The 42861-nt window shown below is 66.0% G+C and carries 41 protein-coding genes, 1 tRNA gene and 1 pseudogene; 30 read left to right on the top strand and 13 right to left on the bottom strand.

Annotated elements, in window-relative coordinates; all coding sequences use genetic code 11:
- The 3 genes and pseudogenes from NA10_RS38325 to NA10_RS30110 form a co-directional block, all read left to right on the top strand.
- A pseudogene (locus tag NA10_RS38325) lies at window positions 1–256 on the top strand (hypothetical protein); the annotation flags it as partial.
- Between the two features lie 4 nt (window positions 257–260).
- Window positions 261–773 carry an ImmA/IrrE family metallo-endopeptidase gene (locus NA10_RS30115; RefSeq protein WP_067573982.1) on the top strand — a complete coding sequence of 171 codons (513 nt, stop codon included), beginning with the start codon at window positions 261–263 and terminating at the stop codon, window positions 771–773.
- A gap of 73 nt (window positions 774–846) precedes the next feature.
- Window positions 847–1869 carry a hypothetical protein gene (locus tag NA10_RS30110; protein WP_067573980.1) on the top strand — a complete coding sequence of 341 codons (1023 nt, stop codon included), beginning with the start codon at window positions 847–849 and terminating at the stop codon, window positions 1867–1869.
- 575 nt (window positions 1870–2444) lie between these two features.
- Here the strand turns inward: NA10_RS30110 and NA10_RS30105 are convergent.
- Complete coding sequence (locus tag NA10_RS30105; protein ID WP_011207048.1) at window positions 2445–2861, bottom strand: helix-turn-helix domain-containing protein; 417 nt, start codon at window positions 2859–2861, stop codon at window positions 2445–2447.
- Window positions 2862–3222: 361 nt separating this feature from the next.
- The gene (locus tag NA10_RS30100; protein ID WP_067573978.1) at window positions 3223–4389 is read right to left on the bottom strand and encodes a steroid 3-ketoacyl-CoA thiolase; all 1167 of its coding nucleotides are present in this window, start codon (window positions 4387–4389) and stop codon (window positions 3223–3225) included.
- Between the two features lie 197 nt (window positions 4390–4586).
- On the opposite strand from NA10_RS30100, the gene NA10_RS30095 reads away from it, so the two are divergent.
- The gene (locus tag NA10_RS30095) at window positions 4587–5798 is read left to right on the top strand and encodes a cytochrome P450 (protein WP_067573977.1); all 1212 of its coding nucleotides are present in this window, start codon (window positions 4587–4589) and stop codon (window positions 5796–5798) included.
- Between the two features lie 167 nt (window positions 5799–5965).
- Here NA10_RS30095 and NA10_RS30090 read toward each other — a convergent pair whose 3' ends face one another.
- The 4 genes from NA10_RS30090 to NA10_RS30075 are packed head-to-tail and all read right to left on the bottom strand — an operon-like array spanning window position 5966 to window position 9647.
- Window positions 5966–6373 carry a nuclear transport factor 2 family protein gene (locus NA10_RS30090; protein ID WP_067573975.1) on the bottom strand — a complete coding sequence of 136 codons (408 nt, stop codon included), beginning with the start codon at window positions 6371–6373 and terminating at the stop codon, window positions 5966–5968.
- Entirely contained in the window at window positions 6370–7536 is a 1167-nt protein-coding gene (locus tag NA10_RS30085) for a thiolase family protein (RefSeq protein ID WP_067573973.1), read from the bottom strand. Before NA10_RS30085 ends, NA10_RS30090 begins: the two co-directional genes overlap by 4 nt.
- Window positions 7533–8666, bottom strand: coding sequence for a thiolase family protein (locus NA10_RS30080; protein WP_084515459.1), 1134 nt, complete (start codon window positions 8664–8666; stop codon window positions 7533–7535). Before NA10_RS30080 ends, NA10_RS30085 begins: the two co-directional genes overlap by 4 nt.
- 15 nt (window positions 8667–8681) lie before the next feature.
- Window positions 8682–9647 carry a Zn-ribbon domain-containing OB-fold protein gene (locus NA10_RS30075; RefSeq protein ID WP_067573972.1) on the bottom strand — a complete coding sequence of 322 codons (966 nt, stop codon included), beginning with the start codon at window positions 9645–9647 and terminating at the stop codon, window positions 8682–8684.
- A gap of 62 nt (window positions 9648–9709) precedes the next feature.
- On the opposite strand from NA10_RS30075, the gene NA10_RS30070 reads away from it, so the two are divergent.
- The 3 genes from NA10_RS30070 (at window position 9710) to NA10_RS30060 (ending at window position 13671) form a co-directional block, all read left to right on the top strand.
- The gene (locus NA10_RS30070) at window positions 9710–10747 is read left to right on the top strand and encodes an LLM class F420-dependent oxidoreductase (RefSeq protein WP_067573970.1); all 1038 of its coding nucleotides are present in this window, start codon (window positions 9710–9712) and stop codon (window positions 10745–10747) included.
- A gap of 185 nt (window positions 10748–10932) precedes the next feature.
- Window positions 10933–12579, top strand: a complete 1647-nt coding sequence (locus tag NA10_RS30065; protein WP_067573968.1) for an acyl-CoA synthetase — start codon at window positions 10933–10935, stop codon at window positions 12577–12579.
- Window positions 12580–12675: 96 nt separating this feature from the next.
- Complete coding sequence (locus NA10_RS30060; RefSeq protein ID WP_067573966.1) at window positions 12676–13671, top strand: sigma-70 family RNA polymerase sigma factor; 996 nt, start codon at window positions 12676–12678, stop codon at window positions 13669–13671.
- A 142-nt stretch (window positions 13672–13813) separates the two neighbouring features.
- On the opposite strand, the gene NA10_RS30055 is transcribed toward NA10_RS30060, so the two are convergent.
- On the bottom strand, window positions 13814–14233 hold the full coding sequence (locus NA10_RS30055) for a VOC family protein (RefSeq protein WP_067573964.1): 420 nt from the start codon (window positions 14231–14233) through the stop codon (window positions 13814–13816).
- 177 nt (window positions 14234–14410) lie between these two features.
- Between NA10_RS30055 and NA10_RS30050 the strand changes: the two genes are divergently transcribed.
- Complete coding sequence (locus NA10_RS30050) at window positions 14411–15607, top strand: glycosyltransferase (protein WP_067573962.1); 1197 nt, start codon at window positions 14411–14413, stop codon at window positions 15605–15607.
- 59 nt (window positions 15608–15666) lie between these two features.
- Window positions 15667–16362, top strand: coding sequence for a maleylpyruvate isomerase family mycothiol-dependent enzyme (locus NA10_RS30045; protein WP_067573992.1), 696 nt, complete (start codon window positions 15667–15669; stop codon window positions 16360–16362).
- A 354-nt stretch (window positions 16363–16716) separates the two neighbouring features.
- Here NA10_RS30045 and NA10_RS30040 read toward each other — a convergent pair whose 3' ends face one another.
- Both NA10_RS30040 and NA10_RS30035 read right to left on the bottom strand, forming a co-directional pair.
- Window positions 16717–17838: an acyl-CoA dehydrogenase family protein gene (locus tag NA10_RS30040; RefSeq protein WP_067573960.1), complete on the bottom strand. Its 1122-nt coding sequence runs from the start codon at window positions 17836–17838 to the stop codon at window positions 16717–16719.
- Window positions 17839–17858: 20 nt separating this feature from the next.
- Window positions 17859–19052, bottom strand: coding sequence for an acyl-CoA dehydrogenase family protein (locus NA10_RS30035; protein WP_067573958.1), 1194 nt, complete (start codon window positions 19050–19052; stop codon window positions 17859–17861).
- Between the two features lie 153 nt (window positions 19053–19205).
- Between NA10_RS30035 and NA10_RS30030 the strand changes: the two genes are divergently transcribed.
- The 13 genes from NA10_RS30030 (at window position 19206) to NA10_RS29970 (ending at window position 31908) form a co-directional block, all read left to right on the top strand.
- The gene (locus tag NA10_RS30030; protein WP_067573956.1) at window positions 19206–19394 is read left to right on the top strand and encodes a ferredoxin; all 189 of its coding nucleotides are present in this window, start codon (window positions 19206–19208) and stop codon (window positions 19392–19394) included.
- 45 nt (window positions 19395–19439) lie between these two features.
- Window positions 19440–20339, top strand: a complete 900-nt coding sequence (locus tag NA10_RS30025; RefSeq protein WP_245678021.1) for a 3-oxoacyl-ACP reductase — start codon at window positions 19440–19442, stop codon at window positions 20337–20339.
- Between the two features lie 300 nt (window positions 20340–20639).
- Window positions 20640–21404 (top strand): MlaE family ABC transporter permease, encoded by a 765-nt coding sequence (locus tag NA10_RS30020; RefSeq protein ID WP_067573952.1) that lies wholly within the window; start codon window positions 20640–20642, stop codon window positions 21402–21404.
- A 4-nt stretch (window positions 21405–21408) separates the two neighbouring features.
- Window positions 21409–22260 carry an MlaE family ABC transporter permease gene (locus tag NA10_RS30015; protein WP_067573950.1) on the top strand — a complete coding sequence of 284 codons (852 nt, stop codon included), beginning with the start codon at window positions 21409–21411 and terminating at the stop codon, window positions 22258–22260.
- Window positions 22261–22285: 25 nt separating this feature from the next.
- Window positions 22286–23515 (top strand): MCE family protein, encoded by a 1230-nt coding sequence (locus NA10_RS30010; RefSeq protein WP_084515456.1) that lies wholly within the window; start codon window positions 22286–22288, stop codon window positions 23513–23515.
- 2 nt (window positions 23516–23517) lie between these two features.
- The gene (locus NA10_RS30005; RefSeq protein ID WP_067573948.1) at window positions 23518–24540 is read left to right on the top strand and encodes an MCE family protein; all 1023 of its coding nucleotides are present in this window, start codon (window positions 23518–23520) and stop codon (window positions 24538–24540) included.
- On the top strand, window positions 24540–25607 hold the full coding sequence (locus NA10_RS30000) for an MCE family protein (protein WP_067573990.1): 1068 nt from the start codon (window positions 24540–24542) through the stop codon (window positions 25605–25607). Before NA10_RS30005 ends, NA10_RS30000 begins: the two co-directional genes overlap by 1 nt.
- On the top strand, window positions 25604–26854 hold the full coding sequence (locus NA10_RS29995) for an MCE family protein (protein WP_067573947.1): 1251 nt from the start codon (window positions 25604–25606) through the stop codon (window positions 26852–26854). Before NA10_RS30000 ends, NA10_RS29995 begins: the two co-directional genes overlap by 4 nt.
- A complete protein-coding gene (locus NA10_RS29990; RefSeq protein WP_067573946.1) occupies window positions 26851–28077 on the top strand; it encodes an MCE family protein in 1227 nt (408 codons plus the stop codon). The genes NA10_RS29995 and NA10_RS29990 overlap by 4 nt, the downstream gene beginning before the upstream one ends.
- The gene (locus NA10_RS29985) at window positions 28074–29483 is read left to right on the top strand and encodes an MCE family protein (RefSeq protein ID WP_067573944.1); all 1410 of its coding nucleotides are present in this window, start codon (window positions 28074–28076) and stop codon (window positions 29481–29483) included. Before NA10_RS29990 ends, NA10_RS29985 begins: the two co-directional genes overlap by 4 nt.
- Window positions 29480–30370 (top strand): Rv1363c family protein, encoded by an 891-nt coding sequence (locus tag NA10_RS29980; RefSeq protein WP_067573942.1) that lies wholly within the window; start codon window positions 29480–29482, stop codon window positions 30368–30370. The genes NA10_RS29985 and NA10_RS29980 overlap by 4 nt, the downstream gene beginning before the upstream one ends.
- A complete protein-coding gene (locus NA10_RS29975; protein WP_067573940.1) occupies window positions 30367–30858 on the top strand; it encodes an Rv1363c family protein in 492 nt (163 codons plus the stop codon). Before NA10_RS29980 ends, NA10_RS29975 begins: the two co-directional genes overlap by 4 nt.
- A 108-nt stretch (window positions 30859–30966) precedes the next feature.
- Entirely contained in the window at window positions 30967–31908 is a 942-nt protein-coding gene (locus NA10_RS29970) for an oxidoreductase (protein WP_281180271.1), read from the top strand.
- Between the two features lie 57 nt (window positions 31909–31965).
- Here the strand turns inward: NA10_RS29970 and NA10_RS29965 are convergent, their stop codons facing one another.
- Complete coding sequence (locus tag NA10_RS29965; RefSeq protein ID WP_067573938.1) at window positions 31966–33450, bottom strand: alpha,alpha-trehalose-phosphate synthase (UDP-forming); 1485 nt, start codon at window positions 33448–33450, stop codon at window positions 31966–31968.
- A gap of 3 nt (window positions 33451–33453) precedes the next feature.
- Window positions 33454–33624 (bottom strand): hypothetical protein, encoded by a 171-nt coding sequence (locus tag NA10_RS37795; protein WP_169812672.1) that lies wholly within the window; start codon window positions 33622–33624, stop codon window positions 33454–33456.
- Window positions 33625–33828: 204 nt separating this feature from the next.
- Here NA10_RS37795 and NA10_RS29960 point away from each other — a divergent pair, with 204 nt between their 5' ends.
- From NA10_RS29960 to NA10_RS29940, 5 genes are all read left to right on the top strand, one after another.
- Window positions 33829–34632: an alpha/beta fold hydrolase gene (locus NA10_RS29960; RefSeq protein ID WP_067573936.1), complete on the top strand. Its 804-nt coding sequence runs from the start codon at window positions 33829–33831 to the stop codon at window positions 34630–34632.
- Window positions 34633–34771: 139 nt separating this feature from the next.
- Entirely contained in the window at window positions 34772–35014 is a 243-nt protein-coding gene (locus tag NA10_RS29955) for an MbtH family protein (RefSeq protein ID WP_067573934.1), read from the top strand.
- A 167-nt stretch (window positions 35015–35181) separates the two neighbouring features.
- A tRNA-Thr gene (locus tag NA10_RS29950) sits at window positions 35182–35253 on the top strand.
- A 122-nt stretch (window positions 35254–35375) separates the two neighbouring features.
- Window positions 35376–36110: a response regulator transcription factor gene (locus NA10_RS29945; RefSeq protein ID WP_067573932.1), complete on the top strand. Its 735-nt coding sequence runs from the start codon at window positions 35376–35378 to the stop codon at window positions 36108–36110.
- Entirely contained in the window at window positions 36107–37570 is a 1464-nt protein-coding gene (locus NA10_RS29940; protein ID WP_067573930.1) for a sensor histidine kinase, read from the top strand. Before NA10_RS29945 ends, NA10_RS29940 begins: the two co-directional genes overlap by 4 nt.
- Here the strand turns inward: NA10_RS29940 and NA10_RS29935 are convergent.
- The gene (locus NA10_RS29935; RefSeq protein WP_067573985.1) at window positions 37546–37971 is read right to left on the bottom strand and encodes an HIT family protein; all 426 of its coding nucleotides are present in this window, start codon (window positions 37969–37971) and stop codon (window positions 37546–37548) included. The genes NA10_RS29940 and NA10_RS29935 overlap by 25 nt on opposite strands.
- A gap of 138 nt (window positions 37972–38109) precedes the next feature.
- On the opposite strand from NA10_RS29935, the gene purD reads away from it, so the two are divergent.
- Entirely contained in the window at window positions 38110–39396 is a 1287-nt protein-coding gene (gene purD, locus NA10_RS29930; protein ID WP_067573928.1) for a phosphoribosylamine--glycine ligase, read from the top strand.
- A gap of 10 nt (window positions 39397–39406) precedes the next feature.
- Here the strand turns inward: purD and NA10_RS39645 are convergent, their stop codons facing one another.
- Complete coding sequence (locus tag NA10_RS39645; protein WP_373862452.1) at window positions 39407–40300, bottom strand: M23 family metallopeptidase; 894 nt, start codon at window positions 40298–40300, stop codon at window positions 39407–39409.
- Window positions 40301–40878: 578 nt separating this feature from the next.
- On the opposite strand from NA10_RS39645, the gene NA10_RS29920 reads away from it, so the two are divergent.
- Together NA10_RS29920 and NA10_RS29915 are read left to right on the top strand one after the other, a co-directional pair.
- On the top strand, window positions 40879–42051 hold the full coding sequence (locus NA10_RS29920) for a pyridoxal phosphate-dependent aminotransferase (RefSeq protein WP_067573926.1): 1173 nt from the start codon (window positions 40879–40881) through the stop codon (window positions 42049–42051).
- A 91-nt stretch (window positions 42052–42142) separates the two neighbouring features.
- Window positions 42143–42748 (top strand): TetR/AcrR family transcriptional regulator, encoded by a 606-nt coding sequence (locus tag NA10_RS29915; RefSeq protein ID WP_067573924.1) that lies wholly within the window; start codon window positions 42143–42145, stop codon window positions 42746–42748.
- Window positions 42749–42861 lie beyond the last annotated feature (113 nt).

Below are 42861 nucleotides of genomic sequence, written 5' to 3'. Positions count from 1 at the left end.
GCCCGAGGTCGCGCCCGCACCCGCGCCGCCGCCCCCACCGCCGCCGGCACCTGTGCTGGCGCAACCGAATCCGGACGTCAACCCGACTTCGGCGAACGCGCCCCTGCCGCCGGTGAAAGTACTGTCGGTGATCGGCGGGCTGATCGCGCTCACCCTGGCGGGCACGGGTTCCGGTGCGGTGAGCTTCCAAAGCGCTTCGGCGGCACAGGCGCGGGTAGACGCCGCGCGGGCCGCGTTCTTCGGACCGAGGGTGTGAGGGCATGACGGAGAGCCGGGCTCATAGCATCGGGTCCTACCGCCGGGTGGCGGCGGCGGTGGACGCGGTGTGCGCGGTGGCCGCCGATTTCGACGCCACCAATCTCGACGAGGTGGTGCTGGCCATCTCCGCCGAGCGCCGCCGCATGATCGAGATCGCCAGTGCCCAACTGGGTCCGGGCATCTGCGGTCAGCGCCGCAGTTATCCGGACAAGGATGTGATCGTGCTGGCCGAGGCGCTGCCCAGCCGCGAGCACACCCTCGCGCACGAATTGGGACATATCGTCTTCGACCATCCGGGCGAGGCGGCCACCGAGGTGGTGCTGGAGGCCAGTGACGATCTCATCGCCTACATGCTCAGCCAGCGCTCCCATCAGAAGATCGTGGAACTCGGCGAGGACGAACAGTGCGAATGGGAGGCCGAGACCTTCGCCAGCATGCTCATGACCCGCCTGCGTGTGTTCAACAGCCGGGGCGCAGGCGTCTCGGTCCTTCGATTCGATGAGGCACTCGGATGACCGAGTCAGGGCGCGGAGGAGGCGGCGTGCGTAACCACGTAGCGCCCCTCGGACATTCGGGAGAGGGCACAGCATGACCTTCTGGTTGACAGCCTTGCTGGTCTGGATGGCGGCCGGTGCCCGAGTGGGTCGGGTGCTGGTGAAACCGGCGACGACCGCCCGAGTGGCGATTGTCGTTGCCGTGGCTTCCGTCGCGCTCGCCGCGACCATCTGCATTCCCGAAGTCGGTGTGGCGGTTGATCATCTGCTGCCCAATGGCGTGCACGGCAGCTGGTTCTCCGATCGGCTCACCACCTCGTCCTGGATTCTGTTCGGCACCGCGACCTCGGTGGTGGCGGCCGCCGCGTGGCCGGTGGTGTCGCGCCGGAATCTGCGGCAGATCGCCTGGGTCATCTACGCGGGCGGCGCGGTGGCCATGGCTTTGACGCTGCTGTGGTCCATCACCTTCGGCTGGGTCATCGTCGCCCTGGAATGCCTGTTCATCGTGATCACCGGTGTGCGCAACCTGGATTGGACCGCACTGGGCCGCGGTATCGCGCTCTACTGCGTGGGCACCCTGGTGGTCGGAGTGCTGGCCGCACTGTCGGTGCGCCGCGAACTCATGAACGAGCCGATGGCCAAACCCGACGCGGGCGACTGGTTCTGGCCGATCTGGCAGCTCGCCAGCCTGCTCATCGCGGTGGGCGCGGTATGGATCGTGATCGAGCTCTGGGCGCGAGCGCGCCTGCTGCTGAAGCAGATTCGCACCCTGCACCGGGTGCTGATCGCGCGCTTCCCCGAAGTGGTCGCCAAGGATCAGACCGGTTCGGCCACCCAGCTGAAGGCATCGGACCAGGTGGCGCAAATCATGGACGCGCTGTACCTGCAATCCGGTGGCGGGCTGGAGCTGGTGGCGGCGGGTGCCCCGCCCGAGGCCGTGGCCGAACGCGCGGCCCGGGTGGCGGAGTGGGCTCGAAACCCCTTCGGCGATGTGCTGATCGACGGCCGCTGGATCGCGCCGCCGGAGGGCGTCGGCCCGCGCGGCTGGGTGCAGGCCATTGCCCGCGCCTACGATGCGGGCGCCGCGACCCCCAGCCGCAGCACCGCCAAGCGCTGACATCGAGCGGAACTTTCCGGTCCGAATAGAAAGGGCCCCATGCCTTGGGCACGGGGCCAATCTGTCGCAGCTGCCGTCTTAGTTGCGCCAATGTCTTATTCGAGTCCGTGGCTTACTTTAGCCCCGAACGAATGCGACCGAATTGTCGCGCTCCTTGGCGGAAAGCACAAAGAGTTTGTGCAAGAGCACATATAAGTTTGTGCACGCAGCACAATGGTGCACTCGTCGCAGATGGTGCATTGGGGGCGAAACGCTCACATCACACAAAACGACATAGCGCACACATCATCGGCTCTATCTCGGCCCCCGTGATGTGGGCAGGGAAATGCCAGGAATGTGCATAATGCACCGGCGCAGCGATCTACGCCACATGACCCCAGCGCACTGAGGTCGGTGCAACACTCTTCAGTCGGCCGAATGGCTCCGCGATGAGAGGCGCTGCCCTGCAAGCAGCGCCGTCATCGAAACCTGATCGGGCACCCTGCAGTACCTGATCGAGCGTGGAGCAGCCCATGTACCGGATCGGCCCGGTGCGACCTCCGAGACGGCCGCGCCGAGATGCCCCGGTACGGGGCCTATTCCGTGCCGTCCGGAGGAATTTCGGGCAGCCCTTCGCTGGCCCGCAATTTCTCCGCCATAGAGGTGAGGAGGTTCTGTGATTCTTCGGAGAGGTCGAACGCCCTACTCGACAGACGACGAAGTCCATAGCCCTGCAGCTGGGACAGCAGTTCAAGATCGTGATCGATCTTGGCCGCGTAGATGTCGTTGAAGAAGTAGTCCGGTTTCACCTTGAAGAACTTCGCCAGCGCGGCCACCGTCTCGTCAGAGGGGTTGGTCCGCTGTCCCGACCGCAACTGCGAGAGATACGGTTTCGAGATCGGATGGCCGGAGGCCGTGAGCGCCGCCGCCACCTCTGCGTTGGTGTGCGGCTTACGCCCCGGGGGATGCACGGTTTCGAACAGCTTGTTCAGCCGCGCCGCGAAATCAGCCATTGTGAGCCGCCCAATTCCCTTCGCTGTACTAACAGTCGTTATCTCGGATACGTATCATTGATATTAGCGGCTCAGTAACTGAAAACCTACGCCTGATCCGCGATTTCCTTGAAGCTTCTAGGCGGTGATCCGGTGAAGCTGCCGTGGCTTGGGTGTTTGCGGGCCAGCGCCACCGTTCTTGCGGAGGGCTTAAGAGTCCCGGTTCTGGCCCGTCGCGAAGGTCTTCCACGACGGGCCGTCGGTAACTTTAAGATAGCTGACGTCTCATCTTCTTGTCTGTACCCGAGTTTGTGTGGCGTACGCCACGTTTCACCACAAGTGGGATGAACGTTCAACCTCGGCCTAATTTGATTGATCTGGCCTAGATTCGCTCGATGATGGTGCCGGTCGCGAGCGCGCCACCGCAGCACATGAGGATCATCGCGGTCTGCTTGTCGGACCGTTCCAGCTCATGCAAAGCCGTTGTGATGAGCCGAGTTCCGGTGCTGCCCACCGGATGCCCGAGGGCGATCGCGCCGCCGTTGACGTTCACCCGATCCAGATCCGGCTTGTGCACCGACGCCCAGGACAGCACCACGGACGCGAAGGCTTCGTTGATCTCGAACAGATCGATATCGCCGATGCTCATACCACTGCGCTCCAGCAGGCGCTCACATGCCTGAACCGGTCCGTCCAGGTGGAATTCGGGCTCGCCGCCCACCAGGCACTGCGAGATGATCCGCGCCCGCGGCCGCAAACCCGCACGCTCAGCGGCCTTTTCGTCCATGAGCAGCACGGCCGAGGCGCCGTCGGAGATCTGCGAGGAGGAGCCCGCGGTGTGAATTCCCCCTTCCAGCACCGGCTTCAGCTTCGCCAGGCCCTCGCGGGTGGTCTCGCGCAGACCCTGATCGCGGCTGATGTCGGCGGTCTCGCCGGTGGGGTTGCCCTCCTTGTCGACCTGCGGTGCGCCGACAATGGTCAGCACCTCGCGATCGAAACGCCCCTGTGCCCACGCCTGCGCGGCCAGACGCTGTGAGCGCTCGCCCCACTCGTCGGTGTCGTCGCGAGTGATGCCGCGCCGCTTGGCAATTCGCTCGGCGGCGGTGAACTGGTCCGGCATATCGATATTCCACGAGGCCGGACGACGGGGTCCGGCGTGCGTTCCGACGTTGGCGCCCAACGGAACATGGCTCATGGACTCCAGGCCGCAGGACATGCCGACCTCGATGGCGCCGGTGGCGATGAGCCCGGCGACCAGGCCGGTGGCCTGCTGTGCCGAACCGCACTGATTGTCGATGGTGACCGCGCCCGACTGCCACGGCAGTCCGGCGTGCAGCCATGCCGTGCGGGTGACATTGTTGGACTGTTCGCCGACCTGCATGACGCAGCCGCCGATAACCTGCTCCACGAGCGCGGGATTCAGCTCGGCCCGCTCCAGCAGGCCCTTCTGCGCCGCTCCCAGGAGTTCGGCGGCGTGCAGGCCGGCCAGCCAGCCGTTGCGCTTGCCAATGGGTGTGCGCGCGGCCTCGACGATGACGGGTGTACCCACGATGGTCTTCCTTCCGGATCAGAACTGGAACAAGTTCTCTACAGGTAATGTAAGTCTTTTTTGGTTCCTTCCCTAGTCTTACCGCCTGTGCTTGAATAACGGTAGAACGTGTTTCAGTTAGTCAAAGGAGACAGCTGGTGGTTGACACCCAGGCCCGGCCGAACGTGCCGGAAGGTTTCGACGTCACTGACCCGGAAATGTGGCAGCAGCGAGTGCCCGCGGCCGAATTCGCCGAACTCCGTGAGGCCGCGCCGATCTGGTGGAATCCCAAGTCTCCCGAGACCGGAGGTTTCCAGGACGACGGCTTCTGGGTGATCAGCAAGCATGCCGACGTCAAGACGGTCTCGCGCCGCGACGACGTGTTCTCCACCTTCGAGAACACCGCCATCCCGCGCTTCCAGGACAGCATCACCCGGGAGCAGATCGAACTGCAGCGCTTCGTCCTGCTGAACAAGGACGCCCCCGAGCACACCAAACTGCGCAAGATCATCTCCAAGGGCTTCACCCCGCGCGTCATCAACGGCCTGCGCGCCGAGTTGACCGCCCGCGCCGCGGCCATCGTGCAGGCCGCCGCCGCCTCGGGTTCGGGTGACTTCGTGGAGCAGGTGGCGGCCGAACTGCCGCTGCAGGCCATCGCCGAATTGATCGGCGTGCCACAGGAAGACCGCATGAAGCTCTTCAAGTGGTCCAACGAGATGACCAGCTACGACGATCCGGACAGCGATGCCGATCCGGTGGTCGCCTCCACCGAGATCCTGGGCTACTCGTACCAGATGGCCGAGGCCCGGCGCGTCTGCCCGGCCGACGATATCGTCACCGAGCTCATCAATGCCGATGTGGACGGCGACGCGCTGCTGCCGGAGGAGTTCGGCTTCTTCGTCATGGTGCTGGCCGTGGCGGGTAATGAGACCACCCGCAATGCCACCACGCACGGCATGATCGCCTTCCTCGAAAACCCGGAGCAGTGGGAGCTTTTCAAGCAGCAGCGTCCCAAGACCGCGGTGGACGAGATCATCCGCTGGGCCACCCCGGTCAGCAGCTTCCAGCGCACCGCGCTCGAGGATGTGGAGATCGGCGGCGTCGAGATCAAGAAGGGGCAGCGCGTCGTGCTGTCCTACCGCTCGGCCAATTTCGACGAGGAGGTGTTCGACGATCCGAACACCTTCAATATCCTGCGCGATCCGAACCCGCACCTGTCGTTCGGCGGCACCGGAGCGCACTACTGCGTCGGCGCGAATCTGGCCCGGCTGGAGATCGAGATCATCTTCAATGCCATCGCGGACTACATGCCCGACATCACCAAGCTCGGCGACCCGCAGCGGCTGCGTTCGGGGTGGCTGAACGGGGTCAAGCAGTTCCAGGTCGACTACGGCACCAAGCCCGGTGGCGGTTGCCCGGTCGCGCACTGATCGGCGAAAAAGACTGACCTGCCCTGCCTCTCACAACTCAGGGCAATAAGAAAGGAGCGGGAGACTGGAATCCAGTCGCCCGCTCCTTTTCTTTCGCCCACACCGAAATTATCTCTCCCGCAACCACAACTGTGTGCCGCCTGCGAAAGCAGGCGGCACACGAGAAGCTAAGCGGGTTTCATCGTCTTCATGGCGCGTTCGGTTTCCCAGAACGCGCGCAGGGCCGCGATCTTGCCGTCCGGATTCACCCGGTACGTGAAAACGCCTTCGGCATCGATGATCTGGCCGCCCAGGGTGGTGCGAATGCGACCGGTGTAGGCCACCTCGCTACCGCAGGCGAAGGAATCGTCGAAGAGGAATTCGATCTTGTCGGTTTGCGCGATCGCCTTGTCCCAGAACGCCGCAATGGCTTCGGGACCGCGGTGGCCCACGCCCTCGGGATCGAAGAAGGACGGTCCGACCGGATCCTCGACAATGCCGTCGGCGGCGAACAGCGCCACCCAGGCGTCTTTGTCCTTGGCGCGCACCGCCGACTGCGAGGCGAGACCGGCTACTCGTGCGGGATGCTCACTCACGGCTGCTCACTCCCGACCACCCACATCGAGAAGTACTGCGAGCCACCGCCGTACGCGTGCCCGAACGCCTTGCGGGCATTCTCCACCTGGTAGTCGCCCGCGCGGCCCATGACCTGTTTGGCGGCCTCGGCGAAGCGGATCATGCCCGAGGCGCCGATGGGGTTGGAGGACAGCACGCCGCCCGAGGGATTCACGGGAAGCTTTCCGCCGATGGCGGTTTCGCCCGCATCGGTGAGCTTCCAGCCCTCGCCCTCGGGCATGAAGCCCAGGTTCTCCAGCCACATGGGCTCGAACCAGGAGAACGGGACATAGATCTCGGCCGCGTCGATCTCCTCCAGCGGATTGGTGATCCCGGCCTGCTTCCACAGCGCCGCGGCCGCGGCCTGTCCGGCCTTCGGGTTCACCTGATCGCGTCCGGCGTAGGCGAGCGGTTCGGTGCGCATGGCGGTGCCGTGAATCCAGGCGACCTTCTTACCGGTGGCCTCCACGGCCTTGGCCGAGGCCTCGTCACCGATGACGATGGCGCACGCGCCGTCCGAGGACGGGCAGGTCTCGTCGAAGCGGATGGGGTCCCACAGCATTTGGGACGCCATGACCGATTCCATGGTGATATCGGCCTGCTTGAGGTGCGCGTACGGGTTGCGCGCGCCATTGCGGCGATCCTTCACCGCGACCATGGCGCCGATATGCAGCGGTGCGTTGGCGCGGCGGATGTAGGCGCGCACGTGCGGGGCGAAGTAACCACCCGCGCCCGCGCCGACAGGCATGGTGAAGGGGACCGGATTCGACAGCGCCCACATGGCATTCGACTCGGACTGCTTCTCCCAGGAGAGCGCGAGCACCTTGCCGTGCACGCCCGCCTGCACGTGGCTGGCGGCCACGACGGCCGTGGAGCCGCCGACCGAACCGGCGGTGTGCACGCGCAGCAGCGGTTTTCCGGTGGCGCCCAAGGCATCGGAGAGGAACAGCTCCGGCATCATGGAGCCCTCGAAGAAGTCGGGAGCCTTGCCGATCACGACCGCGTCGATATCGGCCATGGTCAAGCCGGAATCCTCGAGCGCGCGGTCGATGGCCTCGCGGAGCATGCCCGCCATCGAGACATCGGACCGCTTGGTCACGTGATGCGTCTGGCCGGTGCCGAGTACGGCAGCGGGGTTGGTCATGAGCGTGCCTCCAGGGTGGCGACCAGGTTCTGCTGCAGCGCCGGACCGCTACTGGCATGTGCCAGTGCGCGATTCGCGGCGCCATTGAAGATTTCGGTGGCGGCGAAGCCGATACGCTCCAGCCCGGCCGCGAACATCGGATTGCCCGAGAGCGGGCCACCGGACGGGTTGATCCGGGTGGAGCCGTTCAGCCCCAGCGCCCGCGCCAGGATGAGCTCCTCGTGGCTGAACTGCGTGTGCAGTTCGGCGATATCGAAATCGGTTGCGCCACCGTTGATCGCGGCCTTGGCGGCGCGCGCGGTCGAATCGGAGATCGTCAGATCGCGCGCACCCAGGATCGGGGAGTCGATGTAGTGCGCGATACCGCTGATCCAGGCCGGGCGCTCGCGCAGTTCCCGCGCCTTGTCGCCGACGGCGAGCACGATCGCGGCCGCGCCGTCGGTGATGGGCGCGATGTCATGGGCGCGGAACGGATCAGCCACGTACTCCGCGGCCAAAAGCTTGTCGACATCCTGCTCGGTGCGCGCGGTGGCGCTGCCACCCTTGGCGGCGGCATTGGCGGCGGCCCGCGCGGCGACCTCGGCCATCTCGCGCTCGGTCCAGCGACCGGCGTCGATACCGGCGCGGGCCTGGAGCCCGGCCATGGAGACCGAGTCCGGGCCGAGCGGCGCGACCAGGTACGGATCGGTCTGCAGCGTCAGCACCTGGCGCAGCGTGCCCGCCGAGGCCTTGCCGAAGCCGTAGACCAGCGCCGTCTCCGCCTGTCCGGTACGGAGTTTCACCCACGCCTCGTACAGCGCCCAGGCCGCGTCCATCTCCACATGCGATTCGTTGATCGGCGGCACCGCGCCGATGGAGTCGATCGCCGAGATGAACGAGAAGGCGCGTCCGGCAAGGTAATCCGAGGAACCCGAGCACCAGAAGTCGATATCGGACTTGGTGATGCCCAGTTCGGCGTAGAGCTCGGTGAAGCAGGGCGCCAGCATCTCGACGCCATTGGTGGTGCCGAAGGTCTCCGGCACATGCGGTGCGTGGGCGAAACCCACCACCGCGATATCGGTTGTGTTGCCGTGCCCACCCGAGCCCCGACCGCCGCCCCCGGCGGAATCGCTTTGCGATGCAGTGTTCATAAATTCAACGCCTCTCTACAGGTGGTGCGCGAACGAGTCGTAGTCGGCGTCGGGCTCGCCGGTCGGCCGGAAGTGGTCGATATTGGCCATCGACAGCCCCCACTCCTCGCGCGGCTTCCACACGGCCTCGACCTTCATGCCCATGCGGACCTCACTCGCGTCCACGCCCAGCACCAGGTGCAGGAACGGGATATCGGTGCCGTCCAGCAGCACGTACGCCGCCACATACGGGGGCTTGAGGCGCTGGCCCATGAACGGCACATTGACGATGCAGAAGGTGGTCACGATGCCCTTGTCGGACACCTCGACGTAATCGTCGGTCGGCTCACCGGTGCGCGGATCCGCGCCGCGGGGCGGGAAGTAGACCTTGCCGTCCATCCTGGCCCGGGCGCCGATCAGCTTGCCTTCGGTGAGCCCCTTCAGGAAGACGGTCTCCTGCGGTGCGGCGGTGTGTTTGAAGGACAGGTCGATCGGGGTGATGATGCCGGTCACCGGTTCCGCGTCGGCGTCGGAATCGGCTGGGGCGGTGGAGGTCTCGCCCGGCTCGAAGCAGGCGATGTCATGGATGTCGCCGGTGCGCTCGGCGGCCCAGCGGGCGCGCACCCGCAGGCCGGTGCTGATATCGGCCGGCGAGGCCACATCCACCGCGTGCAGCAGGGCGGTGTCCGCGCCGTCCAGCTTGATGAGCGCGTAGGCGAACGGGCGGTCGAAGGGCTGGCCCGGCAGCGGTTCTGCCACCCAGCTCCACGACTGCACGGTGCCCACATCGGCCACGTCGACGAATTCGGTCAGGGCATCCGCGGTGATCGGATCGAATTCCGCGGGCGGCACGATGACGCGCCCATCGGAACCGCGCACCCCGACGACCCGTCCGGCACGCAATCCGGTGAGGAAGCGTCCGATGGTCGGTCCGGTGGAGCGGGTGTAGTCGAACTTCATCACCAGCGGTGCTGCGAGTACTTCGGTGTTCCCCAGAGTCACGCGATCGAGTAGAACAGGTTCTAATGAAGGTGGCAAGAGCCCACTTGGGAAGGGAACCGGACATGCGCTTTGGGTTGCAACTCGGATACTGGGGCGCCCAGCCGCCCGCCAATACCGCGGAGTTGGTGGCGGCCGCCGAGGAAACCGGATTCGACGCCGTCTTCACCGCCGAATCCTGGGGTTCGGACGCCTACACGCCCTTGGCCTGGCTGGGGTCGAGCACCAGCCGGGTCCGCCTGGGAACCTCGGTCGTTCAGATGTCCGCGCGCACCCCCACGGCCACCGCCATGGCCGCGCTGACCCTGGATCACCTCAGCGGCGGACGGCATATCCTCGGGCTCGGCGTCTCGGGTCCGCAGGTGGTCGAGGGCTGGTACGGACAGTCGTTTGCCAAGCCGTTGCAGCGCACCCGCGAATACGTCTCGATCATTCGTCAGGTCCTCGCTCGCGAGGACAAGGTGCGCAGCGACGGACCGAACTTCCCGCTGCCGTACAACGGCGCGAACGCCACCGGATTCGGCAAACCGCTCAAGTCGATCACCCATCCGCTGCGTGCGGACCTGCCCATCTGGCTCGGTGCTGAGGGTCCCAAGAATGTGGCGCTGACCGCCGAGATCGCCGACGGCTGGCTGGCCATCTACTACACCCCGCGGCTGGCCGATATGTACAACGGCTGGCTGGACGAGGGCTTCGCCCGCGCGGGTGCCCGGCGTTCGCGGGAGGACTTCGAGATCGCCGCGACCGCGCAGGTCATCCTGACCGACGACACCGAGGGCGAACTGGATCGACTGCGGCCGTTCCTGGCGCTGTACATCGGCGGTATGGGCGCGGAAGACATGAACTTTCACGCCGAGGTGTACCGGCGGATGGGCTACGGCGAGCAGGTCGAGGAGATCACCCGGCTGTTCCGCACCGGGCGTAAGGACGAGGCGGCCGCGGCGGTGCCGGACGAGCTGATCCTGGACACCACGATCATCGGCGATGAGGCGCATGTGCGCGAACAGCTGAAGGTGTGGGAGCGGGCGGGCGTCACGATGCTGCTCGTCGGCGTGCGGGATGTCGCGCAGTTCGAGGCGCTGAAGCCACTCATTCAGGCGTAGAACGCGTTCTAGATTGATCACCCATTCGGCCCGGGCCTCGAGTCCGCCTGCCCGGGTGGGTTCTCTTTTGTCATGTTTCTTTTCGGCATGTCCGGTCATAGGCTGTGGCGGGGGCCACACCGGTTTGTCCGGTGAGCGGGAACTCGCACCTTGCGATTAGTGAGAACACGTTCTATTTTCGACCTGTGAGCTACAACATAGCGGACCTTGTCGAGCACGCCATCGATCTGATGCCGGAGCGGGTAGCTCTGGTGGACGACCATCGGGAATTCACCTACGCCCAGTTCGAAGCGCGCTGCAACCAGCTTGGCCATTACCTGCAGGAACAGGGCGTCAAGCCCGGTGACAAGGTAGGCATCTACGCGCGTAACACCATCGAGGCAGTCGAGGCCATGGTGGCGATCTTCAAGATCCGCGCGGTGGTCATCAATGTGAACTACCGGTACGTCGAGAACGAGCTGCAGTACATCTTCGAGAACTCGGACATGGTCGCGCTCATCGCCGAACGGCGCTACAGCGACAGGATCGCCAATGTGCTGCCCAAGGTCCCGGCCATCAAGACCGTGCTGACCATCGAGGACGGCACCGATCTGCCCGCGCCCGCCGGCGCCGTCGAATACGAGACGGCCCTGGCGGCCAGCTCCGATGTGCGCGACTTCGACGAGCGCTCGGCCGACGACATCTTCATGCTCTACACCGGCGGCACCACCGGCCTGCCCAAGGGCGTCATGTGGCGGCACGAGGACTGGTGGCGCGTGCTCGGCGGCGGCATCAACTTCGTCACCGGCGATCGCATCGAGGACGAATGGCAGCAGGCCAAGGTCGGCGCGGGCAACGGCCAGCTGGTGCGCTACCCGATTCCGCCGCTGATCCACGGTGGCTCGCAGACCGCGGTGTTCCACAGCCTCTTCGACGGCGGCAAGGCCATCATGCTGCCCGAGTTCAGCGGGCACGGCGTCTGGCAGGCCATCGACAAGCACAACATCAACCTGATCTTCATCACCGGTGACGCCATGGCGCGCCCGATGCTGGACGCGTTGAAGGCCGGTAACCCGGAAACCGGTGAGCCGTACAAGCATTCGGTGCTCTGGGCGATGGCCTCCAGCGCCGCGCTGTTCTCGCCCACGCTCAAGGACGAGTTCATCGAACTGCTCAGCACCACCATGATCACCGACTCCATCGGCTCCTCGGAGACCGGTTTCGGCGGTCTGTCGGTCGCCACCAAGGGCGCCACCCACACCGGCGGCCCGCGCGTGCGGATCGACGCCTCCACCAAGGTCATCGACGAGGAGGGCAACGAGGTCGAGGCGGGTTCCGGGAAGACCGGCCTGATCGCCCGCACCGGCCACATCCCGCTGGGCTACTACAACGACCCGGTCAAGACCGCGGCGACGTTCAAGGAGTTCAACGGGATTCGCTACTCCATCCCCGGCGACTTCGCCCGCGTCGAGGAGGACGGTTCGGTGACCATGCTCGGTCGCGGTTCGGTCTCCATCAACTCCGGTGGCGAGAAGATCTACCCCGAGGAGGTCGAGGGCGCGCTCAAGGCGCATCCGGAGATCTTCGACGCGCTCGTGGTGGGCGTGCCGGACGAGCGCTGGGGACAGCGCGTCGTGGCGGTCGTGCAGTGCCGCAGCGAGAATCGGCCGACCCTGGAGGATCTGCGTCCCACGCTGACGCGGGAGATCTCGTCCTACAAGATGCCGCGCAGCCTGTGGTACGTGGACGAGATCAAGCGCTCTCCCGCGGGCAAGCCGGATTACAAGTGGGCCCAGGCGCAGACCGAGGCCCGCGAGGCCGACGATCACGCGCACGCGCCGAGCACCAAGTAACTGCTGAGACTCCTGTGCCCGCCTGTTGCGAAACAGGCGGGCACAGGTGTTTTCGCCACCTATTTCTTGTCGGTGGCTTGTGCCAGAGTGTTGGGCATGAGCGAGACAGGCGGCGGATCCACCACGATCACCGACGAGGTACTCAAATCCTTCGAGGGTCATCGGCGTGAGTTGTGCGCCTACGCCTATCGAATGCTCGGCTCCTCGTTCGAGGCCGAGGACGCGGTACAGGAGACCTTCACCCGGGCGTGGAAGTCGTACGACGCGTTCGAGGGCCGGTCGAGCGTGCGGTCCTGGCTCTACAAGATCTGCACCAACGTCTGTCTGGACATGCTTGACGGTCCGCAGCGCCGGGCGCGGCCGATGGACCTCACCGGGGCGAGTACGCCCGACACCCCGCTGCCCCCGCCGGAGCCGGATTACGTATGGGTGGAACCGATTCCGAACGGTCTCGCCTTCGGCGCCGACCCGGCCGAGGCCGCCAGTGCGAAGGACACGCTGCGCCTGGCCTTCGTCGCCGCGGTCCAGCATCTGCCCGCCACCCAGCGCGCCATTCTGATCATGCGCGAGGTGCTCCGCTTCTCCGCCAATGAGACCGCCGACATGCTCAATGTGTCTCCGGCATCGGTCAACAGCGCACTCCAGCGCGCCCGCGCCACCATGTCCAAGGCGCAGGAGGTCTCCACCGTCTCGGACGTGTTCGACGAGGCCAATGCGCAACAGCGCAAATTGGTCGACGATTTCGTGGCCGCGTTCGAGTCCTACGATATGGCCGCGCTCACCGAATTGCTCAAAGCCGATGTGGCACTGTCCATGCCGCCGTTCTCGCTCTGGATCTCCGGTCCCGAGAATGTCGCGCAGTTCATGCTCACCACCGGTTCGGCCTGCCGCGATTCCCGCATGATCCCGTTGGGCGCCAATGGAATGCCCGCCTTCGGCCACTACAAGCCCAGCGCGGACGAGCCGGGCGTCTGGGTGCCCTGGTCCATCACCGTGCTGGAGTTGGACGGCGACCGCATCGCCGGTCTCAACTTCTTCTTGGATACCGACCGCCTGTTCCCGCTTTTCGGACTTGCACCGGAACTCCGGTAGAACTGGACTCCGTCGTCGCGTGGGTGGATGCGCCGGGGTGGTCCGGCGCAGCGCGGCGACATGCGTGAACGGCCCGCTGGGAGTGATTCCGGCGGGCCGTTCGCAATTCGGTGGGACGGCGGTAATTCAGTGGGGCGACGGTTCAGTTCGCGCTCGGGTACGCCATGTAGAAGGGCTCCCACTGGTGACCGTCGGGATCGAGGAAGGTGCGCCCGTGCATGCCGACCTCGGCCTCCTGAGCGCGCTTGTCGGCATTGACCTCCTCGGTGCCGCCCGCGGACAGGGCCGCCGCCACCAGGGTGTCCACCTCGGCGGCGCTGCCCAGGGACAGGGCGTAGAGGCCGCTCACGGTGGCGGTGGTGTCACCGATCGGCCGGGTGCTGAAGGTGGTGAAGAAATCCTTGGTGAGCAGCATGGCGCAGATGTTGTCGTCGATGACGATGCAGGCCGCGTTCTCATCGGTGAAATCCTGATTGACCTTCCAGCCCAGCGTCTCGTAGAAGTTCTTGGACCGCTCCAGATCGGCGACGGGGAGGTTGATGAAGATCATCTTGCTGGCCATGGTTTTTCGTCCTCTCATCGGCGAACCCAGTGCGCGTCCGTTGGTGTCATAGGTGAGGACGAGGCACACGCGGGAAACTAATCGGTGGTCATCCGGTGTGGTCTGTGACACATCATTTACCGATCGGGAGGTCGGGGAGCCGCCGACCGTGACAGAGTGGCTGGCAGGAGGTGCCTGATGAAGCACAGCTACCTGGTCGCCCTCACCGGCAGCGGTGGAACCGTGCCGCCGGAGCTGGGGGTGGTGCGCAGGCTGGTCGACCGCGGGCACCGGGTCACCGTGCTCGCCGAGGAATCCCTGGCGGCCGAGGTCACGGCCACCGGTGCGCGACTGCGCTCGCGCGCGGGCTCCGGCTTCGCCCGCGATACCGCCGCCGAAATCGATTCCGAGCGACCGGATCTGGTGCTCGCCTCCTATTTCGCCTTCGGCGCCATGGTGGCGGCGCAGGCCCGCGACCTGCCGTTCATGGTGCTCATACCGGGTATCTACCCGCTGCCGGTGGAGGGCGGACCGCCGCCCGGCACCGGATTCGGGCGGGCCGGGGGACCGGTCGGCCGCTGGCGGGACCGCCTGGTGGGGTCCATGGTGCAGCGACGCTGGGATTCCGAACTGCTGCCGCAATTGAACGCGCTGCGTGCGGATTTCGGGCTGGAGCGGCTGGCGCACTATCAGGATCAGGTGCAGCTGGCGCATCGGCAGCTCGTATTGTCCAGTGAGGCATTCGATTTCGTGGCGCAGCGACCGGACGGGGTGCGCTACGTCGGGCCGATTCTGGATGATCCGATCTGGGCGCGCGAGGCCGAGTGGACGCTCCCGGAAGGGGGTGATCCGCTGGTGCTGGTCTCGCTCTCCAGTACCGATCAGCGCCAGGCCGAATGCCTGCAGCGCATAGCCGACGCACTCGGGCGGCTGCCGGTGCGCGGGGTGATCACCACGGGTCCCGCCGTACCGGTGACCGCGATCTGTGCGCCGCCCACCGTATCGGTGCTCGCCGCGGCCCCGCATCACGAACTCATGCGGCATGCCAGTCTGGTGATCACGCACGGCGGGCACGGCACCCTGGCGAAGGCGTTCGCCGCCGATCTTCCCGTGGTGCTGTTGCCGCACGGCCGCGATCACGCCGACAATGCCGCTCGGGTGCGGGCGCATCACGCCGGAATCACCCTGTCCCGCACCGCGACCGCGCAGCAGATCGCCGCGGCCGTCCGCAAGGTGCTGCGCACGCCCGCGCACTATCGCGCCGCCGCCGAACTCGGCCGGGTACTGCGCCGCGATGCCATGAGCGATCTGCTCATGCGCGAATTGGAGCCCTCCGCCGACCACCCCGACCCGATCTTCGACCGCATTGTGCCGGTGCGCGAATTCGAATCCTGATCGGCGTGGTGCCGGGCGCTGCCCGGCATACCCGATAGATCCGGTTTACCGTGATCGGCATGGACTACCTGGCCCTGCTCTGCGCGAAGCTCACCGAATTCGGTGAGCTCATCACACCGGAAACCGATCTCGCGGCGCCGGTGCCGTCCTGCGGCGCCTGGACCTTCTACGATCTGACCGACCACCTCGGCCAGGGCAATATGTGGGTGCAGACCGCCGTCGCTGAACTGCGCGGCGACTATCAGGGTGAGCCCGCACCGAAAGACGCTGTGGCACTCCGGGAGTGGTACGAGGAGACCGCCGATGCGATTGCCGCGGCGGTCTCGGTGGATCCGGAGCAGGAGGCGTGGACCTTCACCCGCTCCATGCCGCGCACCGTCGGTTTCTGGCGACGCCGCCGAGCATTGGAAACCCTCGTGCACCTGTGGGACGGTCAGAACGCGTTCGGTGCGGCCGAGGGCTTCGCCACCGATCTGGCGGTCGACGGAATCAATGAGGTCTTCGAACTCTTCGCACCCCGCATGATCCACCGCGGCCTGGCCGCCGAGCCCGAGGTGGCGCTGCGGGTGCGCGCCACCGATATCGCCGAGAGCTGGATCTACGGTCCGGGTGAGCCGGTGGCCGAAATCGCCGGTACCGCTTCGGATCTGCTGCTGGCGCTGTGGCGGCGCCTGCCCGCGAACGATCCGGCCCTGGCCTGGGGTGGGGATCGCGTCGCCGGTGAGACAGTCCTCGCCGGACCCCTGGCCCCCTGAACCGCGGGAATCTCTCCGTCATTCCGGCATGCTTTCGGCCGGGGTCGCCGGTTTGGTTGGAGCACTGAGGATCCCGGCCGAAAGCGCGCCGGGATGACGAGTGGTCGGTGCCCGAAGGCGGGGTCGGGCGCATGCGAAAGGCGGCACCGAAGTGCCGCCGCCCCGTGCCTTGTGCCGCTTGCCCACACTCCGGCATGCTTTCGGCCGGGGTCGCCGGTTTGGTTGGAGCACTGAGGATCCCGGCCGAAAGCGCGCCGGGATGACGAGTGGTCGGTGCCCGAAGGCGGGGTCGGGCGCATGCGAAGGGCGGCGGCACCGAAGTGCCGCCGCCCCGTATTGCCCTGTGCCGCTTGTCTATGCCTCGGCGAAGGAGGCGCCCAGGGCGCGCAGGTGATCGGTCGCGCCGCCGAGCGCGAACTCATTGTGCTTGGCGGCGGTGAAGTACTGGTTCACGATGTGATCGCGGTCGATGCCGACGCCGCCGTGCACGTGCACGACGGTGTGGGCGATACGGTGCCCGGCGTCGGCGGCCCAGAACTTGGCGGTGTGCACTTCGGCGGTGGCGGGCTGCCCCTGCGTCAGCAGCCAGGCGGCCTGCTGGACGGCGAGGCGAACGCCCTGGACGTCGATGTAGGCGTCGGCGAGGCGCTGGGCCACGGCCTGGAAGCTGCCGATCTTGCGGCTGAACTGCTCCCGTTCGCGGGCGTAGTCGGCGACCAGTTCGAGGCCCTTCTCGAGCACACCGAGCTGGGTGGCGGCCAGCCCGAGCCAGGCCCGCTCCAGCAGCCAGTTCAGGATCTGCGTGCCCTGCTCCACGGTGCCGACCAATTCGGCCGGGGTGCCGGTGAATTCGACCTCGGCCTCGGGGGAGCGGTCGGTGACGATCTGATCCTCGACTCGCACCGAGGCGTCGGCCGGATCGACCAGGAAGACGGCGGGGACGCCATCGACGCTGGCGGGCACCAGGATTCGCGCCGCCTGCCGAGCGAACGGCACGGTGGTCTTGACCCCGGTGAGCTGCCAGCCGCCGTTGTCGACCGCGGAGGTGACCGGCTTGGTGGGCTCCCAGTTGCGCTCTTCGCTCAGCGCGGCGGTGAGGATGAGCTCACCGTCGGCGGCCCGGGTGGCCAGCGCGCGCTGGTCCTGCGAGCCGAAGGCGGCCAGTGCGCCCGCGCCCAGCACGATGGACCACAGGTACGGCACCGGCGCGACGGACTTGCCGATCTCGCGCAGGATGGCGGTCTGCTCCAGCACGCCGAAATCGCTGCCGCCCACCGTCTCCGGCAGGGCGGCGGCCAGGATGCCGGTCCCGGCGAGCGAGCTCCAGAGCGATTCGTCGAAGCGCACGGTCGGGGCGCCGGTGGCGTCGGTGTTCTTGTCGAGCTCCCGCAGCCGGTCGGCGGTGACGAGCTTGCCGGTGACCTCGGCGGTGAGGCGGGCCAGATCCTGCTGCGCCTCGGTAAGGGTGAAATCCATGATGGTTACCTGGTTTCGGGTTAGCGGGACGCGGCGGGCTGCTCGAGGGCGGTCATGGCGATGATGTCGCGTTGCACCTCATTGGTGCCGCCGCCGAAGGTGAGGATCAGGCAGGCGCGGTGCATGCGCTCGAGGCGGCCGCGCAGCTGCGCGCCCGCGGAGTCCTGGCGCAGGTAGGCCTGCGGGCCGAGGATCTCCATGAGCGCGCGGTACGCCTCGGTGGAGAGTTCGGTGCCGTACACCTTGGTCGCGGAGGCGTCCCACGGCCGCGGCGCGGCATCGCCGCCCTGATCCGCGCGCGAGGCGATCTCCCAGTTGGTGAGCTTGAGGTATTCGACCTTGGCGTGCACACGGGCCAGCGCGATCTGCACCCATTCCTGGTCGATGACGCGGGAGCCGTTGGCGGTCTTGGTGTTCCGCGCCCATTCGGTGACCTGCGCGACCGCCAGGCCCAGCGGTGCGGCCGAGGTCAGCGCGACGCGCTCGTGGTTGAGCTGATTGGTCACCAGCGACCAGCCGCCATTCTCCGGGCCGACCATATCGGAGTGCTTGACGCGTACGTCCTGGTAGTAGGTGGCGCTGGTGTCCGGCCCGGCCATGGTGTGCACCGGCGTCCAGGAGAAGCCCTCGGCGGTGGTGGGCATGATGAACATCGAAATGCCCTTGTGCTTCTTGGCATTCGGATCGGTGCGGGCGGCCAGCCAGACGTAGTCGGCGTAGGCGATGAGCGAGGTCCACATCTTCTGCCCGTTGATGATCCACTCGTCGCCGTCGCGCACCGCGGAGGTGCGCAGCGAGGCGAGGTCGGTGCCCGCGCCCGGTTCGGAGTAGCCGATGGCGAAATGCAGTTTGCCCGCGGCGATCTGCGGCAGGAAGAACTTCTTCTGCTCCTCGGTGCCGTAGTGCATGATGGTCGGCGCGACGGAGTTGATGGTCAGGAACGGCACCGGGGCGCCTGCGATGGCGGCCTCATCGGTGAAGATCAACTGATCCATGGTGGAGCGGTCCTGGCCGCCGTACTGCTTGGGCCAGCCCAGGGCGAGCCAGCCGTCGCGGCCCATCTCCTCGACGACCTCACGGTAGACATTGCCCTCGCCGTATTCACCTGTCTGCGCGGACAGCGCCGCACGGCGTTCCGGGGTGATCAGTCGGGCGAAATACTCACGCAGCTCAGCGCGCAGCTGTTCCTGTTGCGGCGTGTATGCGATCCGCATAGCGATACCTCTAGCCTTCGTTTCCGGGTTCAGCCGATCATTGCACAGCAGGTGAAACATGTTCCAGTATTACGACGTGTAAGGCCGCACTTCCTACCCCCGGCCGCGTGGTGTTGTTAGGCTCGGCCCACTGTTGTGGCAAAGGAGTTGGCTATGAAGGTCACTGTTGATCTCGACCAGTGCGAGGCGAACGGAATCTGTGTCGGAATCGCGCCTGAGGTCTTCGAACTCGATGATGACGACGTTCTGCACATCATCGGCGCGGAGGTCGCGCCCGGTGATGAGGAGGATGTGAAGACGGCGGTGGCGCAGTGCCCCAAGGCCGCGTTGAAGCTGGTCTGACCCCAGCCTTGCTCGCTGGGTGTAACACGTTCTAGAGTCGGCCCGGTGAGTACTGATGTGAGTCTTACCGGCCGAGTGGCGATCGTCACCGGTGCGGGCGCCGGGCTGGGCCGGGCCGAGGCCTTGGAGCTGGCCCGGGCCGGTGCTTCGGTCATTGTGAACGACCTTGCCGAGAACGACGCGGTCAGCGCAACCCTCGCCGATATCCGCGCGCTCGGCGCCAAAGCCGAGTTCGTGGCGGGCAGCATTGCCGAATCGGCCACGGCCGACGCGCTGATCAGCACCGCCGAGGAGACCTTCGGCGGGCTGGACATCGTGGTCAACAATGCCGGGATCACCCGGGACAAGATGCTGTTCAACATGTCCGACGCAGATTTCGACGCGGTCGTCGCGGTCCATCTGCGCGGGCACTTCCTGCTGACCCGCAATGCGGGCGCCTACTGGCGGGCCAAGTCCAAGGCCGCGGGTGCGCCGGTCTACGGCAGCATCATCAACACCTCCTCCGAGGCCGGTCTGCTCGGTCCCGCCGGACAGGCGAATTACGGTGCGGCCAAAGCCGGTATCACCGCGCTGACTTTGTCGGCCTCGCGCGCGCTGGCCAATTTCGGCGTGCGCGCCAATGCCATCGCACCGCGTGCGCGCACCTCCATGACGGAGAATGTCTTCTCCGCGGCCCCCGAAGAGGGTCCGGATCCGCTCTCGCCCGATCATGTGGCGCGCCTGGTCGCCTATTTGGCGTCTCCGGCCGCGGCCGCCATCAGCGGGCAGCTGTTCGTCGTCTACGGCCCGATGGTGGCCCTGATGGCCGCCCCGATCGTGGAACAGCGCTTCGATGCCGAGGGTGAGTGGACCCGCGAGGGTCTGGCCGCCACGCTCGGCGGATACTTTGCCGAACGCCCCGCCGGCGCCACGTTTTCGGCGTCCGCGCTGATGGATCTCGGTTAGTCGACCCTTTGTACCGGTAGCGGGGGTTTTCACCCCCGTTTCCAGGTTGATCACGCGATCAATCGTTGGTAGGAATGGGAATCAACTCTGTGTGGCGCCTCACAAAGGTTCCACGTTCATGATGGTAGACCTGGGGTGAACATGTTCTTGGAACTGGTCAACAGTTCAGAAAGAAGCCCAGTTCAAACCATCGAAACCTTCCGAAGCCCTACTGGAACGTGTTCTAATCTTCGGACGGGACCGAGATCACATTCAGATCTCGGAAGCTATAGCTAGGCAGGGGCAGGAGGAATCGCGGGAATGAATGATGTCCTCGCCGTACCGTTACGGGCGGTCGGAGGGTTCTTCGAACTCGCCGGCGCTGTCGCCCGCGCCATGGTGCGGCCACCGTTTCAACGACGGGAATTCATCGACCAGTCCTGGTTCATCGCCAGGGTTTCCATCATCCCGACGCTATTGGTGGCAATTCCGTTCACCGTGCTCGTCAGCTTCACCCTCAACATTCTGCTCCGCGAGATCGGCGCCGCGGACCTTTCCGGCGCGGGCGCCGCATTCGGCACCATCACCCAGGTCGGCCCCATGTGCACCGTGCTCATCGTGGCCGGCGCCGGCGCCACCGCCATCTGCGCGGACCTCGGCGCGCGCACCATCCGCGAAGAGATCGACGCCATGAAGGTGCTCGGCATCGACCCGGTCCAGCGCCTGGTCGTCCCGCGCGTGCTGGCCTCGATGTTCGTGGCATTCCTGCTCAACGGCCTGGTCTCGACGATCGGCATCCTGGGCGGCTTCCTGTTCTCGGTCTATCTCCAGGGTGTGAATCCGGGCGCGTTCGTCAACGGCCTGACCCTGCTGACTCACCTCCCGGAGCTCGTCCTCTCCGAAATCAAAGCCGCCCTCTTCGGTCTCGTCGCCGGACTGGTCGCCTGCTACCTGGGCTTGAACGTCAAGGGCGGTCCCAAGAGTGTCGGCGACGCCGTGAACCAGACCGTCGTTTTCGCCTTCATGGCTTTGTTCGTCATCAACGTGGTCGTCACCGCCGCCGGTATCAAGTTCACGGCGCGGTGATCTGATGGCGTTCGTGATCCAATCTCGTTTTCCCAAGGTGACCAAACGCTTTCGGCGCTTCACCGAAGGTCTCGATTCGGTCGGCAAGCATGCGGTGTTCTATGGGCGGTCCATCGGATCGGTCCCGAAGGCCCTGATCCACTACCGCACCGAGACGATCCGGCTGATTGCCGAGATCTCCATGGGCACAGGTGCTTTGGCCGTTATCGGTGGCACCGTGGTGATCGTCGGGTTCCTGACGCTGGCCGCCGGCGGCACCATCGCTGTGCAGGGTTACAGCTCACTCGGCAATATCGGCGTCGAGGCCCTGACAGGCTTCTTCGCCGCCTTCATCAATGTGCGCATCGCGGCGCCGGTGATTTCGGGTATCGGCCTGGCGGCGACGCTCGGGGCGGGTACCACGGCACAATTGGGCGCCATGCGCGTCTCGGAGGAGATCGACGCCCTGGAGGTGATGGCCATCCGGCCGGTGCCCTTCCTGGTGGGCACCCGAATTCTGGCGGGCATCATCGCCATCATCCCGCTGTACTCGCTCGCGGTCATCGCCTCGTTCCTCGCGAGTCGCTTTGCCACGGTCGTGATCTACGGGCAGTCGGCCGGTGTGTACGACCACTACTTCAACACCTTCCTGATCCCCAGCGACATCCTCTGGTCGTTCGCGCAGGCGATCGTCATGGCAATGGCCGTCATGCTGATCCACACCTACTACGGCTATCACGCCGCGGGCGGTCCGGTTGGCGTCGGTGTCGCGGTCGGTAACGCGGTACGGGCCTCGCTGATCGCGGTGGTTATGGTGACACTGCTGATCTCCCTTGCCATTTACGGCACCACCGGCAACTTCCATCTCTCCGGGTAGGGCGGACATGGCGCAAACACGTGACATGGTGACGGGCCCAACCGGCTCGCCCATCGTCCAGAAACCAACAGCCAAGCGGTATCTCGAAGAGGGCTGGGTCATCCGCCTGTGCGGGGCCGGGCTGGTACTGAGCATTGTGGCCATCGTCGTGGTCTGCCTGGTCAGCTTCGCGGGCGGATTCCACGACACCGTCAAGGTGAACGTCTCCGCTCCGCGCAGCGGTCTGGTGCTCGACAATGACGCGAAGGTGAAGATTCGCGGAGTGGAAATTGGTGTCGTCAAGGGCATTACCGATACCGCGGATGGCGCGAATATCGAACTCGCCATTGATCCGGACAAACTGAAGCTCGTCCCCGCCAATGCCACCGTGGATATTCGTTCCACGACCGTTTTCGGTGCGAAATACATCAATTTCGTTGCGCCGCAGCAGGCTTCGGCGCAATCCCTGAAGCCCGGTACCACCGTGCACGCCGACGCCGTCACCGTGGAGTTCAATACGCTGTTCCAGCATCTCAATCAGGTGCTCGACAAGATCGAGCCGGAGAAGCTCAACGCCACGCTGACCGCGCTGGGTACCGCGCTGGACGGGCGGGGTGAGAAGCTCGGACAACTGTTGGCCGACAGTGATCAGTATCTGAAGGACATCAATCCGAGCCTGCCCGATCTACGCCGCGATCTGCGGACCTCGGTCGGCGTCACCAACCTGTACGCCGACGCGGTGCCGGATCTGTTGCGCACCACCAACAATGTCGTTGTCACCGGAAACACCCTGGTCGACGAGAAGAACAACCTCAACAGTGTGCTGCTCAATCTCATCGGTCTGGCGGACACCACCGGTGGGGTGCTCGGCGACAACGAGCATCAACTGGTGACCGCGCTGGATCTGTTGCGCCCCACCACCCAGCTGCTCAATGAATACAGCTCGGGCCTGTACTGCCTGGTTGTCGGAGCGGCCGACGCGCTCCCGGTGGGCAATCGGATCTTCGGTGGCGACGGACCGTACGTGACGCTGAACGCGAGCTTCATGCCCGGCGGCACCCCCTACGAGTATCCGAAGGATCTGCCGAAGGTGAACGCCACGGGTGGCCCGCACTGCGAGAACATTCTCGACCGGGTGCCGGGCAGCCACTCCAACTACCTGGTCACCGACACTTCCGAGGGCGAGGTGTGGACTCCGTCGCTGAGCACCCACCTCAACGGGCCCAAGGTGTTCCAACTGCTGTTCGCCGGATTGCCGGGGGTGCCCAACCCATGAGGATGAAACCGCAAGCGAGCACCGTGAAGCTTTCGATCTTCGCGCTTGTCATGGTGCTGATCCTGGCCGGTCTGGGTGTGATCTTCAGCCAGATGCGCTTCTCCCGCTCGACCGGTTACCATGCGATCTTCACCAGCTCCTCGGGGATCCTGCCCGGGTCGAAGGTGCGCATCGCCGGGGTTCCGGTCGGCTCGGTGAGCCGGGTGACCGTCGGCAAGGACCGGATGGCCCATGTCGACTTCGACATCGATCGCCAGTACCACGTGTACGCCAGTACCCACGCTGCCATCCGATACGAGAACCTTGTCGGTGACCGCTATATGGAGCTGCTGGAGGGACCGGGCACGGCGCAGGAGCTGAAGAAGAACGCCACCATCGGCGTCGACAAGACCAAGCCCGCGCTCGATCTGGACATGCTGCTCGGCGGATTCAAACCGCTGCTGCGGGGCCTGAATCCGGGACAGGTGAACGATCTGACCGGAGCCCTGCTTCAGGTGTTCCAGGGCCAGGGCGGCACCCTGGTCTCCCTGCTGAACAGCGGCGGCTCCTTCACCAAGACCCTGGCCGATCGGGATGCGCTGATCGGCAGTGTGATCGAGAACCTGAAGACCGTGCTCGGCACCATCGATCAGAAGGACGCGGACTTCGCGACCACACTGAACGAATTGCAACGTCTGGTCAGCGGACTCGCCGCGGATAAGGATCCGCTCGGCGACGCGCTACCCCGATTGGCCGGAGCCACAGGCGATCTGACCGCCCTGCTGCAGCAGGCGCGACCGGATCTGAAGGCGGATGTAGAGCACCTGGGCCGCCTGTCCCAGAACCTGGACGAGCGCCAGGACGACCTGCAGTACGTGATCAACCTGCTGCCCGAAACCTACAAGAAGCTGATCCGCATCGGCTCCTACGGTTCGTTCCTGAATATGTATGTCTGCGGGACCAACTTCCTCATCGACGGACCCGAGGGCAAGCCGCAGCTCGTCAAACTGCCCGGCCTGCAGACCGCGGGAAGGTGCGCGAACTGATGAAAGTAGAACGCTCCCCTCTGATCAACGCGGGCATTGTCGGCATCGTGCTCGTGGTGACGATCTGTTTGACCGCCTTGCAGTTCGATCGGCTGCCGTTCGTCCGATCCGGGGTCGAATTCAACGCCTACTTCGCGGACGCGGGTGGTCTGCTGCCCGGTGATCCGGTGCAGGTCGCCGGTGTGCGCTCGGGCCGGGTCGAACAGGTGAAGCTGGATGGCGCGAAGGTGAAGGTGCGCTTCACCCTGGACGAGTCGATCGTGCTGGGCGGCAAGACAACCGCCGCTATCAAGACCAACACTCTGCTCGGCCGCAAATCGCTCGAGGTGACCCCGACCGGTGACGGCGCGATCGGAACCGGTGGTTCGATTCCCCTGGAGCGCACCATCTCCCCGTACTCGCTCAATGACGCTCTCGGCGAACTGGCCAGCACCGTGCAGGGACTCGACACCGATCAGCTCAACAAGACCCTCGACACCCTGTCCGAGGCGTTCACCGATACGCCGGGCCCGCTGCGGTCGGCGCTCGACGGGCTCACCGGTCTGTCGCGCAGCCTGAACGCCCGCGATAAATCGCTCACCGAATTGCTTTCGCACGCACAGAGCGTCACGAAGGTACTCGGCGATCGTGCGGGGCAGATCAATGCCCTGCTGCTGGACGGCAACAGTCTGCTCGGTGAACTGAACGCCCGTCGCACGGCGTTGAGTCAGCTGATCGTCTACGTCAACGGATTGGCCAAACAACTCTCCGGCTTCGTCAATGACAATGAGGCGCAGCTGAAACCGACGCTGGACAAACTGAATTCGGTGTTGCAGCTACTGCAGAACAACAAGGACAACATCGGCAGGGCGCTCGAGGCCCTCGGTCCCTTCGAGGGAGCGCTCGGCGAACAGGTCGGCAGCGGTCCGTACTTCCAGGCCTACGTGGCCAATGCGACCAGTAAGGGCCTGCAGCTCCTGGTCGACGCGATGGTGTGGCCGAACCACCTCCCCGATTCCTTGCAGAACATGTTCCTCAACCCGGCACCGCCCTCGATCGGACCCGCTACCCAGGAGCCGCCGCGATGAACGCGATTCGCAAAGTGCCCCGGCTGGCACGGATCCTCGTCGCCGCGGTGGTGGTCGCCCTCGTGGGCTGGTTGGTCTACGGGCTGGTCGCCGATATCGGCAAGAAGCACATCACCGCGTACTTCCCGTCGACCTCGGGTCTGTACGCCGGTGACGATGTGCGGGTGCTCGGTGTGAAGGTCGGCCGGATCGATTCGATCGAACCGGGCAAGGATCGTGCGACGGTGAAACTGACCGTCGATCGGGGCATCGATCTGCCGTCCGACGCCAAGGCCGTCATCATCTCGCCGTCACTGGTATCGGCACGCTTCATCCAGCTCGCCCCCGCCTACACCAGCGGACCCAAAATGGCTGACGGTGCGTCGATTCCGTTGGAGCGCACCGCGATTCCGGTGGAATGGGATGACATCAAGGCCGAGCTGACCAAGCTTTCGAAGGCGCTCGGTCCGGTCGGGGAGGATAAGCAGGGTTCGTTCGGCCGCGTGATCGACACCGCGGACGCGAACCTCGGCAATGGCAACGCCCAGGCGTTCCGGGACACACTCAGGGAACTCTCCAGCACGATCGGCACCCTCTCCGACGGTCGCACCGACCTGTTCGGCACCATTCGGAATCTGCAGCAGTTCGTCGATGTGCTGTCCAAGTCCAATGATCAGATCGTGCAGTTCGGTGGGCGGTTGGCCTCGGTGGCCTCCGTACTCGCCGGGGTGTCCAACGATCTGGGGAGCGGGCTGGACAATCTCGACAGTGCGGTCACCGATGTGAAGCGATTCCTGGATGCCCGCGGCGGTGCGCTCACCGAGAGCGTGCAGCGGTTGGCCGACGCCACCCAGGTGCTGGCCGATAAACGGCCCGAGTTGGAGAAGATCATGCATTCCGGTCCGACCGCGCTGGCGAACTTCTACCAGCTGTACAAGCCCGCGCAGGGCACCCTCACCGGTGCGGTCGTCGCACCGAACTTCGCCAACCCGTTCGCCTTCCTGTGCGGTGCGGTCGAGGCCGAGGGCGATAACCAGTCCGATCACAGCGCGGATCTGTGCAAGCAGTACCTGGCGCCGGTCATCCAATCGCTGATGATGAATTACCCGCCGTTGCTGGTGAATCCGGCGACGCAGCAGAACGCCTTCCCCAACCAGCTCACCTACAGCACGCCGGATCTGGCCAACCAGATGCCGGGCGGCGGCCCCGAACGGGTCGCCGCGCCCAAGACCCTTACCGACCTGGCCATCCCCGGAGGTGGACGATGATGAGCCGCCGACGGATTCGCCTCGCCGGTGTAGCGGTCGGCCTGGTCGCACTGCTCGGTGCCGGCGGCTGCGATTGGGATGGACTGAACTCGCTGCCCATGCCCGGTGCGGTCGGCACGGGGGAGGGGTCCTGGGAGATCTCCATCCAGATGCCGAATGTGACCATGCTGACCCGTAATTCGCCCGTCAAGGTGAATGACGTCTCGGTCGGCTCGGTCAAGAACATTCAGGTCGAGGGCTGGCACGCGCTGGTCACCGTCGGATTGGAGAAGGGAGTCGAACTGCCCGCCAACGCCGTCGCGCGGATCGGGCAGACAAGTCTGCTCGGCAGTAACCACCTGGAGCTGGCAGCGCCGAAAGACCAACCGGCACAGGGGCGGCTCGAGGCCGGAGACGTCATCCCGCTGGAGCGGGCGGGCGCGTACCCGACCACCGAGCAGACGCTCTCCTCATTGTCCGTTGTGCTCAACGGCGGCGGTATGTCCCAGGTGGAGACCATCACCCGGGAACTCGACGCCACCTTCAACGGCCGTACCGACGCCATCCGGGATCTGCTGCCGCGGTTGAACGAACTGACCACGACCCTGGATCAGCAGACCGGCGACATCATCGCCGCCATGGGCGGTCTGGATCGGCTGGGCGGAACCCTCGCGCGGCAGAAGGACGACCTCACCGCGGCCATCACCGGTATCCATCCCGCGTTGACGGTGCTCGCCGATCGTCGCGAGAACATCACCAAAGCCATTACGTCACTGGGTGGTTTGAGCGATATCGTGCAGCGCATCATCGACCGGGGCGGTGACAACCTGAAGGCTGATCTGGCCAATCTGGCGCCCGTGCTCAAGACCCTGGCCGATACCGGCGGCAAGCTGGCCGACTCGCTGCAGTGGCTGCTGACCTTCCCCTTCCCGATCAAGAACATCGATCGAGTCATCCGGGGCGACTACATGAATCTGCTGATGACCGTGGATATTACGGGTGCTCGACTGGATTCGAACTTCCTCACAGGTACCCCATTGGGCGGTAGCCTCGGCGGAACTCAGGCCACCCTCGGTGTCGGAGTGCCGCCGACCGCGGTCGGCAAGGGCGACCCGATGATGGATCCGATCAATCCACCGGCCGCGCCGGTGCCGAGTATCGCTGGGCTGCCGCCGATTCCGGGCCTGCCCGCCATCCCGGGACTCACCGTGCCCAATACGCAGCAGGGGGGTGCGGACAAGTGAAACTCAGTAGGTTCGTCAAGGCGCAACTGGCCGTCTTCTCGGTGCTGACCGTGATCGGCCTGACGGTCATGGGTGGTGACTATGTGCATATCCCTGCCATGTTCGGTATCGGAAGATACGAGATCACAGTCAAATTGGCGGCCACCGGCGGCCTGTACCAGACCGCCAATGTGACCTACCGGGGCACCAATGTCGGCAAGGTCGAGGACGTCAAGCTGACCCCGGACGGGGTGGACGCCAAACTCTCCATCGACAGCGACTTCAAGATCCCCGGCGATATCGACGCGTACGTCAAGAGCGTCTCCGCCATCGGCGAGCAGTACGTCGATCTGGTCCCCGTCCAGGATCCCAAAGGCGGGAACCTGCACGACGGCTCGGTGATTCCGGTGGAGCGCACCAAGTTGCCGCAGGATGTCGGCGATATGCTCAACCAGGCCGACCGACTGCTCTCCAGTGTTGCCGATACCAAGCTGGCCGAGGTGATCAACGCGGCCTTCGTGGCCTTCAACGGTGCGGGTCCGGATCTGCAACGATTCATCGACTCGGCCTCCCTGCTGGTGCAGGAGGCCAAGGCCAATACCGATCAAACCAAGGATCTGCTCGACAAGCTCGGTCCGTTGCTCGATACCCAGAATCAATCCGCGGACTCCATTCGCGGCTGGACCCAGGATCTGGCCACGCTGACCGATCAACTGCGCCAACATGATCCGTCATTGCGGAACCTGTTGCAGCACACGCCATCCGCGATACAGAAGGTGAATCAGACCTTCCAGGATCTGAAGCCGACCTTGCCGATCCTGCTCGCCAATATGGTCAGTGTCGGACAGGTCGGTGTCACGTATCACGCTGGGCTGGAACAGATTCTAGTCATCTACCCACCGCTGCTCTCGGCGCTGCTCACCGCGATTCGCGGTACGTCCGACTACGGCGCGATGGTGGACTTCATGCTCGGGCTCAACGATCCTCCCGGTTGCACCACCGGCTTCCTCCCGGCGGACCAACGTCGTTCGCCCGCCGATTTCTCGCCGATCGACACTCCGAACAACCTGTATTGCAAGGTGGCGCAGAACGCCAAGGAGGCCGTGCGCGGTATTCGCAATACCCCGTGTGCGGAAGTACCGGGTAAGCGGGCCCCATCGCCGGAGGCGTGCCGCAATCCGAATGGCTATCAGCCCGAGGGCGATAACCCGCCCTTCGGAGCGCCGAACGCCATCGACAACTCCGGTAATCCCACTGGCAACCTGATGGGCAATCAGCCGGCAGCCGTCATAGGCCACTACGATCCGAGCAGTGGTACGTTCCTCGGACCTGACGGCCGCACCTATCGGCGAGGCGATATCGACGCCAACGGCTCCAGTACAGTGCCGAAAACCTGGCAGGAAATGCTCGAGGAGCAACAACGATGAGCGATACCACAGCAAACGGCGGCCGCGCCCGGCGGCGGGCTCTGCGACAGGCGGGTCCGCCCGTTGCGGACGACCACTCGGTCACCGAGGTGCGAACGTCCCCGGCCGCCGCGAGCGTGGTATCGACTCCGGTCGCGAAGTCCGATCCGGCGTCGGTCGCGGACTCCGCGCCGAGTCTGGTGAAGGCATCCGAGAGGAGTACGGCGGCGAATGCCGAGTCGAGTCCGGCCGACATCGTGGAGGCAGCGGTGGCAACCGAGGCGGACGCCGACTCCGCAGCCGGTGACATCGACTCCGTGGCGCCCGCAGCCGCCGCGGCGTCGGACTCCGAGCACGAGCCGAAGGCCGACTCCGAGGCCGAGGCTGAGCCGGTGGCCAAGTCTCGCAAGCGATTCGGATCGTTGGACCGGCTGGCCAGGGCGGCCGCGGTGGTCGCCCTGGTATCCCTGCTGGGGCTGTTCGGCTCGGGCGGGGTCTTCCTCTATCACCAGCATCGCGCCGACGCGCTGCAGGAGCGGCGCGCGGAGTACATCCAGGTCGCCAAGCAGGCCGTCATCAATCTGTCCACGATGAAGGACGGGTCGGTCGACGCCGATATCGACCGGATCCTCTCGGTGGCCTCCGGAGAGCTGAAGGCCGAGTACTCCCAGAACAAGGATCTGTACAAAAAGGTCTTCGAGCAGATCAAGGTGCAGTCCACCGGAACGGTGCTGGCCGCGGCGATCGAGAGCGACAGCGTCGACGCGGCCTCGGTACTGGTATTGGCCCAGCAGACGGTCTCCAACGCCGGCACCGATCAGCCGCAGCAGAAGGACTACCGCTTCCGGGTCACCCTGAAGCGAGACGGCGATACCGTGACCGCCTCGGGATTGGAGTTCGTGGCGTGAAGACGATCAGCAAGCGCTCCGTCCTGTTCGCCGCGACGGGTGTCCTATTCGTCGCGGCGGTCGTGGTGACCGCATTGACCGGCTACCGGTTCTGGTCGGATCGGCAGGCCGAGCAGGCGCGCTCGGAGTCCGTGGCCGCGGCGCAGCACACCGTGGAGTCGTTGTTCTCGTACGACTTCAATACCGCGGACAAGGAACTGCCCAGGGCGGCCGACAATCTGACCGGCGACTTCCGGAACACCTACCTGACGCTGATCTCGAAGTCCGTGATCCCGGCGGCCAAGGAGAAGAAGATCACCGTGCAGGCCACCTCGCAGGCGGCCGGCGTAATCGACACCTCCCGCGACCACGCCACCGTGCTGGTCTACGCGAATCAGCTCACGACCAGCGCCGATCTGCCCAAGGGCACCCTCACCAGCTCTCGGGTGCGGGTCGAGCTCGTCAAGCACGACGGCCACTGGCTGGCCACGGCGGTGACGCCCGTCTAGCGCTGGCGCACAGCGTGATTCAGCTGAGCGGTACAAAACTGGTCGGCATGTGGAAGTCGATCTAGGCTGCTGGTCGGAACTCTCGACCAGAACAGTCAGGATCGCGCTGTGGGTAACAAGAAGTCGCCGTGGACCACGGCTGATATGCCGGATCTGCACGGGCGCACCGCCATTGTGACCGGCGCGAGCGCGGGTCTCGGGTTGGAGACCGCATTGCGGCTCGCCGGGCGGGGCGCGACGGTTGTGCTGGCGTGCCGGAATCCCGAGAAGGCCACCGCGGCAGCCGAGGTCATTCGGGCGACCGTGCCCGATGCGGAATTGCCCCTTGTGCGACTTGACCTTTCGTCGCTGGCTTCGGTGCGGGAAGCCGCCGCCGAAGTGCGCGAGCGGTGGGAGCGGATCGATCTGCTGATCAATAACGCGGGCACGCTCAATCGGGAGCGCGGTGAGACCGCGGATGGGTTCGAAACCACCTTCGCGACAAACCATCTCGGGCCGTTCGCGTTCACCGGGCTGGTGTTCGATCGGTTGCTGGCGGCGGAGCGGGCCCGTGTGGTGACGGTCAGCAGTGCCAGTTCGGGGCATGGGTCGACCGTGTTGGATCTCGATGATCTGGGCTACGAGAAGCGCGCGTACAAGGGTATGCGCGTGTACGGGCAGTCCAAGCTCGCGAATCTGATGTTCACGTTCGAATTGCAGCGGCGGCTCAATGGGACGGCGGCGGAACTCATCGCGCTGGCGGCGCATCCGGGGGCGGCGCACTCGGACTTCGTGGACAATATGAGTCCATTCGTGCGGATGCTGAAGCATCCCGCCATCGACTGGGCGACGAGCTGGATGCTGCAGAGCACCGAGATGGGTGCGCTGCCCACACTGCGGGCGGCCGTTGATCCGGGGGCGCGCGGTGGCGAATTCTACGGGCCCGCACACGGATTGCGCGGCTATCCCGAACTGACCGAGGGGACCGAGCAGGCCCGCGATCCCGAACTGGCGGGCAAGCTGTGGGTGGAATCCGAGCGGCTCACCGGCGTCACCTACGACTTCGGCTGATATGACCGCGGCCCAGCCCCGCAAGGTATGCGGGGCTGGGCCACAGGGTGTTCGGAATCAGTTCCGGCTCATGCCCGGATCCACATCGTCATCGGTGAGCAGGGCGCTGCCCGCCACCCGATCCTGGGCCAGCGCGTCCAGGAAGGCGCGCGCCCAGCGGTCCACATCGTGGGTGAGCACCTGGCGGCGCATGGCGCGCATCCGGCGGCGACGGGTGTCGCGATCGTCCTCGATGGCGGCGAGCAGGGCCTCCTTGACGCTCTCCAGATCGTGCGGATTGCACAGGTACGACTGGCGCAATTCCGCTGCCGCACCGGTGAACTCGCTCAATACCAGCGCGCCGTTCAGACCGCCCTGGCAGGCCACGTACTCCTTGGCGACCAGGTTCATGCCGTCGCGCAGCGGGGTCACCACCATGACATCGGCGGCCACGAAGAACGAGATGAGATCCTCGCGGGGGATCGGGCGGTGCAGATAGTGCACCACCGGATAACCCACCCGGGAGTACTCGCCGTTGATCCGGCCCACCTGGCGTTCGATATCGCCGCGCATCTGGATGTAGGAGTCCACCCGCTCGCGGCTCGGGGTGGCCAACTGCACCATCACCGTGTCGGCGGGATCGATGCGCTCCTCGTGCAGCAGTTCCTCGAGCGCGGCCAACCGGATATCGATGCCCTTGGTGTAGTCCAGGCGGTCCACGCCCAACAGGATCGTCTTCGGATTGCCAAGCTCCGCACGGATTTTCGAGGCGCGCTCGCGCACGCTGCGGCGGCGCGAGTACTCGTCCAGCTCGGTGGAGGTGATGGAGATCGGGAACGCGCCCACCCGTACGGTGCGGAAACCCACCTGCACCACACCGAGTTTCGAGCGCACACCCACATTGCCGCGCGAAGTCGGCTGTCCGGCAAGTCTTCTCGCCAGGTACAGGAAGTTCTGCGCCCCACCGGGCAGATGGAAACCGATCAGATCCGCGCCCAGCAGACCCTCGACGATCTCTGTGCGCCAAGGCATCTGCATGAACAGTTCCACCGGCGGGAACGGAATGTGCAGGAAGAAACCGATGGTCAGATCCGGACGCAACATGCGCAGCATCTTGGGCACCAGCTGCAGCTGGTAGTCCTGCACCCAGACCGTCGCGCCCTCCGCGGCCACCTTCGCGGTGTGCTCGGCGAAACGCCTATTCACCTGCACATACGCCTGCCACCACTTGCGGTCGTAGACCGGCCGCACGATCACATCGTGATACAGCGGCCACAGGGTGGCATTGGAGAAACCCTCGTAGTAGTCGGCGACCTCTTCGGAGGACAGCGGTACCGGATGCAGTTCCAGACCGTCCTCGACGATCGGATCGAGATCCACATCGGGTACGCCGGCCCATCCGACCCAGGCGCCCTTGTTGTTTCGCAGCACCGGCTCCAATGCGGTCACCAGACCGCCGGGGCTGCGCTTCCAGCGGGTGGTGCCGTCCGGCAGTTTCTCGAGGTCGACCGGCAGGCGGTTGGCGACGACGACGAAACCTGAACCGGCGCTATCCGGGTTCACGTCTCATTCGCCCCGCGTATTGGGGCCGATACCGAGCATCGACAGCAGCGTGCGGCATTCATCGGCATCGCTGGCGTACGCGGCTACGACACGCTGGGCCTGTCGGGCTGTCTCATCGGCGAGTGGTTCCAGATCGTCGTCCGCGATGTCTTTCGCGCTGCTGTTCGCGGCCATCATCATGTCCTCTCGGAAAGTCTGCTCAGCTTGCGAGGCCCCCATACTATCCGCAGCTCGACGCCGAACTCCGTCCCGCGTGTACAGCGAGCCCGAAACGCAATGCGCGATGCGGACGATTCACCTGCGGATGTCCGGGCCGATCGGCCTGGCTTACGGTGGTGACAGGAAACGTCGCTGGAATCAGGTGAAGGGATCGCAGTAATGCCGTTGGCCACGGTGCACGGAATCTCGCTGAACTACCAGATCAAGGGGTCCGGGCCGCTGGTCGTCATGATCATGGGGACGGGCAGCGGCGGCCGGGTGTGGGAACTGCATCAGGTGCCCGCGCTGGTCGCGGCCGGATACCGGGTGTGCACCTTCGACAATCGCGGTATCGCGCCGTCCTACGAGGCCGCCCAGGGCATGACCATCGACGAACTGGTCCGTGATACCGCCGGACTCATCGAATTCCTCGGTGAGGGACCGGCATTGGTGGTCGGCCAGTCCATGGGCTCGCGGGTCGCCCAGGAATTGGCGCTGGCCCGCCCGGATCTGGTGCGCAAGGCCGTCTTCCTGGCCGGGCACGCCCGCCTGGATCAGCTGCAGAAGACGCTCTCGGCCGGTGAGCACGAACTCGACGCCTCCGGGGTGCGCCTGCCCGCCAAGTACGAGGCCGCCATCTCCGCGCTGATGAACCTGTCCCCGGCCACCCTGGCCGATACCCATGCCGCCCGGGACTGGCTGGACCTGTTCGAATTCACCGGCGGCCCGGTGCCGCCGGGCGTGCGCGCCCAGCGCCGCATGGACCACGACTTCGATCGCACCGCCGCCTACCGGGGAATCACCGTGCCCTGCCTGTCGGTCGGCTTCGCGGACGATCGGATGATTCCGCCCTACCTGTCCCGCGAGGTCGCCGAGGCCATTCCCGGCGCGCGGTATCAGGAGGTCCCGGATGCCGGGCACTTCGGCTACCTGGAACAACCCGAGGCTGTGAACAAGATCCTGCTGGAATTCTTCGCGGCCTGAAGGTAACCGCCCAGCCGCAACGCGACCCTTGCTAGGGTCGAATCAACGTCGGGGGCTCGTCCTTGCGCTGTGGTGCCAACCCAGTGGCAAGATGATCCGTCAGCGTTCCTGTACAAGCGCCAGTATCCAGTGAGGTGAAATGAGCACCAATCCTTTCGATGATGAAGACGGCCGGTTCTTCGTCCTGGTCAACGACGAGGAACAGCACTCCCTGTGGCCCGCATTCGCCGAGGTTCCGGCGGGCTGGCGGGTGGTGTTCGGTGAGGACTCGCGCGCCGCGTGCGTCGAGTACGTCGAGAAGAACTGGACGGATATGCGTCCCAAGAGCCTTCGAGATGCCATGGCCGCCGACGATGCGGCCCGTCAGGCGGCGAAGTCCTGACACACAGCGGTTGACCAGATACTGCGCAGGAACGGTTCCGGAACGCGGTCGGTGGCGTCACGAGCGCCGCACGGCCGCTTTCGGTCCTGCTCACTGATGTATCGATCGACCGGGACGTCGGCTTTTCCGCGCAGCCGACCTCCCCGGTTATGATGGCACCGCTTTCCGCCTCCCTAGCTCAGTGGTAGAGCACTCGCCTTGTAAGCGAAAGGTCGTCGGTTCAATCCCGACGGGGGGCTCGCGACCCCGCCTTCTCACGACTCCGGTCGTGGGGAGGCGGTTCTTTTTCTCCCCGATCGTTCCCAGGAAACTCCCAGGCTTGGTACAGGGAGTTCGACGATCCGGGCAGCAGGATGAGGTCATGACAGGTGTGCCCGGGTCCCGTGAAGCCGAAGCCAGAGTGCTGATCGTCGATGACGAGCCGATGATCGTGGAGCTGCTCTCTGTGAGTCTGCGGTACCAGGGGTTCGAGGTGGCCAGCGCCGGATCCGGGACCGAGGGGCTGGACCGGGCGAAGATGTTCCGGCCGGATGCGCTCATCGTCGATGTGATGATGCCGGGGATGGACGGGTTCGGACTGCTGCGGCGGCTGCGCGCGGACGGGATCGACGCGCCCGTGCTCTTCCTGACCGCGCGCGACGAGGTCGAGGACAAGATCACCGGATTGACCCTCGGCGCAGACGATTACGTCACCAAACCGTTCAGCCTCGAAGAGGTGGTGGCCCGGCTGCGGGTGATTCTGCGGCGGGCCGGGCGGGCCGCGCCGGAGGAGAAGTCCTCGCGGCTGCGCTTCGCCGATATCGAACTCGACGACGACACCCACGAGGTGTGGAAGGCGGGTGAGCCGGTTCCGTTGTCGCCCACCGAGTTCACGCTGCTGCGGTACTTCATGGTCAATGCGGGCACGGTGCTGAGCAAACCGCGCATTCTGGATCACGTGTGGCGCTACGACTTCGGCGGCGAGGTGGGCGTGGTCGAGACCTATGTGTCCTATCTGCGCAAGAAGGTCGACATCGGACCGGATCGGCTCATCCACACCCTGCGCGGGGTCGGCTACGTCATGCGGGAGCCGCATCGCCGGTCGGCCGCTCAATGAGCCCACGCGCCCGGTTGTCGGATCGGCTCGCCGCGGTACCGCTGCGCACCACCCTGGCCCTGGCGCTGGTCTCCCTCGCGGGCATCGGGCTGCTGGTCTCCGGAATCGCGGTCACCACCCTCATGCGCGATGTGCTCATCGATCGCATCGACCGGCAGTTGAGCGAGGCCGCGCACAGCTGGGCCGCGCCCGGTGCGCGCCGGCCCGAAACCCTGCCCGCACCGCCGGCGGGCAAGGAGCGCCCGGCCGATCTGCTCTATGTGCGCGTACTGGATTCGACCGGGCAGCTCACCCTGCACCTGGATGTCGGGACCGGGCAGCCCGATGTGCCGGACGATCTCGGGCGGCATCCGATCACCGTCGGATCGATCGGCAACTCCGGCGAGGAGTGGCGGGTCATGCGGCTGACCAATCAGAACGGCTCCAGCATCGTCGCGCTGCGGATGGATCAGACCCAGAGCATTCTGGATCGGCTGATCCTGTTGCAGGTGGTGATCGGGGCGCTGGTGATGGCCGCGCTGGCGATCGTCGCGCGGCTGGTGATCCGGCGCAGTCTGCGACCCTTGGAAGAGGTGGAGCGCACCGCGGCAGCCATTGCCGGTGGCGATCTGCATCAGCGAGTTCCGGTGCGCGGCAACGACACCGAGGTGGATCGGCTGTCGCGGTCGCTGAACACCATGCTCACCCAGATTCAGCAGGCCTTCGCCGCCACCGAGGCATCGGAGGAGGGGGCGCGGCGCTCGGAGGCCAAGATGCGGCGGTTCGTCGCCGACGCCAGCCATGAACTGCGCACACCGCTGACCACCATCAAGGGCTTCTCCGAGCTGTACCGGCAGGGCGCGATCACCGAACCCGAAATGCTGATGGATCGCATCGAACGCGAATCCAAGCGGATGGGACTGCTGGTGGAGGATCTGCTCATGCTTGCCCGGCTGGACGCACAGCGGCCGGTGGAGCGGCGGCCGGTGGATCTGCTCACCCTGGCCAGCGATGCGGTGCACAATGCCCGGGCGCTCGCCGCGGTACAGCGGGGGGACGGGCCCGAGCGGTCCATCGATCTGGAAATCCGTTCCGGCACCGGGACTTTGGAGATCGCCGGGGATGAGACCCGGCTGCGGCAGATCCTGGCCAATCTGCTCAACAACGCGCTCGTGCACACCCCACCCGAGGCCGCGGTCACCGTGCGGCTCACCCCCGACGCCGAGGATGTCCTGGTCGAGGTGGCCGATACCGGGCCGGGACTCGCGCCGGAACAGGCCGAGCGGGTCTTCGAACGCTTCTATCGCACCGACGCCTCCCGCAGCCGGGTCAGCGGCGGCACCGGATTGGGACTCTCGATCGTGCAGGCACTGGTCACCGCGCACGGTGGTGAGGTGTCGGTGACCAGTGCGCCGGGGGAGGGGACGACCTTCAGTGTGCGATTGCCCCGAACCGGTCAGTCCGGGACATTGGCGCCGTAACCCAGATCGCGCAGCGCCTGCTTGATCTTGGCCTGCGCCTCGTCGAGGGATTCCTTGCTCGGCTCCGGATCGGCGGCGGTGATGTCGAAGTCACCGAGTTCGAACGCCGGGAAGACGTGCAGGTGCAGATGCGGCACCTCCAGACCCGCGATGAGCAGACCCGCGCGCGGGGCATCCCAGGCGGCCCGCACCGCACGGCCGATCTTCTGGGCGACCCCGGTCAACCGGGCCATGGTCTCCGGATCCAGGTCCTGCCACTGGTCGATCTCCTTGCGCGGCACCACCAGCGTGTGCCCCTGCGTCACCGGGGCGATGGTGAGGAAGGCGACGAATTCGTCGTCCTCCCAGACGAATCGGCCCGGCAGCTGACCTTCGATGATCATTGAGAAAACAGAAGCCATGTTCGGCAGATTACGCGCGGTGGGTGACCCGCGCCCCGGCGCCGGGACCGAACCCGGCGGGTACCGCGGGCGAACATCACGCACACCGTGGATGAACCGCCCGGTGACCATCGGCACGCACGCTTTAAGCTGTCTGCCGTGCGCGTACTCGTCATCGGTTCCGGAGCCCGTGAACATGCCCTCGCCCTGGCCCTGCGCCGGGACCCGGCGGTGACCGAGGTTTCGGTCGCGCCCGGGAACGCGGGAATCGCCCAGCATGTCGCGGTGCGAGCCGTCGACCCCAGCTCCGGCGAGGAGGTGGCCGCGCTCGCCCAGGAACTCGGTGTCGACCTGGTCGTGGTCGGGCCCGAGGTGCCGCTGGTGCTCGGTGTCGCGGATGCGGTGCGCGCGGCCGGGATTCCGGCCTTCGGACCATCCGCCGCGGCCGCCCGAATCGAAGGGTCCAAGGCATTCGCCAAGGATGTGATGAACGCGGCGGGCGTGCGCACCGCGCACAGCGAGATCGTCGATCATCCGGGTGAGCTGGACGCGGCGCTGGATCGCTTCGGGCCGACCTGGGTCGTCAAGGACGACGGGCTGGCCGCGGGTAAGGGCGTCGTAGTGACGGCCGACCGTTCGGTGGCTCGCGTACACGGGGCCGAACTGCTGGAGAACGGGCATCCGGTCCTGCTGGAGTCCTTCCTGGACGGCCCCGAGGTCTCGCTGTTCTGCCTGGTCGACGGTGAGACCGTGGTGCCGCTGCTGCCCGCGCAGGATCACAAGCGCGTCGGCGACGGGGACACCGGACCCAATACCGGCGGTATGGGCGCGTACACGCCGCTGCCGTGGCTGACCGATGAGACCTTGCGGGCCATCGTCGATGATGTGGTGAAACCCGTTGCGGCCGAAATGGTCCGGCGCGGCGTGCCGTTCAGCGGACTGCTGTACGCCGGGCTCGCCGTCGGCTCGGCCGGACCCGCGGTCATCGAATTCAATTGCCGCTTCGGCGATCCCGAGACCCAGGCGGTGCTGGCGCTGCTGGACAGCCCGCTCGGCGCACTGCTCTACGCCACCGCCACCGGAACCCTGGCCGAGGCCGAGGCGCCGCGCTGGAAGGACGGCGCGGCCGTCACCGTGGTGCTGGCCGCCGAGAACTACCCGGGGCGTCCGCGCTCCGGCGATGTCATCACCGGAGCCGAATCCTCCGGCACCGGAACCGAATCCGAGGTGCTGCACGCGGGAACCGCACTGCGCGAAGACGGTTCGATCGTGTCCTCCGGGGGCCGTGTCCTCGCAATCGTCGGTCAGGGCGCGGATCTGGCCGAGGCGCGCAAGAACGCCTACGACCGCCTCGCCGGAATCAAGCTGCCCGGCGGGCACTTCCGCACCGATATCGCCCTCGCCGCCGTCGAAGGCCGAATCACCGTCCCCGAACCGGCGGTCTAGCCCCTCGGAGCTAGTTCAGCGAGATCCCGCGCTGGGCCAGCCACGTCTGCGGGTCCACGTGCTGGCCGTTGATGATGATCTCGAAGTGCAGGTGCGGACCGGTGGAGTCACCGCGATTGCCGATACGGGCGATCTGCATACCCGCCGGGACGCGCTCGCCCACCGAGACGAAGAAGTCGTACATATGCCCGTAGACGGAGATGGTGCCGTCATCGTGCCGGATGCGCACCCACAGGCCGAAACCCTGCGCCGGGCCCGCATCGATGACCGTGCCCGCCGCCACCGCGTAGATCGGTGAGCCCAGCGGGCCCGCGATATCGATACCCGCGTGGAAAGTGCCCCAGCGCGAACCGAATCCGGAGGTGAACGCGCCCACCGCGGGCAGCACGAAACCACCGGCTCCGGGCAGGACGAAGCCCGGCGGCAGGGTGCCCGCCGGGGCCGGACCCACCATCCACGGCTGCTGTTCACCATTGACCGCCGCGGCCGCTTCCGCCTTGGCGCGTTCCAGGGTCGAGCGGGCCGCCGCGGCCACCACCGCCGACTCACGCAGGCGCTCACCATTGTTGATGGCGTCCAGATACCGTTTCGCGGACTCCGCGGCGGTATGCACCTGGAGTGGGTTCGCCACCGGAACCCGCAGCGCCACACCGGGTTCCACCGGTGCGTCGGTCGGGATCAGGCCCAGCCCGCTGTCCGCCGCCGCGAAGACCAGCACCGCGGTCATCGCGCCGATCAGCACCCGATGCCGAATCGCCCAGGCGCGCGCCGCCGGAGCCTGCCGCCGCACCTCGCCCCTGCCGCGCTGAACCAGCTCGTCGAGCTCGGCGCGGGATCGTGGTCGCCGACCCCAGAATTCGAGGGCGTGATCCCGAACCACCGGCGCCTGCTCGCGCGCTCGGATCAGCGCCCGCGCCCCGGCCCGCGCGCCCCCGGCGAGTTGTGCGCGGGCGATGGTCGACGCCTTGCCCGGTGCGTCGAGTCGCAGCCGCACCCCGGGCAGGAAACTGTCCACGCCCGCCCGGAACTCGCGCCGCCCGGACTCTTCCGCATCGCTTCCGGACTCCTGTGCATCGGTTCCGGACTTCTCCGCGTCGGTTCCGGACTTCTCCGCGTCGGTTCCGGACTCCTGTCCGTTCGTTGCGGAGTCTGCGTTCGTTCCGGGGTCCGCGTGCGTTCGGGAGGCCGCGTTCGTTCTCGGGTCCGCGTTCGTTCCGGAGTCAGGGTCCGTTCCGGGGTCCGGGTCATTCCCGGCGTTGGGGTCTTCGATGGGCCGGGGGTCCTCGGCGGTGGATGGGGTTCGGTTCAGCGCGGAGGGCGCGGTCGTACGGGTGTCGCTGGTCTCCGGTGGTGCGGCATCGCGATGATCTGCCGCCGAGTTCTCCTCGGTGGTTGCCGGTCCCCCCTGCATGCGAGCCTCCTCAGGCATTCCGGCGGCCATTGCGGGACAGGCGGGGGAGTTGGTGCTCTACCGTCTGTCGAGTGCGTATCGAATCTCGCCGGTCGACCATTCCACCTTTTTACGTGATGGATGTCTGGAAGGCAGCAGCTGAACGGGCCCGGACTCACGGGGATGTGCTGGTACTGGCCGCCGGACAGCCCTCAACCCCAGCTCCGCGGGCGGTTTTGCGGGCCACCAAAGAGGCCATGGACTCCGAATTGCTGGGTTATACCGAGACATTCGGGATTCTGCCGCTGCGCGAGGCGATCGCCGAACATCATCGGAGCACCTACGGCGTACGGGTCGGCGCCGATGACGTGGTGGTGACGACGGGTTCGTCGGGCGCGTTCACCCTGATCTTCCTGGCCGCTTTCGACGCCGGTGACACCGTGGTGGTGGCGAGGCCGGGCTATCCCGCCTATCGCAATACGCTGACCGCGCTGGGCTGCGAGGTGATCGAGCTGGATTGCGGTCCGGAGACGCGCTTCCAGCCCACCGTGGCCATGCTCGAGGCGCTGCCCGAGCCGCCCGCCGGATTGATCGTGGCGAGCCCGGCCAATCCGACCGGGACCATGATCGCCCCGGCCGAGCTGGCCGCGCTCGCGCGCTGGTGCGACGACCACGGCACGCTGCTGATCTCGGACGAGATCTATCACGGGATCGTGTACGACACGGGGTTGTCCAGCGCCGCCGAACCGACCTCGTCCGCGTGGGAGACCTCCCGCGAGTCGATCGTCATCGGCTCGGTCTCCAAGTACTTCTCCATGACCGGTTGGCGGCTCGGCTGGATGCTGGTCCCCGAGGGTATGCGCCCGGCCCTGCAACGCCTGGCCTCGAATATGACCGTCTGCCCGCCCGCGATCTCCCAGTGCGCGGCCGTGCATGCCTTCGGCGCGGAGGCCAAGGCCGAACTCGACGGACACGTCGCGCGCTATGCCGCGAATCGGCAAGTGCTGCTTTCGGGTTTGCCGAAACTCGGCATCACCGATCTGGCTCCGGCCGATGGCGCGTTCTACGTGTACGCGGATATCGCGCACCTGACCAATGATTCGATGGCGTGGTGCACCGAGGTGCTCGATCACACGGGTGTCGCGCTCGCGCCCGGTATCGACTTCGACACCGTGAACGGTGTTCACACCGTGCGGTTCTCGTTCGCGGGGGCGGGTGCGGATATCGAAGAAGCACTGGACCGGTTGGGACGTTATCTGACCTGAACGGTCCCCGGGAACCCGGTTCGTAGGGAATCAGCACAGATCGCACAGATTCGGCACAGATGAACCGATGAGGACTGGCACGATTGCATCCGTGACCACTGCGACGACTCCGAAAGGCGAACGGCGTCGCCAAGCGCTGGTTTGTGCCGCCGCCGAGCTACTCCTCGAGGGTGGTTTCGAGGCGGTACGGCACCGCTCGGTGGCGACGCGTGCGGAGCTACCGCTCGCGTCCACCACCTACTACTTCGAATCGCTGGAGGATCTGATCGCGCGCGCGGTCGAATTCTCCGGCAATGCCGAGATCGAGGCCATGCGCCGCCGCGTCGGCGAGGTGACCCATCGCCGCCGCGCCGCGGAGGCGACCGTGGACCTGGTGCTGGATCTGCTCGTCGGCCCCGAACACGCCGACGCCGATGCCCGCGGTCAGCTCATCGCCCGCTATGAGCGCTCGGTGGCCTCGGCCCGTCACCCCGAACTGCGCGAGGTCCAACTCCGACTACGCGCCCAGCTCGACGAACTCCTGGCGGACGTACTGCGCCGCTCCGACCGCATAGTCCGCCCCGAGCAGGCCCGACGCCTGGTCGCGGTCGTCGACGGCGCGGTCGTGACCGCCCTCGGCGAGGCCGACCCGCAACCGAGGCGCATGGCCCGCGGCGCCCTCCTGGAAGTGATCGACATAGTCGCTCCGCCCACCTGATCGCCCCCGCCTCAATTGCCATCCACCCCTCAAAGAACATGCCCCCAAGGACATGCACTCCAAGTTCGCGGCCCATCTCGGTTCTGGACTGATTGAAGCGGGGAGAGGAGCGA

It is taken from the genome of Nocardia acidivorans NBRC 108247 (genome assembly GCF_001625085.1).
In the GTDB taxonomy this organism is placed as follows: domain Bacteria; phylum Actinomycetota; class Actinomycetes; order Mycobacteriales; family Mycobacteriaceae; genus Nocardia; species Nocardia acidivorans.
This window is presented reverse-complemented; position numbering and strand designations above follow the sequence as displayed.

Excerpts from the sequence above, each read along its gene's own strand:
- NA10_RS30115 (WP_067573982.1), top strand. The coding sequence starts at position 261 with ATGACGGAGAGCCGGGCTCATAGCATCGGGTCCTACCGCCGGGTGGCG.
- NA10_RS30110 (WP_067573980.1), top strand. The coding sequence starts at position 847 with ATGACCTTCTGGTTGACAGCCTTGCTGGTCTGGATGGCGGCCGGTGCC.
- NA10_RS30105 (WP_011207048.1), bottom strand. The coding sequence starts at position 2,861 with ATGGCTGATTTCGCGGCGCGGCTGAACAAGCTGTTCGAAACCGTGCAT.
- NA10_RS30095 (WP_067573977.1), top strand. The coding sequence starts at position 4,587 with ATGTGGCAGCAGCGAGTGCCCGCGGCCGAATTCGCCGAACTCCGTGAG.
- NA10_RS30085 (WP_067573973.1), bottom strand. The coding sequence starts at position 7,536 with ATGACCAACCCCGCTGCCGTACTCGGCACCGGCCAGACGCATCACGTG.
- NA10_RS30080 (WP_084515459.1), bottom strand. The coding sequence starts at position 8,666 with ATGAACACTGCATCGCAAAGCGATTCCGCCGGGGGCGGCGGTCGGGGC.
- NA10_RS30070 (WP_067573970.1), top strand. The coding sequence starts at position 9,710 with ATGCGCTTTGGGTTGCAACTCGGATACTGGGGCGCCCAGCCGCCCGCC.
- NA10_RS30060 (WP_067573966.1), top strand. The coding sequence starts at position 12,676 with ATGAGCGAGACAGGCGGCGGATCCACCACGATCACCGACGAGGTACTC.
- NA10_RS30055 (WP_067573964.1), bottom strand. The coding sequence starts at position 14,233 with ATGGCCAGCAAGATGATCTTCATCAACCTCCCCGTCGCCGATCTGGAG.
- NA10_RS30050 (WP_067573962.1), top strand. The coding sequence starts at position 14,411 with ATGAAGCACAGCTACCTGGTCGCCCTCACCGGCAGCGGTGGAACCGTG.
- NA10_RS30045 (WP_067573992.1), top strand. The coding sequence starts at position 15,667 with ATGGACTACCTGGCCCTGCTCTGCGCGAAGCTCACCGAATTCGGTGAG.
- NA10_RS30040 (WP_067573960.1), bottom strand. The coding sequence starts at position 17,838 with ATGGATTTCACCCTTACCGAGGCGCAGCAGGATCTGGCCCGCCTCACC.
- NA10_RS30035 (WP_067573958.1), bottom strand. The coding sequence starts at position 19,052 with ATGCGGATCGCATACACGCCGCAACAGGAACAGCTGCGCGCTGAGCTG.
- NA10_RS30030 (WP_067573956.1), top strand. The coding sequence starts at position 19,206 with ATGAAGGTCACTGTTGATCTCGACCAGTGCGAGGCGAACGGAATCTGT.
- NA10_RS30020 (WP_067573952.1), top strand. The coding sequence starts at position 20,640 with ATGAATGATGTCCTCGCCGTACCGTTACGGGCGGTCGGAGGGTTCTTC.
- NA10_RS30015 (WP_067573950.1), top strand. The coding sequence starts at position 21,409 with ATGGCGTTCGTGATCCAATCTCGTTTTCCCAAGGTGACCAAACGCTTT.
- NA10_RS30010 (WP_084515456.1), top strand. The coding sequence starts at position 22,286 with ATGGTGACGGGCCCAACCGGCTCGCCCATCGTCCAGAAACCAACAGCC.
- NA10_RS30005 (WP_067573948.1), top strand. The coding sequence starts at position 23,518 with ATGAAACCGCAAGCGAGCACCGTGAAGCTTTCGATCTTCGCGCTTGTC.
- NA10_RS30000 (WP_067573990.1), top strand. The coding sequence starts at position 24,540 with ATGAAAGTAGAACGCTCCCCTCTGATCAACGCGGGCATTGTCGGCATC.
- NA10_RS29995 (WP_067573947.1), top strand. The coding sequence starts at position 25,604 with ATGAACGCGATTCGCAAAGTGCCCCGGCTGGCACGGATCCTCGTCGCC.
- NA10_RS29990 (WP_067573946.1), top strand. The coding sequence starts at position 26,851 with ATGATGAGCCGCCGACGGATTCGCCTCGCCGGTGTAGCGGTCGGCCTG.
- NA10_RS29980 (WP_067573942.1), top strand. The coding sequence starts at position 29,480 with ATGAGCGATACCACAGCAAACGGCGGCCGCGCCCGGCGGCGGGCTCTG.
- NA10_RS37795 (WP_169812672.1), bottom strand. The coding sequence starts at position 33,624 with ATGGCCGCGAACAGCAGCGCGAAAGACATCGCGGACGACGATCTGGAA.
- NA10_RS29960 (WP_067573936.1), top strand. The coding sequence starts at position 33,829 with ATGCCGTTGGCCACGGTGCACGGAATCTCGCTGAACTACCAGATCAAG.
- NA10_RS29955 (WP_067573934.1), top strand. The coding sequence starts at position 34,772 with ATGAGCACCAATCCTTTCGATGATGAAGACGGCCGGTTCTTCGTCCTG.
- NA10_RS29945 (WP_067573932.1), top strand. The coding sequence starts at position 35,376 with ATGACAGGTGTGCCCGGGTCCCGTGAAGCCGAAGCCAGAGTGCTGATC.
- NA10_RS29940 (WP_067573930.1), top strand. The coding sequence starts at position 36,107 with ATGAGCCCACGCGCCCGGTTGTCGGATCGGCTCGCCGCGGTACCGCTG.
- NA10_RS29935 (WP_067573985.1), bottom strand. The coding sequence starts at position 37,971 with ATGGCTTCTGTTTTCTCAATGATCATCGAAGGTCAGCTGCCGGGCCGA.